The following is a 45,923-nucleotide window of genomic DNA, read 5'->3' on the forward strand; positions in this document are numbered from 1 at the left end:
TCAATCGCGACTGCCCGATCCGGCGTCATGTATGAATTGAAGCGAGGGATGTTGCTAGCTTGTTGTCAACCACTATGGATCATACAACCGCCTCCAATATAGCCAAATCCAGCGCCGCGCCGTTGCGGATTTTTCTGGTGGAAGATTCAGTGGCTGTAAGGGATTTGATGATTGACACCTTGGGCGAAATTCCAGGTGTGGTGTTTGCCGGATTTGCGGAAGACGAAGTTGATGCATTGAAAAAAATCGATGCTGAATCTTTTGACGTGCTGATTCTGGATATTGAGCTCAAGCACGGCAATGGCATGAGTCTGTTGCGTACTTTGGCGGAATCGCACAAGCCGCTGAATTCCTTGAAAATCATCTTCAGCAACAACGTCAGCAACGTTTTTCGACGCGCCGGCGAGAAATACGGTGTGCGTTTCTTCTTCGACAAGAGTTCGGAATTTACCAAATTGCGCGACTTGCTCGCAGCTTTGGGTACAGGGTTGGCCGAACATTGATTCAGTAAAATCTACCCGCTGGCGTCCAGCGGGTTTTGTGTTTTCATGGTTTATTTTTTAGTCACCAGGATGAACTTTAATCGCCAGGAGGAGCCTGAGTAGCGTACTGATCGACACGATTTTCCTGGAGGCGACTTGACAAAAGACAGCGACGACGCAGGGCTAGGCAATCCGCATTACCAGGATTTGCTGAAGGCGCGCGCGCTGGAAAGCCTGGCTGCCACCCAAACCTATGTGACGCGCACCACCATAGCAGCGATCATTGTGAGTGTGTTGCTGATGGCAGTTTCTGCACTGCTGCTGATTGCCAGCGCTTACCAGATTCCTCTGCCGCTTCCGAGCTCGCAGTTATCGCTCATGTGGCTCAACACCGCCGCCGGCTTTCTGTTGGCTAGCTGCAGTCTGTTGCTACAGTGCCTGGCGTACGGGCCGCAGAAAGTGATTCGATTTCTTGCGCAGGTGCTAGCTGTTTTACTGTTGTTGTTTGCCGCCGCCGCGATTTTTCATGAAACCTCTGGCAGTGCCGGCTGGCTCGACGTGCTCCTTACCGCGCTGGAGCCGCATCCAGGCTTGCAATATCCGAACGGCTTGCATCCGATGGTCGCGATCGGTTTTGTTTTTTGCGGACTGGCTCTGCTCCTGCTCGATCATCGCAGTAAAACAGAAAGCCATCTGGCCGAATCCCTCGCAATTTCCCTTATTTTTTTAAGCGCGATTCCGCTGCTGGGTTATCTGTACCACGTCTCGGCAATGACCCAGATGGTTTACGCTACCAGTATTCCCTGGCTGTCCGCAGTCGCTTTTTTGCTGTTTGGCGTAGCGCTGCTGATGGCGCGTCCGCATCAACGCCTGATGGCGATCATCACCCGTCATGCGCCCGGCGGGCAGATGCTGCGCCGGTCCTTGCCGCCAATGCTGATCTTGCTGGTTGCGCTGCATTGGCTGGCAGATTGGGGCGCGCGTCAGAATTTTTACGACCGTACCTCGGTTCCGCCTTTGCTGACCTTGATCGATGGCGTGCTGGTGCTGTTCATTTTCTGGCGCGCCGCCGGCAAGGTCGATCGCGAGTACGCAGCGCGCTTGCAAAGCGCCGCCGAGCTGGCGGAAGCCACCGCGTTGCTGATTGCGGTCAGCGACAACACCAATGATCCAATTTTCGTGAAGGATCGCCAAGGGCGCCTGATTTTCGCCAATCCGGCTTACCTGCGCCGGCTCGGGTTGACCTGGCAGGACGCCAGATATCGCCGCAGCCGCGAACTGTTCCAGCGCGAAGAAGACGCCGAGCGGATCGATCGCGACGATATGCGCATCATGAGCGGTCTGGTTTCGGAAACGCTGGAGCAGACGGTGCAACTGCCAGGCGATATGGTGACTTTTCAGACCACCAAAGCACCGTGGTTCGACCAGCAGGGGCAGGTCATGGGAGTGGTCGGCATCGCCACTGATATCAGCGAGCGCAAGCGCGCCGAGGATTCGCTCAGACAGCGCGAACTGGAACTGGAGCGCACCATCGCGCAGCGCACTGCCTTATTGCGCGAACTGGCCAACCACATGGAAACCATACGAGAAGAAGAGAAGCGAGCGATTGCGCGTGAGCTGCACGACAATATGGGGGCGTCCTTGACCGCGCTGAGCATGCATCTGGAAGGTGTCTACAAAATCCTGCCGGCCGATGAACACTGGCAGAATCGCCAAGCCCAGATGCAAACCTTGCTGCGCTCACTGGTGGCGACCACGCGCCGGATTCAAACCGAATTGCGGCCGAACATGCTTGATCTGTTTGGATTGAAGGCGGCAATTCTGGAGCAGCTGGAAGATTTCGGCCAGCGCACCGAGATCGTCTGCAAATCCGATCTGCCGGATGAGGACATCACGATTGACCATAAAATCGAAATTGCGGTATATCGCATGTTGCAGGAAATTCTGAACAATGTGTCCAAGCACGCCCAAGCCAGCCAGGTTGAGGTGATTCTCGATATTGACGAGGACCGGCTGGCATTGACCGTGCGCGACAACGGCATCGGCATGTCGCAGCAGCGTTTTGAAAATACCGCCACCCACGGTCTGCGCGGCTTGCATGAAAGAGCAACTTATCTGGGGGGGAAAGTCCGTTTTGCGGCCGGACCAGGTGAGGGCACGACGGTGGTGATCGAATTGCCGGTATTCGCGCAAACCTCGGCCGCTGAACCTAAAGCCTAGTCTGCCAGGCTGGAAGCACCAGCCCGGTGCAGCTTACGGCGGGCAGGGATCGGTCGCCACGAGTACGCTGCAAGGCACTTTTTCGACCAGCAAAGCGTCCACCGAACCGCGCCACCAGCGGGTTGCCAGCGGTTTCTTGCGCGAATGGCCGACGATTACCAGGTCTATCCCCAATTTGCTGACCAGATCGCTGATCACATTGACGGGTTCGCCGCTTTCGAAGTGATCGATAGCCTTGAGACCGGCGTCGGTGAGTAATTTGTGGCCCTTGATCAGCTCTTGTTCCAGCAAGGTTTTTTCAGCCCTGATGGCAGATTCGGCGACAAATTCGCCTGCCATCAGATAGGTGGCAAGATTGATCACCCCCAGCAGATGGACCTCGACTTCGGGGCCGGGCGCCAGCTGAATGCAGGAATACAAGGCAGAACGGCTCTCGGGCGTGCCATTGTAGGCGACGAGAATTTTCCGGTACATATACCCTCCTGAAAATTGTGTTGGCAATAATCTCCGCTTTCATCATAGCTTAGACTGGGTTGGCGAACCAGCGGCCATTTCGGTATTTGCAATGTGGTTTTGCGCCGGCGATTTTGCATGATGAAAAATGGATTTTTAGATTTTTCTTATGCTGTTTTTCCCCCGGCACTGAATACTGCAAATTAGCGTCGGCTTATCAAAAATCGCTGAAACTACGTCACTATTGCACTATGCGGCACTATAAAAGTAGACTAACTGGTTTTATGCCTGTGCGAGCCTCTGCGTTTCCGGACGCGATTGATCAATAAAAAATTGAAGGAAAGACGGATGGCAGATGAAATCGTGATTGTCGGCGGTGGCGCCGGCGGCCTGGAGCTGGCTTGCAAGCTCGGCCGCAAGTTGGGCAGTGGTCACGTTACGCTGGTGGATCGGGCGCTGTACCACATCTGGAAGCCGTCGTTGCACGAAGTCGCAGCGGGGACCCGCGATATTCACCAGGAAGGCCTGTCTTACCAGATGTTGGCGCATGACAATAAATTTCGCTTTGTCTACGGCGCCATGACTGCGCTGGACAGCGCCAGCAACACGATCACGGTGGACGCAGTGCGTGACGAATCGGCGGCGGAGCTGATCCCGCCGCGTCAGATTGCGTTCGGCAAGCTGGTGATTGCAGTCGGCAGTGTCTCCAACTATTTCGGCATCAGCGGCGCCGAAGAAAATACGATTTCGCTGAACTCCACTGAGGACGCAGAGCATTTCCGGTTGTTGCTGTTGAAGATGCTGGCACAGGCGGATTTGAAGAAAGAAAAGAATCCGGACGCCGGGGTCGACATCGTGATTGTCGGCGGCGGCGCTACCGGCGTTGAGCTGGCGGCAGAATTGCGCGACGCCAGCAGCGTCTACACCGATTATGATTTCCCGCATCTGAATCCGGATCGCGATGTCCGCATCACCATCCTGGAAGGCGCGCCGCGTTTGCTGGCGCCGCTGACTGAGCGGGTCTCGAAAGCCGCCGTCAAACTTTTGCAGGAGCGTGAGGTGCGGGTGGTGACCGATTGCCGTGTCGCCAGCATTGCAGAGAATTTCGTGACCGACGCCAACGGCAACAACTATGTGTCCGACCTGTGCGTCTGGTCGGCCGGCATCAAGGCGCCCGATTTCCTCAAAACTTTAGGATTGCCGGTAATTAAATCCGGCCAGTTGGAAGTCGACGGCTTCCTGAAGGTCGCCACCACCAATAATATTTATGCACTGGGCGATTGCGCGGCTTGCATCGGCAGCGATGGCAAGATGGTTCCGCCGCGGGCGCAGGCGGCGCATCAGCAGGCCGATTATCTGGTCGACACTTTCGTTCGCGCCAGCAAAGGACAAGCGGCGCCGGATGGGCCTTATGTCTATACGGATCACGGCTCGCTGGTGTCGTTCGGCAGAAATACCTCGGTCGGGACCTTGATGGGATCGCTGACAAAACTCGGCTGGTTTGTGGACGGTTTTTTTGCCCGCATGATGTATACCAGCCTGCATTTGATGCATTTGAACGCATTGCTGGGGCCGGTGCGCACCGGCGTTACCGCCGCCGCCAGCAGCTTGATGAAACACGCCAAACCTTCGGTCAAGCTGCACTGAGTTTGTAAGTATGTTGTGCAGGTGTAAAAGTATGTATCGTTTGCATGGTTTTCTCGGGAGCTGGCCTATAGTTCAACTCAACAGCCGCAATCCGTACGATCCTTAGTTGGTGGCGGTTGGTTGGCGGGCTGTGACTATACGACCCTTAAAGGAGTCAATCATGCTGTACAAAAAATGGATATGCATTGCACTGCTGGCCAGCACAACTGCGGCAGTTTCAACCTCAGCCATGGCTTACGACGACGGCGCCAATACTGCCATCGGTGCGGTGGCTGGCGCAGTCATCGGCGGTGCGGTGGGCGGCCGTAACGGCGCGATCGTCGGCGGTGTGCTCGGCGCCGCGGTGGGCGCCACTTCCGGCGGCTATCGCCAGGACGATCGTGGTTACTATGATCGCGGACGAGCTTATTATGAACCCGAGCAAGCATATTATGCACAGCCAGCTCCGGTGTACTACCGGCCAACTCCGGTCTACTATCGGCCGGCCCCGGTGTATTACCAGCCGCAGCCTGTGTATTACCGGCCAGCCCCGGCGTATGTCGAAAGCCGTGAATATTATCGGCAGCCGTATCGCGGCGATTACTACGAGCGCTGATCTGATACTGACTTAATACTGAGATATTTAACATTAAAACGCCGCTCCAGATGCGAATCTGGAGCGGCGTTTTTGTTGATGTCGTGGATTCTTTGCTATGCGCCAGGCAGCGAACGTCCTATATTGAATGAAAAGGCCAAGGAAGTTTGGCAACTAAGTTTGGCAATCTGATAGAGGAGACTGCGATGGGAAAAATCAAACATGTTTCGACTGCTTCCAATCCCGACAAGAAAAAGAAGATGCAGCCGGTGAATCCGGCTGAAAGATGGACCGGGCATGCACTCGATGGCAGCCAGCAGCTGGATATCGTCGAAGAGCAAATGTATGTGAACGAACCGGGCACCACGATCGACCAGCCATTGGTGCCGCCCAAGACGCCAAAGTGATGATCCCTGGTTGTTCCAGCGCGGCCGCGGCCTGGGACAATTTGTCCAGCCAAAACAGCGTCTGTCAGCCTTACTAGCTAGTTACTTGCTAGTTTATAATCGATGCCTGAATGCCCTCCCTAAAAAATGCAGCAACATAAAAAGGCAGGAAAATCATGTCGATTCTTTCGGTAAGACCGGTCAGCGGCCGGGTCGCGGGCAGTACCTGCCATCTTGGCTCGAAGTTCCTGTTTTTTCTTGCCGCGGCCTTGCTGGCCGTCTCCGTCCTCGTCCCCGCCCCCGTCTCTGCGGCAGAGGTCGACGCCGGCGCTGTTCCCGATACCATCAAGCAGCGCCTCACCGCATGTACCGCCTGTCATGGCGAGCAGGGGCGCGCTACCAACAATGGCTATTACCCGCGTATCGCCGGCAAGCCGGCCGGTTATCTCTATAACCAGCTGCATAATTTTCGCGAAGGACGCCGTCAATATCCGATGATGACTTATCTGGTCGATCATCTGTCCGACGCTTATCTGCAAGAAATCGCCCAGTATTTTGCGGACCAGCATCCGCCTTATCCGGCGCCGCAACCCTTTGATCAGTCGAACGCGGTACGCGAACGCGGCGAGACTCTGGTCAACAAGGGTGATCCCGGCAAGAAGATCCCAGCCTGCATCGCCTGCCACGGCAGCGCCATGACCGGCGTCTTGCCGGCTACGCCGGGTTTGCTCGGTTTGCCGCGCGACTATCTGGTGGGCCAGATCGGCGCCTGGAAAAGCGGTGCGCGTCATGCGCTGGCGCCCGATTGCATGGCGCAGGTGGTGCAACGCCTGAGTGCCGAAGATATCGCTGCGGTCTCAGCGTGGCTGGCTGCGCAGCCGGTGCCTGCAGGCGCTGCCGCAGTTGCTCCCGCCTCGGTCAAACTGCCGCTTGCTTGCGGCAGTGTCCCCAACTGATAAAGCGGAGCGAAGAATGAAACGGATATTCAAGTGGGGAATAGCTGCTCTGGTGCTGCTGATCGCGCTGGCAGTGGGGGTACTGGCAATGCTCAATGTTGATGACCGCGCCGCGCAGCCGCAGCCTGCAGCCGCGGTCAATCCCGCCGAGCAGGTTACGCGCGGCGCTTACCTGGTGCGTACCGGCGATTGCGTGGCTTGCCACACCGCACGCGGCGGCAGGGAACTGGCGGGAGGGCGCGCGATACAGACGCCATTCGGCGCCGTCTATTCGCCGAATGTGACGCCTGATAAAGAAAGCGGCATCGGCAACTGGTCGGCCGACGATTTCTGGCAGGCGCTGCATAACGGCAAATCGAAGGACGGCAGCTTGTTGTATCCGGCCTTCCCCTATACCAACTACACCAAAGTGACACGCGCCGACGCCGACGCCATGTTTGCCTATCTGCGCAGCGTGCCGCCGGTGCCGCAAAAGAATCTGCAGCACGATTTGCGTTTTCCCTATAACCAGCGGTTCCTGCTCTATGGCTGGCGCGCCCTGTATTTTCGGCCGGGTGTATATCAGGCCGAGACACAACAATCGGTGGAGTGGAATCGTGGTGCGTATCTGGTGCAGGGGCTGGGCCACTGCAGTGCTTGCCACACCACGCGCAACGCGCTGGGCGGTACCGATTTGAAAGCCGAGCTGGGAGGAGGCTTTATTCCGGTGGTTAACTGGTATGCGCCATCGCTGACCTCGGATGAGGAAATCGGCCTCGGCGACTGGGATATCCAGCACATCACCGGTTTACTGAAAAACGGCATCTCGCCACGCGGCACAGTGCTGGGGCCGATGGCGGAAGTAGTGGGCGCCAGCTTGCAGCATCTGAACGATGAAGATGTCGGCGCGATGGCGGTTTACCTGAAATCCTTGCCGCGTCAAAAGCAAGCGTCAGAAGTCAAAGAGCGCGCCAGTCCTGACCAGGTGGCAAGCGTTCTGGAGCTGGGCGGGAAGATCTACAAGAACCATTGCGCGGATTGCCACCAGGCTTCCGGCAAAGGCCAGTGGCCGGCTTATCCGCCGCTGGCAAGCAATCACGCGATCACCATGACCTCGCCGGTGAATGCGATCAGGGTAGTCCTGAATGGCGGCTTCGCGCCAAGCACAGCCGCCAATCCGCGTCCTTACGGCATGCCGCCTTACGGCCCATTGCTTAACGACGGCGAGGTGGCAGCGGTGGTCTCGTATATCCGCAACAGCTGGGGCAACAAGGCGCCGGTTGTGAGTGCATCCGAAGTCAACCGTTATCGCGCAGTGCCCTTGGATTAGCTCTGCGGTTCTACAAGTAAAAAAGCAGCCTGGCTGCTTTTTTTACTTGTAGCAGCTTATATGGTTAGCATGATCTTGCCGATGTGCGAACTGCTTTCCATCAATGCATGCGCCTGCGCCGCTTGCTCAAGCGGGAAGGTTTTGAAGATCACCGGTTTGATTTTTTTTGCCGCCAGCAGTGGCCAGACGCGTTCGTGCAATTGGGCTGCGATGGCGGCCTTGAAGGCGATTGGCCGCGGCCGTAAGGTGGAGCCGGTAATCGTCAGGCGCCGCATCAGTATCTGGCGAAAATCGATATTCGCGCTGCCGCCGCCCAGGGTGGCAATGAATACCAGGCGGCCGTCGTCCGCCAGGCAGCTGATTTCACGCGGCACGTAGTCGCCGGCCACCATGTCCAGGATCACGTTGACGCCTTTGCCGTCGGTAGCTGCCTTGATGACGGCGGCGAAGTCTTCGCTGCGGTAATTGATGGCGCGTTCGGCGCCCAGCGCTTCGCAGGCGCGGCATTTTTCATCCGAGCCGGCGGTGGCAAATACGCGATGGCCGAGCGCCGTGGCGATCTGGATTGCCGCCGCGCCGATGCCGGAACTGCCGCCCTGCACCAGCAAGGTTTCGCCGCTCGCCAGTTTGGCCCGATCGAAGACATTGCTCCAGACCGTGAAAAAGGTTTCCGGCAGCGATGCCGCCTCCACTGCGCTCCAGCCATCGGGCAGCGGCAGGCACTGGGCGCTCGGGGCACAGCAGTATTCGGCATAACCGCCGCCCTGAACCAAGGCGCATACCAGATCGCCCTTCTTGAAAGCGCTATTGCTGAAATCGCCGTCGACGATTTCACCGGCGATCTCCAGCCCCGGTAAATCGGATGCGCCCGGCGGCGGTGAATAATTACCGGTGCGCTGGAACACGTCGGGCCGGTTGACGCCGGCGGCTTGCACCTTGATCAGTACTTCGCCGGGCTTGAAAGCCGGCATAGGGCGTTCGCAGACTTGCAATACATCCGGGCCGCCGGGTTGGGTGATTTCGATAGCGCGCATTGGAGTGATACCTTGGTCTGTAGGAGGAGATAGCCATTGTATGACAAGTCTTATTTCTGTTTTGAAGGCATCTCCCAAATCAATTGCAAATCAATTGCAAATCAATTGCAAATGATTTGTTAAGCGACCCTAGCCCATTGCGGTTATTTGACCTATTATTTTGATGCATAGTGGCAGGGTTTCTGAGGGGAAATCAAGCCATTCAGGGGCTTTATAAAGAAAACAGGCAATGACCGACCGCGCATCAAACGCAGGTAACAATGCCGTATCCAAGCCGGCCTGGCACCACAAAAGCGTATCGCCAGCAACGCGGCAGGCAACTGGCCGACAGCGGCGGAGCGCGCTGTGGGCCTGTATCGCTATTGCCCTGGGAACCTTGCTGTTGCTGCCGCTGGCGGCGATCAAGGGAGCGCCGATGCCGGCCTTCATCCCCTCCTACCAGACGGCGGCCGTGCTCGCCTATCTCGTCATTACCTATCTGATTTTTGCCCACTACCGTGCTACCGGAGCGCTCGATTTGCTGTATATCGGCGGCGGCTGTTTTTATTGCACCGGGATTCTGATTGCCCAATTCCTGGCTTTACCTGGTATGTTCCTGTCGCAAGGGGCATTGCTGGGTGGGGCGCAGAGCGCGATCTGGCTGTGGTTTTTCTGGCATGCGGGTCTGGCGCTGGGCATCCTGGCTTATGCCGCCAGCCGTTGGTGGGATCCGGCTCTGGCGGCTGGCCATCCCGAACGCATGGCGCATCGGCTGATGGCAGTGGTGGCGGCGGCGCTGATTGCCAGCCTGGCCGCGGTCAGCGTATTCCATGCACAATTGCCGCAGCTCGACGACAACGGTAATTTTCATCGCGTGATCAACAGCGGCGTCGGCGCGCTGCTCCAGCTCATCACTGCTACGGCCTTGCTGATATTGTGGCAGGCCACGCGCTTCCGGGCGGTGTTGCATGTGTGGCTGGGTGTAGCCTTGATTGCACTGCTATGCGATAACGCCATCACCATGGCGGGCGGCAGCCAGTTTTCGATCGGCTGGTACGTCGGCCGCGGCAACGCCCTGATTTTGGCCATGGTGCTGCTGCTGATCTATCTGCGTGAAATCAACCAGGTCTATCTGAAGACGGTGCATGACGCCCGCCTGCTGGCGCTCAACAACGCCATGCTGGAAGTGCGGATGGATCAGGTGCGGCTGGACGATCTCACCGGTCTGCCCGGCCGCTCGCTGTTTCTCGAACTGGCGGAAACCCTGCGTAGTCGCGATTTTCCCGGCCGCCAGGCGGTGGCGCTGTTGTTCATTGATCTGGATGGATTTAAACGGATTAACGACAATCTGGGGCATGACCGCGGCGACACCGTGCTGGTCAAGGTGGCTGCCGCCCTCAGGTCGGTGCTAAGGGATAGCGATATCGCCGGGCGCGTCGGCGGCGACGAATTCGTGGTGTGCCTGGTGGCTCCTGCCGCCGGCGTCCAAGCCATCGCAACCGCGGTTGCCGGCCGCATTGTCAGCCGCGTCGCCGCGATTGGCGACGGCATCGGCTGCAGCATCGGCATAGCTTTGTGCCAGGCCGAAAATCTGGAATGGGACGCCGCATTACGCCACGCCGACGAAGCCATGTACCAGGCCAAGCGCCAGGGTAAAAGCCGTTTTACTATATATGGCCATGCGCTTCTGGATGAAGTGGCTTGAATGAACTCGCCTGAATGAAATTGCTGGAGATGCGATCGGCAAGCGCATCTTCTGGTTTTAGATGTTGATAGTGCAATGATCGATAAATTCGATTGTTGATCAATAAATTTTCCGTTTTTCTTTTGATTTTCTCTCGCTCATACTGCATTTCATTGGCGGTCACCTAGATATTCAGGCGTCAATGAAGCTAAATCGGATTTTATTGCAGTTTCGAATTTATCGCACACTGAGAGAAAACATCATGCCAATCGCACTCGCCCAGGCCGGCAGCACATTGCTAAATCCTGCTAACCACACCTTGATCATGATCGATCATCAATCGCAAATGGCGTTCGCCACCAAATCCATCGATCTGGTGTCCTTGCGCAATAACGTAGCGTTGGTGGCAAAGGCCGCCAAGGAATTCAAGGTTTCGACCATATTGACTACGGTCGCCGAGAAATCGTTTTCGGGTCCTATCTTCGACGAAATCAAAACCGTGTTTCCAGAGCACGAAGTGATCGACCGCACTACCATGAATACTTGGGAAGATGCGCGCATCGCGGAGCGCGTCAACGCCATCGGCAAGGGCAAGATCGTACTGGCCGGCTTGTGGACTTCGGTGTGCATCGTCGGGCCGGCCTTATCGGCTCTCGATCAGGGATTTGAGGTGTACGTGATTACCGACGCCAGCGGCGACGTCTCCGATGAAGCGCACCAGCGCGCGGTGGAACGCATGATCCAGCAAGGCGCACGTCCCATGACATCGCTGCAGTATCTGCTGGAATTGCAACGCGACTGGGCGCGCGCCGAAACCTACAATGAAACCGTGGCCACCTCGATCGCACATGGCGGCGGTTACGGCCTCGGCCTGATCTATGCCAAGACTATGTTCAATGCTTCTGAAGGACATTAAGGCAACGCGGCCCGGCCAATTGTTTGCCGGGCTGTGATCGATTTGCAGAGATCAAGGAGACGAGCATGAATGCAGACATGATTTTGTTGAACGGCCGCTTTCACACGGTCGACAAGACGCAGCCGCTGGCGACGGCAGTGGCTATCCAGGACGGTAAATTTATTGCAGTCGGCGACGCCGAACAGGTGATGCGTCATCGCAGCGCGGCTACCCAGGTGATTGACTTGAACGGCCGCACCGTGGTCCCCGGCTTGAACGACTCGCATATTCATCTGATCCGCGGCGGCCTCAACTACAACCTGGAATTGCGCTGGGAGGGCGTGCCATCGCTGGCGGACGCCTTGCGCATGTTGAGAGAGCAGGCCTTGCGCACCCCGCATCCGCAGTGGGTGCGGGTGGTCGGCGGCTGGACTGAATTCCAGTTCGCCGAAAAGCGCATGCCGACCCTGGAAGAAATCAATGCCGCCGCGCCTGATACGCCGGTGTTCATTCTCCATCTGTACGACCGCGCCTTGCTCAACCGCGCCGCCTTGCGCGCCGTCGGTTATACCAAGGACACGCCGAATCCGCCGGGCGGCGAAATCCAGCGCGACGCCAGCGGCAATCCGACCGGCATGCTGATCGCCAAACCGAACGCCATGATCCTGTACGCCACCTTGGCCAAGGGGCCGGCGCTGCCGCACGAGCAGCAAGTCAACTCTACCCGCCAGTTCATGCGCGAGCTGAACCGGCTCGGAGTCACCAGCGCCATCGACGCCGGCGGCGGTTTCCAGAATTACCCGGAAGACTACGCCATCATCGATCAGCTGGCGCGTGATCAGCAGCTCACCATACGCATTGCCTACAACCTGTTCACCCAGCGTAAAGGGCAGGAACTGGAAGATTTCCAGAAATGGACGGACATGATCGCACCAGGTCATGGCGATGATTTTTACCGCCATAACGGCGCCGGCGAAATGCTGGTGTTTTCAGCGGCAGACTTTGAAGACTTCCTGGAGCCGCGCCCGGACTTGGCGGCCGGCATGGAAGACGAGTTGGAAAAGGTGGTGCGCCATTTGGTCTCGCAACGCTGGCCGTTCCGTCTGCATGCGACGTATGACGAATCGATCAGCCGCATGCTGGATGTGTTTGAAAAAGTGAACCGCGAAATTCCTTTCGACGGCTTGCACTGGATTTTCGACCATGCGGAAACCATCACGCCGCGCAATATCGAACGCGTGCGGGCGCTTGGCGGCGGCATCGCGATCCAGCATCGGATGGCGTTCCAGGGCGAATATTTTGCCGAGCGCTATGGCGCCGAAGCGGCCAAACACACGCCGCCGGTAGCACGCATGCTGGAAATGGGAGTGCCGGTCGGCGCCGGCACCGACGCTACCCGCGTGGCTAGTTACAACCCCTGGACCGCACTGTACTGGCTGGTGTCGGGGCGCACCGTCGGCGGCATGCGTTTGTACGACACGGCCGGGCAGTTATCACGCGATACCGCGCTGGAATTGTGGACCGCCGGCAGTGCCTGGTTCTCCAGCGAGCAGGGCAAGAAAGGCCGTATCAAGGAAGGACAACTGGCCGATCTGGCCGTGTTGTCGGCGGATTTTTTTGCGATCGATGAAGACAGCATCAAGGCGCTGGAATCGGTGTTGACGGTAGTCGGCGGCAAGATCGTCTACGGTACGGCGGAATTCGCTCCGCTGGCGCCGCCGCCGATTCCGGTATTGCCGGATTGGTCGCCGGTGAAAAATGTGCCGGGACATTATCGTCCTGTGCCGCAACAGCGTCAGGCTTTGCCACACCAGTGCGCAGGCGCTTGCGGCGTGCACGCCCATGCGCATGACGCGGCCAGGAAATCGACCGTGCCGATCTCCGATTATTCCGGATTTTGGGGTGCACTAGGCTGCAGCTGTTTCGCTTTTTAAACTTGTCACGGACCTCTTTGCGATGTCCGTTTGCCATCGAGGATCATCATGCGCTATACAAAGATATTTTTGGGTTTGCTGCTGTCGTTTGTGGTCGGCGCCGCTTGTCGTCTGGCGCAGATTCCGGTGCCTTCGCCGCCGGTGCTAAGCGGGGCGCTATTGGTTTTCATGATGAGCAGCGGCTACTGGCTGGTGGGTCGTTACCTGGAAACTCGCGCCGCGCCCGAGGAAAAATCATGATTGCCTTGATGCTGGGTGTGATCCTGGGGCTGCTGGTAGGCGCGCTCTGCCGCTGGTTCGATCTGCCATCGCCGACGCCGCCGACACCGGTCGGCGCCTTGCTGGTGGTGGCGATGACACTGGGCTACGTGGTTGCGGGTCAGGTTTGACAGGAGAGCATAATGCAGGAAAATCGCAAGACGCAACAAGCGGTCGCACTGAGCTTTCTGGCCGGTTACGTCGATACCGTGGGGTTTATCGCCTTGTTCGGCTTGTTCACCGCGCACGTTACCGGTAACTTCGTACTGATCGGCAGCGAGCTGGCCAACCCCTCGCACGGCGTGCTGATCAAGTTGCTGGCGTTCCCGGCTTTCATATTCGCCGTGGCGCTGACGCGCATGGCGGTGGTCTGGCTGGAGCGCGGCGGCAAGTCGCCCATGCCTTATCTGTTGCTGCTGCAATTGATTTTTTTGCTATGTTTCATGGCCGCCGGGTATCTGATCGAACCGGTGCGCGATGCGAGAGCGCCGCTGGCTTTGCTGGCCGGCGTGTTCGGCGCTGCCAGCATGGGCGTGCAAAACGCCAGCAGCCGCCTGATCTTGCAACACTTGACGCCGACCACGGTGATGACCGGCAATGTCACCCAACTGGTGATTGATCTGGTCGATATCCTGCGCGCTGCGGCGGATGACAATGTGCGCCAGCGCTGCGTCAAATTCTTTTGGCCGGTGGTGGCGTTCGGCGTCGGTGCGATAAGCGGTGCGTTCGCCTACAAGTACTTGCTGTTTCTGGCGCTGTTGTTGCCGGCCGCGATACTGGCTTGGCTGGCTGGCACAGAATATCTTTCAGAAAAGACCGAAGTCGGATCGCCATCAACTTTATAATGTTTAAGGAATTTACTTAAGTATTCTAATATTGCCGATCTGGCAATTCTTGACATGGCGATGAGGCGACGAAAGAGATGACCTATTTGTTTCATTTGATTGAGCAATATGGGCTGGTCATCGTATTTTTCAATGTGCTGGCGGAACAACTGGGAGCGCCGGTACCGGCTTATCCTACCCTGGTGATTACGGGCGCCTTGATGCACCGGGGCGACTACTCGGCGCCGGTGTTGCTGCTCACCGCGGTAGTCGCGGCGCTGATCGCCGACTATCTCTGGTTTCTCGCGGGGCGGCGTTATGGCAGGAAAGTGCTGTCGACGCTGTGCCGCATTTCCCTGTCGCCGGATTCCTGCGTGCGGCAAACCGAAACGATCTATTCGCGCTGGGGAGCACGCTCGCTGCTGCTGGCCAAATTCATTCCCGGCTTCGCATCCATCGCCAGCGCACTGGCCGGCACCATCGGCACCAGGCGCACGACTTTCGTTATCTACGACGGTATAGGCGCGGCCTTGTGGGCCGGTCTGGCGATTTTCCTCGGCTCGCTGTTCAGCACCACCATCGACGATTTATTGAACGTGCTGACCGAGCTTGGCCAATACGGCATGTTGCTGGTCGCCGCCGGATTTGCGATTTTTGTCGCCAGCAAATGGTGGCAGCGCCGGCGTTTCCGCATGTCTTTGCGCATGGCGCGCATCACAGTGGACGAACTGGATCAGTTGTTCAAACAGGGAGTCACTCCGGCCATTGTCGATATACGTTCGCCGGCGTCGCAACAGGCCGGGCGGATTCCTGGCGCACGCACTATTTCACATCAGGAAATTCATAGCTTCGTCTTCGATGCGCCGATGGACGAGGAAGTGATCGTCTACTGTGCTTGTCCGAACGAAGCCTCGGCGGCTTTGGTCGCCAAGCAGCTGATGCAGCGGGGATACAAGAAGGTGCGGCCGCTGTCAGGCGGCATCGATGCCTGGATCGCCGCTGGTCACGCGATCGACTCTTAGTCCGCTTCTAGCCATCTTCCAGTCTTCTTCTCTCTACCAGGAGTTCCATGTTTAGAATCAGTCTCGATGCGCTGTTGATTCTCGACGCCATCGATCGGCGCGGATCGTTTTCCGCAGCCGGCAGCGAGTTGCACCGGGTGCCTTCAACGATTTCCTATACCGTGTCGAAACTGGAACAAGACCTTGGCGTGCAGGTGTTCGAACGCCAGGGACCGAAAGTAGTGTTGACGCGCGCCGGAGCAGAATTGCTCAAGGAGGGGCGCTATCTGCTGAAGGCGGCGGAAGATCTGGAGCATCGGGTGCGCCGTGTTGCCTCCGGCTGGGAAACCGAATTGACGATATGCATAGACTCATTATTTTCGGTGAACGCTCTGGAATCGGATATCGCCGCTTTCTGCGAGATTGCGGAAAAGACCCGTTTGCGCATCGCCAGGGAATCGCTGGCCGGCAACTGGGAAGCCTTGCTGGAGCGCCGCGTCGATTTGCTGATTGCAGCGCCAGGGCAGGGGCCTGCAGGCGGCGGTTATATCGCCCAACCGATGGGCACTATCTCTTTTGTGTTCGTGGTGGCGCCGAAGCATCCGCTGGCCAAGGTGAAGCGCGTGCTGGGCAAGGCGGAACTGCTGCCGCATCGCGCCATCAGCGTGGCGGATTCGGCGCGCAAGATGGCGTCGCGCACGGTGGGTCTGCTGTTTGGACAAGACACACTGACGGTGCCCGACATGCGCAGCAAATACGACTTGCAGCTGGCAGGTATCGGTTTCGGTTTTTTACCGGAGCCGTGCGCGCGAGCGGCGATTGCTGCGGGCGCCCTGATCGTGAAAGAAGTGGAAGAGCCGAAACCGGATGAAACGTTTTCACTGGCCTGGCGCACCGGCGATGAGGGCGCCGCCTTGAGCTGGTGGATGGAGCGCATGCGCAACAGCGACGCGATGGCGCGTTTGATCCGGCATGTGCCGGGTGCGCTCTGAAAAAATAGGCCGGACAGCAAGAAACTGTCCGGCGTATATCACTTCATGCCTGAACTTCTACCAATCAGAACCCAAGATCAATAGGGCAGATCGAACAGCAGCACTTCCGCAGCTTCGGCATTGGCCAGTGTGATCAACGTTTCGGCCGTCAGCTTCACCGCATCGCCACCGTTCAACTCCGCGCCGTTGACGCTGAGACGGCCGCGAATCAAATGCACATAAGCAGTGCGCCCATTTGCCAGCGCGTGTTGCAGCGGCTGGCCGCCGTTCAGGATGGCCGCATAAATCGATGCATCCTGATGTATCAACACCGAGTTATCACGTCCATCGGCTGACGCGATCAGGCGTAGCTGCCCTTGTTTTTGCTCGGTAGTGAAATGCTTTTCTTCATAACTCGGCGCAATCCCTTTGACATTCGGCTGAATCCAGATCTGCAGGAAGTGCACAGGCGCTGTCGCCGAGTGATTGAATTCACTGTGACGCACGCCGGTGCCGGCACTCATTCTTTGCACATCGCCGTAATGCAAGACCGAGCCGGTACCCATGCTGTCCTTGTGTTCCAAGGCACCGTCCAGTACATAGGAAATGATTTCCATATCGCTGTGGCCATGCGTTCCGAAACCCTTGCCGGCCTGCACGCGGTCTTCGTTGATCACCAGCAGCGGTCCGAAGCCGGTGTGCTGCGCATCGAAATAATGGCCGAACGAAAATGTATGGTGCGAATTCAGCCAGCCATGATCGGCAACGCCGCGTTCTTTGCTTTTACGAATTTGAAGCATGATTTTCTCCGTTGGTTATCGCATGTAGTTGGCACATCCTGCGCCATTTTTCACTATGAAGAATGGTTGCGCTGGAGGCAGTGTTGAAGTAACTGGATGAAGTATGCACGTTGCTAAATCAAAAGAAAAACGGAAAAAATAGGGATATATGTTCGAATTTATCGATCATGGATGAAATCCCTTTATTTATGCGGATTACAGGATTTTGATCAGGCAATCGCGAAGCGTTTCAAGAGGGTGGATGGTGTTAATCAACATAAAATTCGAAAGTGCATAGCCGGACGGAAATTATTTGCAACTAACGTGTCGGCGGCGCAGGACTTTGAGGTGGGAGAGGAGACTTTGCAGCAATACAAAAACCGCGGTCGATGATTTGGTGACTCATCATTTCTCATCCAGCCAAACTGTATTGACCCCGGATCCAGCGTTCGCAAAATCATGCCTGCATCCGCTAGCTGTGAAAGTTGACAGGTGTTTATTTCGCTAGTCGCTTGCTACTCTGAATGGGCATCATCGCAGTGACGCGTACGTCGTGATCACTGAAGTGTTTTAGTTCGTCACTTTATTCAACTCACACTAGGAGTTTAAAAATGTCAACTCAAACTGCTGCCGTTTCATGGGGAACCAGCTCGCCGTCGATCCGTGTTTATACTTCCAATGGCTCTACAATCACTGAACGTTGCTACGACGGGTCGAAGGGTTGGTACACAGGCGCCTTTAAGCAGCCAGGTGAAAATGCCTCTGCAACCAGCTGGTTGAACGGAAGCACTATCCATATCCGCGTCTATGCAACCACTGGTAGCCAAACGACCGAGTGGTGCTGGGATGGTGAAGGTTGGTATAAGGGCGCCTACACCAGCTAGTTTTGTGCCAATGAAGCGCGAAACAAATCACATTCCGCGCGCTCATCGACAATAGGCGTGGGCGGGGTCTTGCAATGACACCAATGTTGTTCGTTGCTGACCCGTTTTTGCCTATACTTTTGCCTATAAATAAAATCAGCTCCTTAGTCCGTAAATTGCCCTGGACAAGGAGCTGATTCTTTACATGCTGCTGAGTCGTGCGAACGTTGCAGAGCCGGCTCGCGGCGTGGAATGAGACTGAAACTCCGCGCCAGTTCCAGTCTTCACAATTTGCTGTAGCAAATTCGTAGCGCGTAATTTATTTGATGAGGCCCACAGAAATGCGGGCCTTTTTTGTTTTTAATTTCTGTGCATGCGTTGTTGCTGCGTTGTTGCTGCGTTGTTGCATGCTAACGACAAACCTTGCTCGAGCCAGTCAGATTGAGCAAAGCGAACAGAGTAGAAATGACTTTGCCAATTCAAATTTTGCGGAACTGGTTACGAATCGCGAAACTGAGTAGCTGCTGAGTAGGGATAAAGAAAAAGGCCCCCATTGCTGGGAGCCCTATCTGTACAACTTATTCGTGGTAGGCCGTGCGGGATTCGAACCTGCGACCAACGGATTAAAAGTCCGCTGCTCTACCAGCTGAGCTAACGACCCGAAAGACCGCTATTATAGACAAAGTGCATATGAGGTGTCAAACCCATATGCACTTTTATTTACACAATCTGCAAAAATAAATTTTACTGCTCACTTGAGCGTGGCCAGGCGCTCTTTTGCGGTCTGTGCTGCCGGCGTGTTTGGATATTGCGACAGCAGTTGCTCCAATGCGCGCTTGGCCTGAGGTTTGTTCTTCAGCTCGGTGTAGCAGCTGGAGATAGTCAACAGTGCATCGGCGGCCTTGGGATTGTCGGCGTACTTGCTGACAACCACCTGTTGCGCAGCAATCGCATTCTTGTAATCTCGCAGGGCGTAATACGTATTGCCCAGAAAGTACTGCGCGGACGGCGCCAGGCCCGAATCCGGGCTGGAGCGCACGAAATTCGAAAACGCCGTTGCTGCAGTTTTATAGTCGCCGGCCTTGAAGGTCGCCAGCGCGGCGTCGTAGGCCTTCTGGTCGTTGGCGCCGATGCTGACTTCCTGGCCATCGACGCTGACCTTTTGCGGCTCCAGCTTGCGCAAGCGGGTATCCAGGTCGACGTAGAAATCTTTCTGCCGCTGCTGGGTATTGGCCAGTTCGTTGGTCAGGACTTCGATCTGTCCGCGCAACTTGGCGATTTCCTGATTCAGGCGATCATTCTGATCGGACAAATTCAAGGAACTGCTTTTGTCCGCCTTGGCGTCGACCCTGGCATTCACCGCATCGATCTTAGCGCGTATATCCAATATCGCCCGACGCGCTTCATCGTCGTCAAACAGCCCGGCGTGGGCGGTCGGAGCGAAACAAACCGCGGCCAGCATGGCCGCAGTCATCGTGGCTTTGAAGAACGTCCGCATCATTATTGATAAACGATGTCGGAGCGGCGGTTTTCAGCGTAAGACGCTTCGTCGCTGCCGAGTGCCTTAGGTTTTTCCTTGCCCAGCGAAACCGCTTCAACCTGAGTATCCGACACGCCTAACAATACCAATGCCTTGCGCACTGCTTCAGCACGTTTTTGTCCCAGCGCCAGATTGTATTCACGGCCGCCGCGATCATCGGTATTGCCTTGGATGATGATCTTGCGATTCTTGTGGCTGTTCAGGTATTGCGCGTGTGCTTCGACCACAGACTTGAATTCGTCTTTGACGATGTAGCTATCGAAGTCAAAGTAGATGCTGCGCTTGGAGAGGATGCCGCCTGGCTGGTTCAACGGATCGGTGGAGCCGGCGTCAACCGTATTGACGGAACGGGTATCAGCGCCGCCGGCGCCGCTCTCGACGACTGGGGCTGCCTTATCTTCCAGCTTGACAGGGGAGGAGCAGGCTGCCAGCAAAATGGCGCTAGCAACGATAAGGGCAAAGTTTCTGATATTTAGCATTTTTTAATTCTCCAGAGTGGGAAACGAACGTCGGTACAAAGTAAAGAGTAATAGCGTGATTATTTCATGAATGGACCCCAAGTAGGCTCCCGTATATCGCCTGCTTGCATAGTTAAGCGCTGTTTGACGCGGCCGTCAACCGAGACCACTGCCAGCGAGCCGCGGCGTCCTGATTCTGTGGCGTACATGATGTATTTGCCGTTCGGCGAAAAACTTGGGGACTCATCTTTGACGGTATCCGACAAGCGCTGCTCCTGGCCGTTGCCCAGATCCAGCGCATATAGCTGGAAGCGGCCGCTGCGCTGCGAAATATACGCCAATGTCTTGCCGTCGGGGGAAATCCGCGGGCTGATATTGTAGCTGCCGCCGAATGTCACGCGCTGAGCGTCGCCGCCGTTGGCACTCATCTTGTAGATTTGCGGGCCGCCGCTGCGATCGCTGGTGAAGTAGATGTTTTGGCCGTCTGCCGAAAACTGCGGTTCGGTGTCGATGCCGTTGGTCTGGGTCAGGCGCCGCAAGCCGCCGCCGTCGGCATTCACCACATACACCTGGGTCAGGCCGTCACGCGCCAGCGCGATCGCCAGCTTGCTGCCGTCCGGCGACCAGGATGGTGCGGAATTACTGCCCTTGTAGTTGGCCACTACGATGCGCTGTTTGGTAATCAGGTTCTGCACGTAGACCACCGGTTTCTTGGCTTCAAACGAAACGTAGGCGACCTTGGTGCCGTCCGGCGACCAGGCTGGCGAAATGATAGGTTCGTTGGAGCGCAGCGCAACCTGGGTGCCTTCGCCGTCGGCATCGGCGACTTCCAGTCGGTACTCTTTACCAGCCTTGATGATGTAGGCGATACGGGTGGCGAACGCGCCGCGCCCACCGATCAGCTTTTCATAAATGTCGTCAGCGATCTTGTGAGCGGTGGTGCGCGTACGTTCTGGCGGGGCTGCCATTGCCAGTCCGGATAGCTGGGCCGATTTGACTGTATCCATCAGCTTGTAACGGACATCGAAACGGCCATCGGCCAGGCGCTGCACGCTGCCGACTACCAAGGCATCGGCGCCGCGTGCTTTCCAATCGCCCAGGTTGACTTGGGTGGTTTCGGAGATGACATCACCGGTATCAATAATCTTGAAAAATCCGCTGCGCTCCAAATCAGCTTTGATGATGGCGGTAACCTGTTGCGGCGCCAGGTTTTCGTTGCTGAAGCCGGCAATCGCGATCGGGATCTGGGTGGCGCCGACGCCGGAAGTTTCGATGCGCAATTGGGCATTTGCCGGAGCGCTGAATACCAAGGCGGTAAGCGCAAGTCCGATGACCGCGAAGAGTTGGTGCAATTTGTTTTTCATAGCTTACTGATCTTTCGGTTTATGGATTCCGATAAAACTGGAAGGTACAGAACCCGTTTTGTCTTTGGGATAAGGCGCCGATTTCTCAATCGCTCGTTTTACCGCCTCGTCAAAACCGGAAACTCCGGAGGATTTTCTGAGGCGCACACTTGCTACCGAACCGTCCGGAAGCAATTGGACATCAAATTCCACTGCCGGGTTTCCTGCCAAGCCTTCGGGAACATTAAAGTTGATGTTCGACTTGATCTTGGCGCCGACCTTTTGCCCATAGCCAGGATCGCCGCGCGGCCCTTGCGACTGGGCTGCGGTGCCGGTACTGTTGGCCGGGCCATTGCCAACTGCCTGGCCCAACATGCGTTTCATCTCATCGCTGCGCCGTTTGGTTTCAGCGGCTGCGTCGGCTGCCGCTTGCTTCTTCTTGGCGTCGGCTTCGGCCTTTTTGGCTGCGTCCAGTTTTTGTTTGTCCTGGGCCGCGGCTTTTTCCTTGGCTGCCTTTTGCTCAGCCTCGGCTTTCAACTTGTCCTTGCGTTCTTCCTCGGCTTGCTGTTTTTGCAATTGCTTCTGCTTTTCCAGTTCTTCCTGGCGTTGCAGCTCCTTGCGTTCCTGCTCTTTACGTTTCTTTTCTTGTTCCAGCGCGATTTCCGGATTGGGCAACGGCGGCGTTACCACCTTCGGCGGCGTGGTTTCCTGGATTACAGGTTCCGGTTTAGGTTCAGGTGTCGGCTCCGGCGTCGGTTCCGGCGGAGTGGGGGCGGCGTCCTTGATTTGCGGGCTCCAGACTTCGGCCTCGACCGCTATCGGCTGCTGGCTCTGCCAGTGAATGCCAAACCACAGGAATGCAAACAAGGCGGCATGCACTGCCGCTGCAAGGGTGATGGCGCGGATGCTGCCGGGTTCTTTTGGTACGGAATACGGGGAGTTGCCTGTCATAACCAGATCGTCACTTTGTCGCTAGTCCGACGCGGTTAATGCCAAGCATCTTGGCTTCCGAAATGACCTTGATCACTTCGTCGTATTTAATATCCTTGTCGGCGGAAATCATCACCGGCATGTCGGGTTTGTCCTCATGCAAGACTTGCAGTTTTTGTTTCAAGCCATTGCGTGGAACGCTTTCCGCCTTGCCGAGGCCGCTTTTCTGACCGTTAATGCGGATACTGGTCTGCTCATCGGGTTTCAACGTGATCTCGATGTACTCAGTCGGCGGCGTTGCCGATTTCGCCGCATTCGGCAAATTGATCACGCTAGGGTTGGTCAGTGGCGCCGAGACCATGAAAATCACCAGCAACACCATCATCACGTCGATGTACGGGACAACGTTGATATCCGCCTTGAATTTGCGGGTGCGGCCGCCGCGCATGGATGAGGGGCCCGACATTAGTGCGCCTGACGTTGCAAGATATTGGAGAATTCTTCGATAAAGCTCTCGAAGCGGATAGCCAGACGATCGACATCATGCGAAAAGCGGTTGTAGGCAACCACCGCCGGAATCGCTGCAAACAAGCCGATCGCGGTGGCGATCAAGGCTTCGGCGATGCCAGGCGCAACCGCCGCCAGCGTCGCTTGCTGTACGTTTGCCAAGCCGCGGAAGGCGTTCATGATGCCCCACACCGTGCCGAACAGACCGACATATGGCGATACCGAACCGACCGAGGCGAGGAAGGCCAGATGTGACTCCAACGCATCCATCTCACGCTGGTAAGCCGCGCGCATGGCGCGCCGTGCGCCATCCAGCAAGGCTGCGGAATCGCCGCCCTTATTGCCGAGCGAGGCCTTGACCTTGTTGAACTCGCCCATGCCGGCTTCGAAAATCCGTTCCAGGGCGCCGGTTTTCCCTGCGCTTTTGCGGCGATTCGAGGTGGCGTCCTGGTACAGCGTGCTCAGGTTGCCGCCGGACCAGAATGCGCGCTCAAAATCTTCCGTCTGCGAGCGAGCGCTGCGGATGGCAAACATCTTGCGGAAAATATAAGTCCAGCTCATGAGGGAAACTGCCAGCAGCAGCGCCATGACCAGCTGTACTAATACAGATGCATTGGTAATTAGGGTAATAAACGAAAGATCTTGGGTGACAGTCATGGATAGCGGTCTTGAGGAATGGTCTTAGGTTTAAGTAAAAGACTTAAACAACGAATTGTAAACGTAAAGTGCTTGCCGCAAAATTGGCAATTGGCGAAGGAATTGTTACCGGACGTTATCGCTTACCCCAGCTCACCCCCGGGTTTGTTGCAACGTTGCTCAGACCGTGCCAGCCAGGCGAAGGTTCATTGCGGCGCCAGAATTGCCTTAATGCACTATTTTCATCGAATGCAGCAACGCAAGATTCATGCCGCTGCCGATACGGATGCGCCGTGGCCGGCGCTGGGCTTGATGTTGTGCAATACCTGTTTCGGGATGGCTTGCGGCCGGAAGCTGACGGCATTGACGCAGACCACGCTGATGCGGCCGGTCGCCAGCAAAACCGGTTCGCCCTCGCCCAGGCGCCAGGCTTGCTGAATGAAATCCACCGCCACGCGGCCGAGACGCTCGACCACCACGGTCAACTCCAGCTCATCGTCCAGCTTGGCCGGTGCATGGTAGTCGACGGCGGTGCTTTTCACGACAAACATGACGCCATCAGTCTGTTCCAGCGTGCGCTGGCCGACACCCGCAGCGCGTAGCCATTCGGTGCGGGCGCGCTCGAAAAATTTCAGATAGTTGGCATAAAAAACCACGCCGCCGGTATCGGTATCTTCGTAGTACACCCGGATACGCCAGCTAAAGTCTGCATGCGGGGCGGAGGTTATCTTGCTCATCGGTTGTATTGCGTTTCAGATATTGAGTGTGAGGGAATAGGGAGCAGGCTACAGCCGTGAGTTGCGCTGCAGCCGCTTGAGCCTGCTTTTCGACTTACTTCTTACTTAGTTGCCTACTTAGTTGCCTACTCAATTGCGCTTGATGCTCATGCCAGCAAAACCCTGGCAGGTCGGCATCATTTCGATGCGGTTGATATTGATGTGGGCGGGCAAGGTTGCGACCCAGTAAGCGGTGTCGGCGATATCGCCCGGCGTCAGGGGCTGCGTGCCTTCATAGACCTTGGCGGCGGCCTCGTCGTTGCCGCGATAGCGCACGTTCGAAAACTCGGTGCCGCCGCACAAGCCCGGCGCGATGTCGGTTGCGCGCACGCCAGTGCCGACCAGGTCGGCGCGCAGATTCAGCGTGAATTGCTTGACGAAAGCCTTGGTGGCGCCATACACGTTGCCACCCGGGTAAGGGTATTCGCCGGCGATAGAGCCAAGGTTGATCACAGTGCCGCGGCCGCGCGCCACCATGCCAGGCAATACCAGACGGGTCATGGTCACCAGGCCCTTGCAATTGGTTTCGATCATGGTTTCCCATTCTTCCAGCGAGGCTTGCTGCGCCGATTCCACGCCCAGCGCCAGGCCGGCATTGTTGACCAGAACCTCGATTTCCTGCCATTCCGGCGGCAGGGCTGCCAGCGCACTACTGATCGAAGCTTTGTCGGTAACATCCATGACGATAGGCAGGACTGCCGCACCCAGTTCGGCGGCCAGATGGTCCAGTCTATCCTTGCGGCGGCCGGTGGCGATGACCCGATGGCCGTTCTTGGTGAATTTACGTGCCATTTCGGCGCCGAAGCCAGCGGTTGCGCCAGTAATCAAGACAATCATGGTCAATGCTCCTGTTGTTGCGATATTGGTCTAGTCGGAAATTGTAGCCCAGTTTGCCAGATTGCCATTGTCAATCGCGGATGTGCGGCTGCGTATTTGCTTTGGTGCAAGCCGCACCAGAACGTGACACCAAAGCCGCACGCTGGTTTTGAGTGCGTTGCATTGCCGCCCGTATTGATTCCCTCCTTTGATTGCCCCTTTTTGCAGGGCGGCATCGCGTGGCACAAATATTGCTGACAAGCACATTTTCTTCGCTGCTTATCACTGTATCCAAAGGGGTTATAAAACAATGAGACTTAGTTCCGCGAATTTGACCTGCAAGATTGCTGTGGCCGCAGTCACTTCAACATTGTGGTTAGCCACGGCTTCGGCACAACAGCAGCCAGCAGGCGCCGATACAGCCGCCGCGCCTGAGACAAAAAAATCAGCTAAGCAGAGCGAGCAGATTGAAGCAGTGCTCGTCACCGCGCAAAAGCGCAAGGAAGACGCCAGCAAGGTGCCGCTCAGCATCTCGGTGATCAGCGGCGAGGAGTTGCAGTCTGCGCATATCAACAACTTTGCCGATGTGACGCGGGCCATGCCGAATATTTCGTTCTCCGGCGCCAGCGGCGCGGGGGCAGGGCTGAGCAATATCGAAATCCGCGGCATCAGTTCGGCCGCAGGTTCAGCCACTGTTGGTGTGTACCTGGACGACGTTTCGATGACCACGCGTAACCTGTACAGCATGGGCAGTTCCGAACCTAAGTTCTTCGACATCGACCGCATCGAAGTGCTGCGCGGCCCCCAAGGCACGCTGTATGGCGCCAGTTCGATGGGCGGCACTATCAAGTTCATCAGCAATCAGCCCAACCTGAAGGAGCGCGAAGCCAGCTTCTATTCTGAAACCTCGGGGACCAAGGGCGGCGGTACCAACTACACGGTCAACGGCGTCGTCAACCAGCCCTTGATCCCGGGCGAACTGGCGCTGCGCATCGGCGTCCAGACCGGCCATGAGAGCGGCTATATCGACCAAGTATCGCCAACCACCGGCAATGTGATTGCTTCCGGCGTCAACTCCCAGGATTCAAGCGTGGTCAAGTTGGCGATGAAATGGCAGCCGACCCGCAACCTGAGCTTCACGCCCTCGGTGTTCTACCAGGAAGTCAATTCCAAGGATATCGACGCGTCTTACCTGGCTTTGCCCAAGAACCAGACCAGCAAGCTGGTGCGCGAGCCCGGCAACGACCGTTTGCTGGTGCCCAGCCTGACCGTCAACTACGACATGGGCAAGGCCGACCTGATCTCGGTTTCCAGCTTCTACCATCGCACCTTCAACCGCACCCAGGACGGCACCACGGTCAACAACCTGGGTTTCGCGGTGCCGGCTACGCCGCCTGGCCTGGCAGCCGCGATCGGCGCCTTGCCGTCGGCAGTGTACCTGCAGAACCAAGTGCGGCAGTTCTCGCAAGAGTTCCGCGTCACCTCCAAGCCGTATGACCAGAAAGTATCGCCCTTCACCTGGCTGGGCGGCGTCTACTACGCTAACCTGCATACCAACGTGACCGACAACGAACCGATTTTCGGCCTGAATGCGACCTACGCGGCTTTTGGCGCCAATCCGGCCGATCCGAGCCAGCTTGGAATCGCCTTCCCGAACGACAATTCCTACTTCAGCGAGCGGCATTACCATACCGAGCAGAAAGCAGTATTCGGCGAGCTGAACTACTATTTCATGCCGAACTTGCACGGCACAGTCGGCATGCGTTACCTGCAAGCCACCGACAGCTTGAGCCGCAATGGCGACTTTTACTGGAACGGCGGCCCGACCAGCTCATCGGTCAGCAACAATTCCTCGGCGTTTACGCCGAAGTACTCGCTGATCTGGGAAGTCGATCCGAACAACACCGTGTACACCTCGGCCACCGAAGGATTCCGCCTGGGCGGCAATACCCGTCCGATTCCGGCGACGCTGTGCGCGGCCGACTTCGCCAATCTCGGCATTACCGAAGCGCCGACTTCATTCAAGTCCGACAAACTGTGGAGCTATGAACTGGGCAGCAAGTCGCGTCTGCTGGGGAATCGGCTGTCGGTCAATGCATCCGTGTTTTATATCCAGTGGGACGGCCTGCAGCAAGATATCCAGTTACCCGGTTGCGGCTTTGATTACGAAACCAATGTCGGCAAGGCCAAGAGCTATGGCGCGGAGTTCGAGATCAAAGGCAAGCCGAGTTCCAACATAGTGCTCGGCCTGTCCGGTGGTTACACCAATGCGACCTTGTCGTCTGACGTACCGTCGTTGAAAGCGCATGCAGGAGATCAAATCCAAGGTGTACCCAAATACAACCTTAGCCTGACCGGCCAATATACCTTCAACCTGACTGGCGATTATTACGGCTTTGCCCGCGCCGCCGCACACTGGACCGGCAGCAGCCACGGCACCCTGGTGGCCACCGATCCGGATTACCAGCGTCCGGCCTACAGCACGATTGACGCCAGCGTCGGCGCTACCTTCGATCGATGGGAACTGACCTTGTTTGTCAAGAATGCAACGAATAGCGATAAGGTGATCCAGCGTCCGAACGTGCAATCGGTATCGGAAGGTTTCCGGGTTGCGCCGCGTACGATAGGCATCAGCCTGGCGGGCAAGATATAAGCAATCGCCGAAGCATTCGCCGATAGTTTTATTGTTTTCATGATAAGTCTTATTCAAGCGCCGCCCTCTGGGGCGGCTTTTTTTATCCGGCGTTGAGACACGCTGCCAATCTTGCCCAAACCAGGTGCTTCGCTTACAATAGCCGCACCATTTCGTCTCACGTGACTGGCGAAAAAACCGGGCCGCGCGGATTCACAAGATTGCAGCGGCTTTCGGCAAAAGGTGGGCATCCACCGGGAAGCGTGAGATTTCATCCGCCGTGCGCCTGGGCAGCCCTAATGGAAAGTACGACTGAGGCTGCCGCATTCCAAAAATACCCTGGCCCTCATTCGATTTAGGCACACCCTTATCGATTGGAGTATCACATGTTCGAAAAAAACCACACCATCGCCAATGTCGATCCAGAATTGTGGAGCGCCATCCAGAAAGAAAACCACCGCCAGCAAGAACATATCGAGCTGATCGCGTCGGAAAACTATACTTCGCCTGCCGTGATGGAAGCGCAGGGCACGCAGCTGACCAACAAGTACGCTGAAGGTTATCCAGGCAAGCGTTATTACGGCGGTTGCGAATTCGTCGACATCGCCGAGCAACTGGCGATCGATCGCGTCAAGGAATTGTTCGGCGCCGAAGCCGCCAACGTTCAGCCGAACTCCGGTTCGCAAGCCAACCAGGGCGTGTTCTTTGCGATGCTGAAGCCAGGCGACACTATCATGGGCATGTCGTTGGCAGAAGGCGGCCACCTGACGCACGGCATGGCGTTGAACATGTCCGGAAAATGGTTCAATGTGGTGTCCTACGGCTTGAACGAAAAAGAAGAAATCGATTACGAAGCATTTGAACGCCTGGCGCACGAAAAGAAGCCAAAGCTGATCATCGCTGGCGCCTCGGCTTACGCCTTGCGCATCGATTTTGAGCGCATGTCCAAAGTTGCTAAAGCGGTCGGTGCTTACTTCATGGTCGACATGGCGCACTACGCCGGCCTGATCGCCGCCGGCGTATATCCGAATCCGGTGCCGCACGCGGACTTCGTGACTTCGACTACCCATAAATCCCTGCGCGGCCCGCGCGGCGGCATCATCCTGATGAAGGCCGAGTTCGAAAAAGCCATCAATTCGGCGATTTTCCCTGGCATTCAAGGCGGCCCGCTGATGCACGTCATCGCTGGTAAAGCGGTAGCGTTCAAGGAAGCGCTGACGCCGGAGTTCAAGGCTTATCAACAGCAAGTGGTGAAGAATGCCGACGCCCTGGCGAAAGCGTTGATCGCGCGCGGCTTGCGTATCGTTTCCGGCCGTACCGAATCGCACGTGATGCTGGTCGACCTGCGCGCCAAGAAGATTACCGGCAAAGAAGCCGAAGCGATCCTGGGCGCAGCACACATGACCTGCAACAAGAATGCAATTCCTAACGATCCGGAAAAGCCATTCGTCACTTCCGGCATCCGCGTTGGCAGCCCAGCGTTCACCACCCGTGGTTTCAAGGAAGCGGAAGCGACCAAGGTCGGCAACCTGATCGCCGACGTACTCGACAACCCGCATGACGCGGCGACCATCGAACGGGTCAAGGCTGAAGTCAAGAAACTGACTGACGCTTTCCCGGTGTACGCAGCTTGATGTACTGATTGCCGATGCGCCGCAAGGCTGGTCGGTAATTTCATGGGCCCGGCGCAGCTTGAACGCTGCACGGGCCCATGCGCCATATGGTGCTAGTTTGTGCCAGTTTGTCTTAGACAGGCGCGTGGCCGCGAAAAGGAATAATGTAGAGATGGAACTGCCGACACCGGCCGCCGTTACAACCTTCGGATTACTACCATCATGAAATGTCCATTCTGCCAGCACGAAGAAACCCAGGTGCTCGACACGCGTGTGTCGGAAGAGGGCGATTCGATTCGTCGTCGGCGCCGTTGCATGCAATGCGACAAACGCTTCACCACCTTTGAACGGATCGAGCTGGCGATGCCGGTGATCGTCAAGAAGAACGGCAGCCGTACCGATTTCGATCCGCTCAAATTGCGCGCCAGCCTGATGCTGGCCTTGCGCAAGCGCCCGGTATCGGTCGAGGCGCTGGACGAGGCGTTGCAGCGTATCAAGGAAAAATTGCTGTCCAGCGGCGAGCGCGAAGTTCTCTCCGGCCATGTCGGCGAATTGGTGATGCGTGAATTGAAGCGCCTGGACAAGATTGCGTATATCCGTTTTGCCTCGGTCTACAAGAGTTTTGAAGATGTGGCGGAATTCCAGAACATGATTGAAGAGTTCTCCGGACCGCCAAGCCGTAGAAAGTAATTTCTTAAATCAGCTAGCGCCGCTTTGAACGGCGCTATTTTTTTGTGAGAATGGTTGTTAAAAATGACATAAAACAAATAGCTGACCGGGAGCACCTATGCGCCTATTGCGATCGCCCACGCATGTTTTTACGCGAGATTCAGGTTTGACGCTGATTGAAGCCATGATAACGCTGGCGATCATGTGCATCCTGCTGACCTTGGCTTTGCCATCCATGCGGGCGTTCGTGATTCAAAACCGGCTGTCGGTAGAAACCGGCCAACTGGTTGCTGCGCTCAATCTGGCGCGCAGCGAGGCCATTCAGCGCGGCCGGGCGGTACTCATCTGCCGCAGCATCGATGCCGACTCTGCCGGCGCGCGATGCAGTGCGGCGGCTACTGCCGGGCGCACCGGCGGCGACTGGGGCGCCGGCTGGCTGGTGATGGTCGGCGATAGCCGGCAAATATTGCTGCGGCAAGGCGCGCTGGATGACAACACCCAGGCCAGCGCTGGCAGAACATCGATTACCTATAACGGCGCCGGCAACGCCAGCAGCAGCTTTACCCGCCTGGCGTTTAGCCACAACGACGAGTTTGCGCGCACGGTGTGCGTCGCCAACTCGGGCCGTATCAGCGTCAAGATGGATAGCGGCCAATGCTGAACCCTCTTGCCATCGGCAATGAACGAATGCCGCCAGCGCCTTGCCGGAGCGGATTTTCGATGGTCGAGTTGTTGGTGGCGATGACGCTTGCGTCCGCCACGCTGCTGTTGCTTACAACGCTCTATCTCAGCAGCAAAGCCAGCTTCCGTTTGAGCGAGGAGAAGCGGCGCTTGCATCAGGATGGAAGCTACGCCATGACGCTGATGGAGCGGGATTTGCGGCAGGCGGGTTTTGGCAATTTGCTTAGTGCCGGTTGGTCCGCAAGCGCTGCGCGTATCACCGATTTTATTCTTGCCGACGGCGCGCCGGCGCAAGGTTTGCGTGGCTGTGAGCATGGCTTCATTAAGCCCTTGGGTTCGGGAAAAGATTTCTTGTGCAAGGCGGAGCAAGGGGCGGGGATGGCCGCTATTGAAATCAGTTATCGGCTGGACGATTATTCCGATCCAGCCAGTGGCGCCGGCGTTGACTGCAATGGAGCAAGTGTGGGCCGCAGCGCTGTACCGCCAGACCATCCAGCCTACCTGCGGGCGCCGTATGTCCGGATTGTGCGCAATCTCTTTTTTGTTGCTATGCGCACCGGCAACAGCGCCAATGCTCTCTATTGCCTGGGCAATGGCAATAAGAGTGCGCAACCGATAGTCAATAATGTCGAAGATATGCAACTGATGTATGGGGTGGCGGCGATCGGCGAGACGACGCCGAGTCAGTTCTTGAACGCGACGCAGGTAGAGACGCTGTCCGATGATCAGTATCAGAATTGGGAAAGAGTGATCAGCGTTCGGCTGTGCTTGCAGCTGCGCGGCGATGACAATCTCACCGTCGAGCCGCAGCGCTATGTCGATTGTAGCGGCGCCACCAGACTGGCCAGCGATCGCCGTCTGCGGGCGGTATTCCAGCGGGTCGTCACTTTGCGCAATCGGGCTGCCGCCAGCCTGGCGCCGCCGCTTTGATCACAGCTAATCCCAGCTATACCGCGCATCGCATCGCATTTTATTTAATTAACGGTGGCCGCAGCATATTTTGTACAATCACCGCATCTCTTCTTTCTGATGGTTTTCACATGATTTCCAGGCTTAACCCATGACCCCGGCTGAATTGTTGATGTCGCAAGCCTTGCAGCTTGCCGAAAACGGTCGGCTGTCGAGTGCACCTAATCCCGCCATCGGTTGCGTGATCGTCAAGGACGGCCAGATCATCGGCAGCGGATTTACCCAGCCGCCGGGCGGCAACCATGCCGAGATCCAGGCGCTGCAGGACGCCGCCGCCAAAGGCCACGATGTGCGTGGCGCAACCGTGTATGTCACGCTGGAGCCCTGCAGTCATTTCGGCCGCACGCCACCCTGTGCCGATGCTTTAGTGCGGGCTGGGGTAGCCAAAGTGGTAGCGGCGATGGCAGATCCCAATCCGCTGGTGGCCGGGCAGGGCATGGCGCGCCTGCAAGCGGCGGGAATCGCGGTCGAATCCGGGATTCTGGCGGCGCAGGCGCGCGAGCTGAATATCGGATTTTTTACGCGCATGCTTTCCGGCAAACCCTGGGTGCGGCTGAAGGTGGCGGCCAGCCTGGACGGCAAGACCGCGCTGCATAACGGTCAAAGCCAGTGGATTACCTCGCAAGCGGCGCGTGACGACGGCCATATGTGGCGTGCCCGCGCCGGCGCCATCCTGACCGGCATCGGCACCGTGAAAGAAGACAATCCGCAACTGACGGTACGCACCGTGCAACTGGCGCGGCAGCCGCTGCGGGTAATCGTCGACAGCAAACTCAGCATCAGTCCGGATGCAAAAATCCTGGTCGGCGGCGGCAACCTGATTTTCAGCGCCACCGTCGATGCCGAAAAACAGGCGCTGCTGGAGCAGCAGGGAGCGGAGGTGGTGGTGCTGCCGAACGCCAGCGGCAAGGTCGATTTGCCGCAGGTCATACTGGAGCTCGGCAAACGCCAGATCAATGAATTGCATGTCGAAGCCGGCTCCAAGCTGAATGCGTCCCTGATCCGGGAGCATTGCGTCGATGAATTGCTGGTCTATCTGGCGCCCGTCATCCTGGGCGACGGCCGCGGCATGTTTGACCTGCCTGCACTGGAGAATCTGCAGGATAAGCTGAGCCTGAAATTTCATCAAATCAAGCAGATTGGCGAGGATTTGCGTATCCTTGCACGATTCCTTTAATTTTTCATATTGTCATCATGTTCACTGGTATCGTCGCTGCCGTCGGCAAAATCACTTCCGTTAAACCGCTGGGTTCGAGTGCTGAGGATGGCGTCAGGCTGCAGATCGATGCCGGTGCCTTGTCGCTGGCCGACGTCGCGCTTGGCGATTCGATTTCCTTGAACGGCGCTTGCATGACCGTGGTTGAAAAGACTGCCAGCAGCTTCGAAGTCGATGTCTCGCGTGAAAGCCTGAATCGCACCGTCGGCCTCGACGCCAGCGGCGAGGTTAATCTGGAAAAAGCCCTGACCCTGGCCGACCGCCTGGGCGGCCATCTGGTCTCCGGTCATGTCGACGGCCTCGGGCTGGTGCAGAAATTCGAACCGGTGGGCGAATCCTGGGAACTGGTGATCAAGGCCGCGCGTGAACTCGCCAAATATTTCGCCTATAAAGGTTCGGTGGTGGTCAACGGCGTTTCCCTGACGGTGAACCGGGTCGATGACGTGGCCGACGGCTGCCTGTTTTCGATCAACCTGATTCCGCACACGATTGAAGTGACGGCTTTAAAACATCTGCAGGTCGGCAAGCAGGTCAATCTGGAGGTGGATCTGATTGCACGCTACGTGGAACGCATGTTGAGCGTCGATCAAGGTATTGTTTCTTGAAGCGGGGCGGCCACAGCCCTTGCTGCACCGGGTTTCGTTTATGAAAAAAACTATCGCACCGCAACTGCTGCTGCTGTCGATTGCGCTGATCGCATGGTTTTCCATTGTCGCGCAATTTTCCATTTCAATTCCGATCCTGGTGGCCAAGGGCATGACTTACGGCGAGGCAGTCTGGCGCATGTTCGACTACCTGACGATCCTGACCAATATTTTGCTGGCAGTTTGCTGCACGCTGCTGTTGCTCAAGCCAGACTCTGCGCCCGGACGGTTTTTCTCGCGGCCTGGGGTGCTCACTGCAATGGCGTTGTACATCATTTTTGTCGGCCTCGGTTACAACCTCCTGCTGCGCAACCATGCGCCGTTTACCGGCTTGCATAGACTCTCGGACGAAGGTTTGCATACTGCCGTCCCCTTGTTGTTCGTCTTGTACTGGCTGCTGTTTGCGATAAAGAGCGGCGTGCAGGCAAAAGACAGTCTTTTATGGCTGATCTATCCGCTGGCTTATTTCGTGGTGGCTATGGTGCGTGGCAGCTTGTCTGGGTTTTATCCTTATCCATTTCTGAATGTCGCGCTGCTGGGTTACCCGCGAGTGATGGCCAATGCGCTGATGCTGCTGATGGGGTGTTTCCTGATTGCCATGGCGCTGGTGGCAATCGCCAGATACAAGCGTCACAGTGGAAGTGTAGTGATTGATTAATTTCGCGTGTACGAAAAAAACCACAATTCAAATGCGGTGATACATGTTGTTACAGGGCTTACCACTTGTGCATGGCGAGACGTCGCAAAATTAGGTTAAATATAGTTATGTTTAATTTACAGCCATCGAGAACTGCCATGAAAACCCGTACGCGTATCGCCCTGCTTGGATTACTTGCCGTTGGTGCGTTTTCGGCAGCCCCGGCGTTTGCTGGAGCACACTGGTCGGTGAATATCGGTGTCCCTGGCTATTACGCGCCGCCACCGGTCTACTACAATCCGCCACCTGTCTACTACGCGCCACCACCGCCTGTGTATGTGGCGCCGCCGCCGGTCGTCGTGTATGGCGCCCCTGGCTACTATCCGCCGGCTTATTACGGCCGTCCGGGTTATTGGCGCGGCGGACGCGGCTGGCATGACCATGATGGATGGCGCGAGCATGAATGGCGTGAGCGCGGCTGGCGTCGTTGATTCACGTTAGTGAGCCATTTAGCCGCAAGCTGTGCCAGTCGCCGGCTTGCGGCGTGACTAAAAACAGACACATAACATTTCACTGTATGAATATACAGTAGTTATGGTACAGTGCAATTCCCTTCAACGAGATTGGAATTGCTGCCATGACGAACTTGGACATTACCTCCGGCTCCCGCTTTGGTATGGAGTCTACCCCTTCCTCAATCCTGATGCGTTTCGGCAAGCGTGAATTGTTCATTTGCCGTGATTTCTACAAACGCCTGTACAGAAGCAATCCCGTAGTCGAATGCAATGCAGGCATCCAGGCCGGGCATTTGGAAATATTGCTATTTCGCAAATGGCTGGTTGTGATGTCGAAAGCGCATTGAATCTGCAGCATTATCTTGCGCAAGCGCCTGAATATTCCGGGTAATTGAAACAAACTCTCTAATTCGCCGCATGGCGTGATCTTCCCGCAGCTGTTAAATTTGTTGCCTAAGCAGGCTTGTCCTTTCTGCAAAGCATAAATACAACCAGAACGGGAGACGCGCAGTGAATGACGAGTTTGGTGAGTTTGACGAGTTTGACTTTGTCGTAGTGGGTGGCGGTTCGGCCGGTAGCGTGATGGCGGGCCGTTTGACGGAAGATCCGGCACTGTCGGTATGTCTGTTGGAAGCCGGCGGCAGCGGCGATAGCTGGCTCGTGAAGATGCCGGTCGGAGCGGCCGTCATGGTGCCGACCAGGATCAACAACTGGGCTTTCGAAACTGTGCCGCAGGCCGGTCTCAACGTCCGCCGGGGGTATCAGCCACGCGGCAAGATGCTGGGCGGATCGTCGGGCATCAACGCCATGGTCTATACGCGCGGGCATCGATCTGACTATGATCATTGGGCGCAACTCGGCAATAACGGCTGGTCCTTCGACGACGTGCTGCCTTATTTTAAAAGATCAGAGCATAACGAACGATTTTCCAATGGCTGGCATGGTCAGGATGGGCCTTTGTGGGTCAGCGATCTGCGCACCGACAGTCCCATCCATCAGCACTATCTGGAAGCCGCACGCCAGGCCGGTTATCCGCTCAGCGAGGATTTCAACGGCGAGCACCAAGAGGGACTGGGTGTTTACCAGGTCACGCAAAAAGATGGTGAGCGCTGGAGCGCCGCACGCGGCTACCTGATGCCGCATCTGGGGCGTAGCAATCTATGTGTGGAAACCGGCGCCTATGCCGAGCGCCTTATCCTTGAGCAAGGACGGGCGGTCGGTGTGGAAGTCAGGCAGGGCGGCAAGTTGCGCGTGCTGCGCGCCAGGCGTGAGGTGATTCTGGCCGCCGGCGCTTTCCAGTCGCCGCAGTTGCTGATGTTGTCAGGTATCGGCGACGGCACCGAACTGCGCAAGCTGGGGATTCAGGTGCAACATCATTTACCCGGCGTCGGCAAGAATCTGCAAGACCATCCCGACTTTGTGTTTTGTCATCAATCGGACAGCCTGGATACTTTTGGCATCTCGGCCGGCGGTTCGCTGCGCCTGTTCAAAGAACTACAGCGTTTCCGCAAGGAGAGACGCGGCATGCTGACTAGCAATGTGGCCGAGTGCGGCGGCTTCTTGAAGAGCAGGCCGGACTTGCCGGTGCCAAATCTGCAATTGCATTTCGTTGTCGGCTGTCTTGAAGACCACGCTCGCAAGTTGCGTATGGGACACGGATTTTCCTGCCACGTTTGCCTGTTGCGACCGAAAAGCAAGGGAACCCTCAGCTTGCGCAATACCAATCCGCAGGATGCGCCCCTGATCGATCCCAAATTCCTGGACGATCCGCAAGATCTGGAAGACATGGTTGAGGGTTTCAAGGTGACCCGCAAATTGCTTGCGGCGCCGGCGCTGGCCCCTTACAGCAAACGCGATATACGCACCGCAGATGTGCAATCTGACGAACAGATACGCGCCGTTCTGAGGCAGTACGTCGATACGGTTTACCACCCGATCGGTACTTGCAAGATGGGCATCGACCAGGCAGCTGTTGTCGATCCGACCTTACGGGTTCATGGAATCCGGGGTTTACGGGTAGTCGATGCCTCGATCATGCCCACTCTGATTGGCGGCAACACCAATGCGCCGACCATCATGATCGCCGAGAAAGCAGTGGATTTTATCCGGCAAGGGCGGTGAAGAGAAAACTCCTTACGCGAAAACCGCATAAGCATACAAGCGCTATCTTTCCATGTTGGTGCAAAACAACGCTATGTTGCGGCGCATGATGACGGTTGAAGTTTTTTGGCTCAGTATCGCTTCACGCAAAAAAGAGTCCATCTCTCTAGAGGTGAGGAGACAGGGAAAGCCCGCATCGTTAAAGATAGCGGGCTTTTTATATTTTGGATCCAGATTGAGCGGCTGCAGTGATATTCACGAAACTTATATAAGGAATCAGAAATAAGAATTGGCAATATGTTCCCCGTTTTTATATGCTGCGTTGCATCAACACAGTCTATTCTTATTCGGAGCCCTGCCCATGAACATCATTCAAACCTTGCCGTTGCTCGCTGTTATCGCTGCCTTTGCGCTGCGTTTTTACCTCTCGAAAAAAATCGGCGACGCTCAGAAATAGTTCCTGTCCGGCATATCACCTGCTCCAGTCGAGAGCAGCAACCTAGCGCGCGTTGCCAGCACCGCGCTATCCCGGCACGACGGCTGTCCGCATGACCGGATACAAGTTATAGCGCTCATCCCAGGAAGTATGGCGGCGCGCGAAAAATTCCAGCCGCGCGGCCGGATCTTTAGCAAATTCGGGATCAGCAGCCAGCTTTGTCCTGAACTCGGCAGCTAGTGCCGGGTCAGCCGCAAGCTGTTCGCGCGCGACGTCTTCCGCCACATACGCCTCCATATATTCTTTCTTCTCGAACGCATTGTTGAAACGCCCCCACGCTGCCAGCGAGTCTGGCGCCAGCGGCTCCAGCAACGCCATCACCAGCCGCGCTTTGGCCTGCGCTATCGGCACAAACAGTGCGCCGGCGCCGAGGTCGCGCGTTTCGCTATGCCATGCGCCTTGTAGCTTGAGGGACTGGTGGCTCTCCAGCGACTGTGGATCGAAACTGGTCTTGGTGGCGCGGAAAGTTTCAAGTGCGGCCTGGTGCAGTGCGGTTGGCAATACGCGGAAAGCGATCCCGTGCTGCTGCAGCTTTTGTGCGATCCATGCGGCATGGGCGGCAGGCACCAGATAACCCGCCTGTGGCGCGTTGACGCTCAGATCGGGTTGCAGGTCGTCGCGTACGGTCACATTCCAGATTTGCGGTTTGCTCTCATCGTAACGTGTCATCAGCGCGCCCGAAATATCCGACGGCGTGCGTGTGTATTCATAACCGCGGAATGCCACCGGACGGGTCTTGTCGCTCGCCTTGTAGCTCAACGCAACCGCCTGGCCGCCCAACTGCGCTGCGCGCAGATCGGCTTGCTGCGCGGTCTTCAGCCAGTCGCTGCCGTGCGCGGCGATCTGCGCCATGACCGAGACAATCGTGTTGTGGGTGATACGCACCCGAGTCGGATAATCCTTCCAGGAATGGGTCTCGACCAACATCCCGAAGCGATTGCGCAGATGGAAATAGCCGGTAGAAAAACGCGGCGGCGAGACATCGTCGACAAAACCGGAACTAGGGTCATCCTCGGTCTTGAATGAGAGATAGAAGGGCAGCGGCAGCGAACCCTGCCTGGCCAGATCGCTGATCACATTGTCGCGTAACGCCTCGCCGTCTTTGCGCATTGCCAGATCGCTGGCATGTACCGGCTCAACCTGGATCGAGACATCATGCTCGAACTTGGCTCCATCGGTGACATGCAAGTCGATATAAGCCAGCGGATCCCAGCGATTGACCAGTTGCAGCATGGCCTGCATTTCCGGCGCATCGGCTTTGGCGTAATCGCGATTCAGGTTGAAATTCTGGCCGGTGGTGCGCCAGCCCATCGATTCGGGGCCACGCTGATTGGGACGATTCCAGCGGCCAAAACGTTCATGGCCGTCGATATTGAACACCGGTACAAAGACCAGCACTTGCTGGTTCAGAGGACTATTCGCGGCAGTGTCTTGCAAGGCTTCGCGCAGGGCCTGGAAACCGGCATCCTTGCCGTCGATCTCACCGGCGTGGATGCCGCCTTGTATCAGCAGCACCGGCAAACCACGCTTGTGCGCAGCTTCCGCACTCAAGGCGCCGCTGCGCGAGACGATCAACGCCAGCATCGGCCGGCCTTCCGGCGTGCGGCCGAACTCGGTGCAACGCACTTGCTTCGGATAGGCTTTCTGGAAGGCGGCGCAGAGCGCGATGACTTCTTCATAGCGCCCGGTTTGCTGGAAGCCTGAACGCTCGGCGACAGTGCTGAGCGGATCGGCGGCGGCGTTGACGAAGGGGGTGGCGGAGAGGGTAAGCAGGGCGGACAGCACAGCAGAACGCAACATGAATCAGGCTCCAACGGTTTGAATGAGGGACAACAAAATGGTTGGAGGATTTTAGCGCGCTTGCAGAAATATTGCTTGCCGGAACTTAATTGCAAACCTCGCACTCCCGGCGAGCGCCGTGGTGGAATTATCTGCAATTATTTGTCAAAGTAAGCGAAAGCTTTTTCCACCGCTCGGTGCGCACCCTGCTCGACGATGCTGTCGTGTGCCATCACTACGCGTTCGAACGGCCATCCCAGGATCTTACGGGCGCTGGCTCGCGCCGCCTGGCGATCCTTGACCAGCAGGCGAATTGTCCGCGGTACCGCGAGCCCGGTGCGGACACCGCTCAGCCCGGCATATAGTTTTGCCGCAAATGACAAATCGCCGCACCACCACTGGCATAAGTCGGTGACGATCAGCGTGCGCGAGGATTTGTGAAACCAGACGGTTTCATTACCAAGCGGAATACCGGCGAAAAAAATCTGCTCAAAATCCTCTCGCCACTCAGGCTCGACTTCCGGTGTCAGCTCACGCAAGCCATGCAGATCCGGCCGCTTGGCAAGCAGCCCGGGAGCTCCGTATAGCTTGGCTTGTGGAAAAGCGTCGAGATATTCGCCGACGAACAGATGATGAGTTTTGCTAGGTGCAACGATAAATCGCACATCGCCAAGCGCCGCAAGTTGCGAGTGGATGGTAGGCGTCAACGGCACCGGCGAGTGTAACCATAGCCCGGAATTCTGAAGGCGGACTACTGTCATGCGAGAGGAGACGCGCAGGCCAGTGGCGACAAAACTGTGTTGCGCGTGCCAGATATCGGGAGCGACGGTTTGGAGCATTGTAATAATCCTTTTTGTATGTCGGATAAATCAATGAGTCGATAAAATCACTGCAGCAGTAATGTCCCATACCTTTGAGTATGGTGATAATCACAGCTGCCATTGCATTTGTCAATACCATTGGGTATGGTGACGCTATGGATCAGAAAAAGAATCGAAAAAGCTGGCTGGACGCCGGCTTGCAAACACTTGCCAGTGACGGGCCGGAAGGATTACGCATCATGGCGATTGCCGAGCGGTTGGGCGTTACTAAAGGCAGCTTCTATTGGCATTTCAAGAATTTGGAGGAGTACCAATCCGCCTTGCTGCAAGAATGGGAGCAAGGCCACACGCAAGATGCGATTGCATGCGTCGAAAGCACGGGCGGCGACGCCGCAGCCAAACTGCGCAAATGGTTTATCGGTGCGGTGGCAGCAGATATCACGCTGGCCAGGGCCATACGCTCCTGGTCCTTGAGCAACCAGCATACCGGCGTAATACAAGCGAGGGTGGATCAAAAGCGGATCGATTATCTGATCAAGTTATTGCGCGGCGCCGGCTGGGATAAGGACCAGGCCGCAACGCTCGGACGTTGGGCGTATTGGGCCTGGGTTGGATATTCCACCTTGGATGGGCCGCGCGTCACGGACAAACAGGTCGATCTGATCCTCTCGGTTTTGCAGCCAAGATAAACCTTTCTTTGCGGACGACTGGCGCAGATCCCTGGCGTCGATACCGCATAGGTGCAGCGCCAGCCAAACCATTTTTCTTTCAGAATGTGAGCCGATAATGAAGACTTTGTTTTTACCTTCGGGCAGCGCAATTCCGGTATTGGGGCAGGGAACCTGGTACATGGGGGAGAATCCGATTCAGAAAAAGCGAGAAATTGACGCGCTTCGACTGGGCATGGATCTCGGAATAACCCTGATTGACACGGCAGAGATGTATGCCGACGGCGGCGCTGAAGAAATCGTCGGCCAGGCAATTCTGGGGCGCCGCGCCGAGGCGTTCCTGGTCAGCAAGGTATATCCGCACAACGCTGATCGGCGCGGAACGCAAGCAGCCTGCGAGCGCAGCTTGCGGCGGCTCGGCAGCGATTATATCGATCTTTACCTGCTGCATTGGCGCGGCTCGGTGCCGCTTGGGGAAACGATCGAGGCGCTCGAGTCGCTCAAGAAGGCGGGAAAGATACGCGATTTCGGTGTCAGCAATTTCGACAGAAACGATATGCAAGAAGCGAGCGGACTGCCCGGCGCTGAACAGATCGCGGTCAATCAGGTGCTTTACAACCTGATGCGGCGAGGTCCCGAATGGGACTTGCTACCCTGGTGCCGCCAGCGCAGCGTGCCTGTGATGGCGTATTCGCCACTTGAGTCTGGCGCGAACGAGCAGCGGCGGATGCTGCACAACCCGCATCTGAAGGAGATCGCCAGGCGACATGACGCCAGCGCGGCACAGATAGCTTTGTCGTGGCTGCTGCGGCAGGAGCAGGTCATTGTCATTCCAAAGGCAGTCGATCCGGCGCACGTCCGCGAGAATCGCGCTTCACTGGATATCGTGCTCACGGCACAAGATCTGCTGGAGCTTGAGCAGGCGTTCCCTGCGCCGCTTCGGAGTACTCCGCTCGACATGAGGTAAGCGCGGCTGGTTTCAGTGGGAAAAAGCGGGCCGCCCGACTATCTTGATTGAACGGCCCATTCGAATACAGCTCGAGTTTACTTAAGGCAGATTCAGTGCGCTCTTGACGGATGCTGCTGCCTCTTGGTTCATGTATTGCATCGGATCTTTCATTTGCAGTCCTTTTGGGATGACATAACCGTAACTCCAGTTTTTGTTCCCGGTCGTACGTTGGACGATTGCGAGCTTCGTTCCGGCATCAAGGGCGGTCGGGCCGATGGTCAGCGCTGAGCTTTGGTAATTGCTTAGGTTGATAGAAGCCGGAAACGTGATTTCCAGGTAGGTATGCGGACCATAGGATTTTTGCACGAAATTTGCCACGCCGAGCAAAGGCTCGACCGCTGGATTGAATGTGCATTTGTCAGGGTACGACACGGTTCGGGTGTCGTAGAGATTGATAGTGCCATTGCTTTGGTAGCGCATCACCAGCGATTTGTCGGTGCCTGCTGATTCAAGGCAAGTTGTCGTGTCCAGCAGGCCGCTCATATCGGTCACTGCTTTAAAGTTGCTGTCGCGTAGTTCTCTGCCGGAATAGCTGCCGATCAAGGTATCGGCAGCGGTATAGGTGAATGACAAGAGCTTAGCATTGGCGCCAAAAATCCCGACCACTGTTGGCGGTTTGTAGTAGGGCAGCGATTGCACATACTTATCGATTGACGTGCCGCTTACATCCGTCGCCGTTATGGTGATGTCCCATTTGGCGTTTGGCATGGTCGAATCTGGCGGCGACAGCGAGAGGGACGCGGAGTTGTTTGCGCCAAAAGCAACGGTCGCCATTGGATTCGCCCCCTTCCAGCTCTGGCTACCGAGCTCCCATGGCACGTAAGAAAACAGGCCGGGCGTCATATCGTCCGGCGGTATTCCGGCATATTGCGTTTTAGCTACGAGATTTGTGCCTGGGACTGAACTGGTGAGATTGCTGTGTTTGGTGATATATGGAATATAGGTAGTGGTGTTGCTGGTCGCTCTGAGTCCGAAAAAAAATACGCCGGAATCAAATTGAACTTGCGCCGAGTTGTTTGCCACTGGAGGCGCCGGAGGGGGAGGGGCGGGCGATTTGTCGCCGCCACCGCCACCGCCACCACACGCGGTAAGTATCAAAACCGAGATGCTAGCTAATATTGCCGATGACTTCATTTTTGCCCTTGCTGAATAAATGCCACGATATTGGATTCCGATTGAGTCATTCGGTCCGTTGATAGATAAATGGAATTGTCATTTACAACTAGCAGCAACTCATCTTAAGCACGGCAAAATGCAGCCTTGCCTAGTTTCTTAGTTCCGTGCCGCAGCGCGTCTGAAATCGCGAAGATGAATCAGGAAAAATGTATTTGTTGCTAGTTGTCAGATAATTCATTGTAACTAATTGTATCAATTAATCTAGAGTAAGAATTGTTTTTTGGTAATATTATTTGACTCCCTCCCTCTGGAACCTTGTGTTATCCAATTCTGATAAGTCGCAATCCATGTAACATTGGATATCCCATAAAGGGAAATAGGAGGGTGTCGGGCTTACTGGAAACCGTCTCGAACTGCCGAAGCCTGTCAATTTAGCTTTGAGTTATAGGCATCGTTTTCGTAGATCTCATTTGAACTAAAGTAAAACCATGTCATTTCAAAATTACTGGCTCTTTCTACCTGCCTGCTTCGCGCTGAATATGGCATTTGGTCCGAACAACGTGTTGTCGCTCTCGAACGGTGCGCGCGATGGCATGCGTTATTCGATTCTCGCGGCGTTTGGCCGATTGTTCGCCTTTGCGGCCATGATAGCCATCTCCGGCTTCGGCCTGGGGGCGCTGCTGATTGCGTCGGAAACGCTTTTTACGGTACTGAAGTTCGGCGGTGCGGCCTACCTGGTATGGCTGGGTGTGAAATTGTTCCGTTCCGCCCCGGTTGATCTGTCGGCTTCAGCCAACGATGTCCAGAGCAACCGTGAACTCCCGGCAGACAAGCTGCGCCGGCTAGCCAAACAAGAGTTTCTGGTTGCGGCCGGAAACCCGAAGGCGATTCTCATCTTCACCGCATTTTTCCCCCAGTTTGTCGATCGCTCGGCTTACACCACCAGTTTCATCGTACTGGGCGCAACCTTCTTGCTGCTTGAACTGATAGCGATTGCCATCTACGCCGCCATCGGCGCCAGGCTAGGAACATTCACCAATGCCGCTGGAAGATTTCGCTGGTTCAATCGTGTCAGTGGTACGCTGATGATAGGGTTTGGTTTGCTGCTGGCCTTCCTGCGGCGTCCTGCCAACTGAGGTCAACGCCTGCGGGCTGTCAGGTTGCCAGCTGACAGCTGACTTGATGCCTCCCCGTTTGCATCGATACAAAAGCTGTTCCATAACGCTACCTTGGAAGGAAGTACTACATGGATAAAGTGGGAGTGGGCGAGACCAAACCGGCAGCATTTGATATGAAGGCAAATGCGCCAAAAATCATCCAGCAGTTGTTTGAGCATGCGGGCATCCGTTTGAACGGCGAGCAACCCTGGGATATGCAGATTCATGACCCGATTTTTTTTCAAAAGATGTTCTCGAAATGGGAGCTAGGCATCGGCGAGTCGTATATGGATGGCGACTGGGATTGCGCCAAGCTGGACGAGTTTTTCTTCAGGGTCACCAGCCACGATCTTGAGCAAACGGTAGTCGGTCCCGCAAAAATCAAGTTTTTCCTGGAAATCCTGCGGCAGAATTTCTTCAATCTGCAAACCAGGAGCCGCGCATTCCAGGTCGGGGAACAACACTACGATATCGGTAACGATCTGTTCGAAAGCATGCTCGATTCGAATCTGATGTATTCCTGCGGATATTGGGCGCGCGCCGCCAACCTCGAACAAGCGCAGCTGCATAAGCTGGAACTGATTTGCCGCAAGCTCGAACTGAAAGCGGGCGAACGCCTGCTGGATATCGGCTGCGGATGGGGTGGACTGGCCCGCTACGCCGCTGAAAACTATCAGGTTGAAGTGGTCGGCATCACGATTTCAAAAGAACAGCAAAAACTCGCGCAAGAGCGCTGCGCCGGACTTCCCGTCAGCATCGAACTGACCGACTATCGGCAGCTCAACGGGCAATATGACAAGATTGTTTCGGTCGGCATGTTCGAACACGTCGGCGCCAAGAATTACGCCGCTTACTTCGATGTGGCGGGAAAACTGCTGGCGCCAGAGGGACTATTTCTGTTGCATACCATCGGCAATTACGTGACCGAAAAGAAGAGGGATGTCTGGCTCGACAAGTATATTTTCCCGAACGGTCATCTGCCGTCCGCAACAGAAATCACGCAAGCGCTGGAAGGACGTTTCCTGATCGAAGACTGGCATAATTTCGGCCGCGATTACGACCTGACCCTGATGGCCTGGTGGGATAATTTCGAGCGCGCATGGCCGCAGCTGGCGGATAAATACGGCGAGCGTTTTTATCGGATGTGGAAATATTTCATACTCTCGTCGGCGGGATTTTTCCGCTCAGGCCAGGGCCAGCTCTGGCAACTGGTGCTCAGCAAGCGGGGACGCAGCCAGCCGTATCGTTCGGTACGATGAAGAATTTGACGGCTGATGATATCCTGCTGCATCCGACTCAAGGCCGACGACAAAGAATCGCTGATAACCGTCCGCTGTTAACCTTCTTTTCCTGATCATGAACTTCCATACCTGGTTTACTTTTTTTGCCGCCTGCTGGCTGATCGCCATTTCCCCCGGTTCCGGCGCGGTGTTGTCGATGTCGCATGGCTTGTCGTATGGCGTAAAGAGAAGCTCCGCCACCATCGCCGGCTTGCAACTGGGTTTGTTGTTGATACTGTTTGTGGCCGGCGCCGGAGTGGGTTCCATCTTGCTGGCGTCCGAGACCATGTTCACGCTGGTCAAGACGGCCGGCGCGCTGTATCTGATCTACCTCGGCCTGAGCCAATGGCGCGCCAAGGTCGATGTCGCCACGCTGCAGCAGCCGGAACAGGCCATGCAATCGACGCCGCCGACCTTGCGCAAGCGCGTGCTGCTAGGATTCATGACTAACGCCACCAATCCCAAGGGGATTATTTTCATGGTGGCGGTGCTGCCGCAGTTCATCAGCCGCGACAGCGCCTTGCTGCCGCAGTTGCTGCTGCTGGCCGTGACCATGTGTGCAGTGGATCTGGTGGTGATGCACGGTTACGCCTTTGCCGCATCGACCATGCAAGGGTATTTTCGCGATGCGCGCGCGGTCAAGAAACAGAACCGTTTCTTCGGCGG

The 45,923-nt window shown here is 56.5% G+C and carries 46 protein-coding genes, 1 tRNA gene and 1 riboswitch; of the genes, 32 read left to right on the forward strand and 15 right to left on the reverse strand.

Annotated elements, in window-relative coordinates:
* Positions 1-74 precede the first annotated feature (74 nt).
* On the forward strand, positions 75-503 hold the full coding sequence (locus tag VNZ60_RS01835) for a response regulator (RefSeq protein ID WP_325656608.1): 429 nt from the start codon (positions 75-77) through the stop codon (positions 501-503).
* 135 nt (positions 504-638) lie between these two features.
* Positions 639-2,702, forward strand: a complete 2,064-nt coding sequence (locus VNZ60_RS01840) for a PAS domain-containing sensor histidine kinase (RefSeq protein WP_325656610.1) — start codon at positions 639-641, stop codon at positions 2,700-2,702.
* A gap of 33 nt (positions 2,703-2,735) precedes the next feature.
* Here the strand turns inward: VNZ60_RS01840 and VNZ60_RS01845 are convergent, their stop codons facing one another.
* Positions 2,736-3,176: a universal stress protein gene (locus tag VNZ60_RS01845; protein WP_325656612.1), complete on the reverse strand. Its 441-nt coding sequence runs from the start codon at positions 3,174-3,176 to the stop codon at positions 2,736-2,738.
* A 327-nt stretch (positions 3,177-3,503) separates the two neighbouring features.
* On the opposite strand from VNZ60_RS01845, the gene VNZ60_RS01850 reads away from it, so the two are divergent.
* The 5 genes from VNZ60_RS01850 to VNZ60_RS01870 all read left to right on the forward strand — a co-directional run bounded on the left by VNZ60_RS01850 (position 3,504) and on the right by VNZ60_RS01870 (position 8,027).
* Positions 3,504-4,802 carry an NAD(P)/FAD-dependent oxidoreductase gene (locus tag VNZ60_RS01850; protein ID WP_325656614.1) on the forward strand — a complete coding sequence of 433 codons (1,299 nt, stop codon included), beginning with the start codon at positions 3,504-3,506 and terminating at the stop codon, positions 4,800-4,802.
* A gap of 160 nt (positions 4,803-4,962) precedes the next feature.
* Complete coding sequence (locus VNZ60_RS01855) at positions 4,963-5,397, forward strand: glycine zipper domain-containing protein (protein WP_325656616.1); 435 nt, start codon at positions 4,963-4,965, stop codon at positions 5,395-5,397.
* Positions 5,398-5,582: 185 nt separating this feature from the next.
* Positions 5,583-5,783, forward strand: coding sequence for a hypothetical protein (locus VNZ60_RS01860; RefSeq protein ID WP_325656617.1), 201 nt, complete (start codon positions 5,583-5,585; stop codon positions 5,781-5,783).
* A 155-nt stretch (positions 5,784-5,938) separates the two neighbouring features.
* The gene (locus tag VNZ60_RS01865; protein WP_325656619.1) at positions 5,939-6,718 is read left to right on the forward strand and encodes a c-type cytochrome; all 780 of its coding nucleotides are present in this window, start codon (positions 5,939-5,941) and stop codon (positions 6,716-6,718) included.
* Between the two features lie 16 nt (positions 6,719-6,734).
* The gene (locus tag VNZ60_RS01870; RefSeq protein WP_325656621.1) at positions 6,735-8,027 is read left to right on the forward strand and encodes a c-type cytochrome; all 1,293 of its coding nucleotides are present in this window, start codon (positions 6,735-6,737) and stop codon (positions 8,025-8,027) included.
* Positions 8,028-8,083: 56 nt separating this feature from the next.
* Here VNZ60_RS01870 and VNZ60_RS01875 read toward each other — a convergent pair whose 3' ends face one another.
* Positions 8,084-9,061: an NAD(P)H-quinone oxidoreductase gene (locus tag VNZ60_RS01875; RefSeq protein ID WP_325656623.1), complete on the reverse strand. Its 978-nt coding sequence runs from the start codon at positions 9,059-9,061 to the stop codon at positions 8,084-8,086.
* Between the two features lie 229 nt (positions 9,062-9,290).
* Here VNZ60_RS01875 and VNZ60_RS01880 point away from each other — a divergent pair, with 229 nt between their 5' ends.
* The 8 genes from VNZ60_RS01880 to VNZ60_RS01915 all read left to right on the forward strand — a co-directional run bounded on the left by VNZ60_RS01880 (position 9,291) and on the right by VNZ60_RS01915 (position 16,628).
* Positions 9,291-10,745, forward strand: coding sequence for a GGDEF domain-containing protein (locus VNZ60_RS01880; RefSeq protein ID WP_325656625.1), 1,455 nt, complete (start codon positions 9,291-9,293; stop codon positions 10,743-10,745).
* 241 nt (positions 10,746-10,986) lie between these two features.
* Complete coding sequence (locus VNZ60_RS01885) at positions 10,987-11,640, forward strand: hydrolase (RefSeq protein ID WP_325656627.1); 654 nt, start codon at positions 10,987-10,989, stop codon at positions 11,638-11,640.
* A gap of 65 nt (positions 11,641-11,705) precedes the next feature.
* Entirely contained in the window at positions 11,706-13,553 is a 1,848-nt protein-coding gene (locus VNZ60_RS01890; RefSeq protein WP_325656629.1) for an amidohydrolase, read from the forward strand.
* Between the two features lie 48 nt (positions 13,554-13,601).
* A complete protein-coding gene (locus VNZ60_RS01895) occupies positions 13,602-13,793 on the forward strand; it encodes a DUF1427 family protein (protein ID WP_325656631.1) in 192 nt (63 codons plus the stop codon).
* Positions 13,790-13,942: a DUF1427 family protein gene (locus VNZ60_RS01900; RefSeq protein WP_325656633.1), complete on the forward strand. Its 153-nt coding sequence runs from the start codon at positions 13,790-13,792 to the stop codon at positions 13,940-13,942. The genes VNZ60_RS01895 and VNZ60_RS01900 overlap by 4 nt, the downstream gene beginning before the upstream one ends.
* A 12-nt stretch (positions 13,943-13,954) precedes the next feature.
* Positions 13,955-14,656, forward strand: coding sequence for a YoaK family protein (locus VNZ60_RS01905; protein WP_325656635.1), 702 nt, complete (start codon positions 13,955-13,957; stop codon positions 14,654-14,656).
* A gap of 77 nt (positions 14,657-14,733) precedes the next feature.
* Positions 14,734-15,657, forward strand: a complete 924-nt coding sequence (locus VNZ60_RS01910) for a DedA family protein/thiosulfate sulfurtransferase GlpE (RefSeq protein ID WP_325656637.1) — start codon at positions 14,734-14,736, stop codon at positions 15,655-15,657.
* Between the two features lie 47 nt (positions 15,658-15,704).
* A complete protein-coding gene (locus VNZ60_RS01915; RefSeq protein WP_325656639.1) occupies positions 15,705-16,628 on the forward strand; it encodes a LysR substrate-binding domain-containing protein in 924 nt (307 codons plus the stop codon).
* Between the two features lie 77 nt (positions 16,629-16,705).
* Here the strand turns inward: VNZ60_RS01915 and VNZ60_RS01920 are convergent, their stop codons facing one another.
* Entirely contained in the window at positions 16,706-17,407 is a 702-nt protein-coding gene (locus VNZ60_RS01920; RefSeq protein ID WP_325656641.1) for a pirin family protein, read from the reverse strand.
* A gap of 590 nt (positions 17,408-17,997) precedes the next feature.
* Here VNZ60_RS01920 and VNZ60_RS01925 point away from each other — a divergent pair.
* On the forward strand, positions 17,998-18,270 hold the full coding sequence (locus VNZ60_RS01925; protein ID WP_325656643.1) for a fucose-binding lectin: 273 nt from the start codon (positions 17,998-18,000) through the stop codon (positions 18,268-18,270).
* 564 nt (positions 18,271-18,834) lie between these two features.
* Here the strand turns inward: VNZ60_RS01925 and VNZ60_RS01930 are convergent.
* From VNZ60_RS01930 to VNZ60_RS01970, 9 genes are all read right to left on the reverse strand, one after another.
* Positions 18,835-18,910, reverse strand: a tRNA-Lys gene (locus tag VNZ60_RS01930).
* A 90-nt stretch (positions 18,911-19,000) separates the two neighbouring features.
* A complete protein-coding gene (gene ybgF, locus VNZ60_RS01935; protein ID WP_325656698.1) occupies positions 19,001-19,747 on the reverse strand; it encodes a tol-pal system protein YbgF in 747 nt (248 codons plus the stop codon).
* 2 nt (positions 19,748-19,749) lie between these two features.
* A complete protein-coding gene (gene pal / locus VNZ60_RS01940) occupies positions 19,750-20,268 on the reverse strand; it encodes a peptidoglycan-associated lipoprotein Pal (protein ID WP_325656645.1) in 519 nt (172 codons plus the stop codon).
* A 59-nt stretch (positions 20,269-20,327) separates the two neighbouring features.
* Positions 20,328-21,611, reverse strand: a complete 1,284-nt coding sequence (tolB, locus tag VNZ60_RS01945) for a Tol-Pal system beta propeller repeat protein TolB (RefSeq protein ID WP_325656647.1) — start codon at positions 21,609-21,611, stop codon at positions 20,328-20,330.
* A 3-nt stretch (positions 21,612-21,614) separates the two neighbouring features.
* Entirely contained in the window at positions 21,615-22,541 is a 927-nt protein-coding gene (gene tolA, locus VNZ60_RS01950; protein WP_325656648.1) for a cell envelope integrity protein TolA, read from the reverse strand.
* Between the two features lie 10 nt (positions 22,542-22,551).
* Complete coding sequence (locus VNZ60_RS01955) at positions 22,552-22,986, reverse strand: ExbD/TolR family protein (protein ID WP_325656650.1); 435 nt, start codon at positions 22,984-22,986, stop codon at positions 22,552-22,554.
* Positions 22,986-23,684, reverse strand: a complete 699-nt coding sequence (gene tolQ, locus VNZ60_RS01960; protein ID WP_325656652.1) for a protein TolQ — start codon at positions 23,682-23,684, stop codon at positions 22,986-22,988. The genes VNZ60_RS01955 and tolQ overlap by 1 nt, the downstream gene beginning before the upstream one ends.
* A gap of 245 nt (positions 23,685-23,929) precedes the next feature.
* Positions 23,930-24,400, reverse strand: a complete 471-nt coding sequence (gene ybgC / locus VNZ60_RS01965) for a tol-pal system-associated acyl-CoA thioesterase (RefSeq protein WP_325656653.1) — start codon at positions 24,398-24,400, stop codon at positions 23,930-23,932.
* 129 nt (positions 24,401-24,529) lie between these two features.
* A complete protein-coding gene (locus VNZ60_RS01970; protein WP_325656655.1) occupies positions 24,530-25,276 on the reverse strand; it encodes an SDR family oxidoreductase in 747 nt (248 codons plus the stop codon).
* A 289-nt stretch (positions 25,277-25,565) separates the two neighbouring features.
* On the opposite strand from VNZ60_RS01970, the gene VNZ60_RS01975 reads away from it, so the two are divergent.
* The 11 genes from VNZ60_RS01975 to VNZ60_RS02025 all read left to right on the forward strand — a co-directional run bounded on the left by VNZ60_RS01975 (position 25,566) and on the right by VNZ60_RS02025 (position 36,952).
* Complete coding sequence (locus VNZ60_RS01975; protein WP_325656657.1) at positions 25,566-27,908, forward strand: TonB-dependent receptor; 2,343 nt, start codon at positions 25,566-25,568, stop codon at positions 27,906-27,908.
* A 151-nt stretch (positions 27,909-28,059) separates the two neighbouring features.
* A riboswitch (ZMP/ZTP riboswitch) is annotated at positions 28,060-28,186 on the forward strand.
* Positions 28,187-28,273: 87 nt separating this feature from the next.
* The gene (glyA, locus tag VNZ60_RS01980; RefSeq protein ID WP_325656659.1) at positions 28,274-29,521 is read left to right on the forward strand and encodes a serine hydroxymethyltransferase; all 1,248 of its coding nucleotides are present in this window, start codon (positions 28,274-28,276) and stop codon (positions 29,519-29,521) included.
* A gap of 201 nt (positions 29,522-29,722) precedes the next feature.
* On the forward strand, positions 29,723-30,190 hold the full coding sequence (nrdR, locus tag VNZ60_RS01985; protein ID WP_014007375.1) for a transcriptional regulator NrdR: 468 nt from the start codon (positions 29,723-29,725) through the stop codon (positions 30,188-30,190).
* A 97-nt stretch (positions 30,191-30,287) separates the two neighbouring features.
* Positions 30,288-30,830 carry a GspH/FimT family pseudopilin gene (locus VNZ60_RS01990; protein WP_325656664.1) on the forward strand — a complete coding sequence of 181 codons (543 nt, stop codon included), beginning with the start codon at positions 30,288-30,290 and terminating at the stop codon, positions 30,828-30,830.
* A 569-nt stretch (positions 30,831-31,399) separates the two neighbouring features.
* Positions 31,400-31,780 (forward strand): PilW family protein, encoded by a 381-nt coding sequence (locus VNZ60_RS25225; protein WP_414648757.1) that lies wholly within the window; start codon positions 31,400-31,402, stop codon positions 31,778-31,780.
* Positions 31,781-31,910: 130 nt separating this feature from the next.
* Complete coding sequence (gene ribD, locus VNZ60_RS02000) at positions 31,911-32,996, forward strand: bifunctional diaminohydroxyphosphoribosylaminopyrimidine deaminase/5-amino-6-(5-phosphoribosylamino)uracil reductase RibD (protein ID WP_325656668.1); 1,086 nt, start codon at positions 31,911-31,913, stop codon at positions 32,994-32,996.
* Positions 32,997-33,013: 17 nt separating this feature from the next.
* Positions 33,014-33,640 carry a riboflavin synthase gene (locus tag VNZ60_RS02005; RefSeq protein ID WP_325656670.1) on the forward strand — a complete coding sequence of 209 codons (627 nt, stop codon included), beginning with the start codon at positions 33,014-33,016 and terminating at the stop codon, positions 33,638-33,640.
* A gap of 40 nt (positions 33,641-33,680) precedes the next feature.
* Complete coding sequence (locus tag VNZ60_RS02010; protein ID WP_325656671.1) at positions 33,681-34,337, forward strand: Pr6Pr family membrane protein; 657 nt, start codon at positions 33,681-33,683, stop codon at positions 34,335-34,337.
* Positions 34,338-34,474: 137 nt separating this feature from the next.
* Positions 34,475-34,807, forward strand: a complete 333-nt coding sequence (locus tag VNZ60_RS02015; protein WP_325656673.1) for a hypothetical protein — start codon at positions 34,475-34,477, stop codon at positions 34,805-34,807.
* Positions 34,808-34,953: 146 nt separating this feature from the next.
* Positions 34,954-35,178 carry a hypothetical protein gene (locus tag VNZ60_RS02020; protein WP_038492120.1) on the forward strand — a complete coding sequence of 75 codons (225 nt, stop codon included), beginning with the start codon at positions 34,954-34,956 and terminating at the stop codon, positions 35,176-35,178.
* Positions 35,179-35,341: 163 nt separating this feature from the next.
* A complete protein-coding gene (locus VNZ60_RS02025; RefSeq protein ID WP_325656678.1) occupies positions 35,342-36,952 on the forward strand; it encodes a GMC family oxidoreductase in 1,611 nt (536 codons plus the stop codon).
* A 502-nt stretch (positions 36,953-37,454) separates the two neighbouring features.
* Here VNZ60_RS02025 and VNZ60_RS02030 read toward each other — a convergent pair.
* Positions 37,455-39,227, reverse strand: a complete 1,773-nt coding sequence (locus VNZ60_RS02030) for a M14 family zinc carboxypeptidase (protein WP_325656680.1) — start codon at positions 39,225-39,227, stop codon at positions 37,455-37,457.
* 137 nt (positions 39,228-39,364) lie between these two features.
* A complete protein-coding gene (locus tag VNZ60_RS02035; RefSeq protein ID WP_325656682.1) occupies positions 39,365-40,045 on the reverse strand; it encodes a DUF4336 domain-containing protein in 681 nt (226 codons plus the stop codon).
* Positions 40,046-40,182: 137 nt separating this feature from the next.
* Between VNZ60_RS02035 and VNZ60_RS02040 the strand changes: the two genes are divergently transcribed.
* Complete coding sequence (locus VNZ60_RS02040; RefSeq protein ID WP_325656684.1) at positions 40,183-40,716, forward strand: TetR/AcrR family transcriptional regulator; 534 nt, start codon at positions 40,183-40,185, stop codon at positions 40,714-40,716.
* Between the two features lie 97 nt (positions 40,717-40,813).
* Entirely contained in the window at positions 40,814-41,662 is an 849-nt protein-coding gene (locus tag VNZ60_RS02045; protein WP_325656686.1) for an aldo/keto reductase, read from the forward strand.
* A gap of 81 nt (positions 41,663-41,743) precedes the next feature.
* Here VNZ60_RS02045 and VNZ60_RS02050 read toward each other — a convergent pair whose 3' ends face one another.
* The gene (locus tag VNZ60_RS02050; protein WP_325656688.1) at positions 41,744-42,838 is read right to left on the reverse strand and encodes a hypothetical protein; all 1,095 of its coding nucleotides are present in this window, start codon (positions 42,836-42,838) and stop codon (positions 41,744-41,746) included.
* Positions 42,839-43,308: 470 nt separating this feature from the next.
* Between VNZ60_RS02050 and VNZ60_RS02055 the strand changes: the two genes are divergently transcribed.
* The 3 genes from VNZ60_RS02055 to VNZ60_RS02065 all read left to right on the forward strand — a co-directional run.
* Positions 43,309-43,956, forward strand: coding sequence for a LysE family translocator (locus tag VNZ60_RS02055; RefSeq protein WP_325656690.1), 648 nt, complete (start codon positions 43,309-43,311; stop codon positions 43,954-43,956).
* 110 nt (positions 43,957-44,066) lie between these two features.
* Positions 44,067-45,236 (forward strand): cyclopropane fatty acyl phospholipid synthase, encoded by a 1,170-nt coding sequence (gene cfa / locus VNZ60_RS02060; protein WP_325656692.1) that lies wholly within the window; start codon positions 44,067-44,069, stop codon positions 45,234-45,236.
* 97 nt (positions 45,237-45,333) lie between these two features.
* Positions 45,334-45,923, forward strand: a 590-nt coding sequence (locus tag VNZ60_RS02065) for a LysE family translocator (protein WP_325656694.1), incomplete at its 3' end; no start/stop codon positions are given.

Origin of the sequence: Collimonas sp., assembly GCF_035566375.1 — a bacterium.
GTDB lineage: Bacteria > Pseudomonadota > Gammaproteobacteria > Burkholderiales > Burkholderiaceae_D > Collimonas.

Bases quoted from the DNA above. Each gene is read 5' to 3' on its own strand.
- VNZ60_RS02050 (WP_325656688.1), bottom strand. From the start codon at position 42,838: ATGAAGTCATCGGCAATATTAGCTAGCATCTCGGTTTTGATACTTACC.
- VNZ60_RS01905 (WP_325656635.1), top strand. From the start codon at position 13,955: ATGCAGGAAAATCGCAAGACGCAACAAGCGGTCGCACTGAGCTTTCTG.
- VNZ60_RS02045 (WP_325656686.1), top strand. From the start codon at position 40,814: ATGAAGACTTTGTTTTTACCTTCGGGCAGCGCAATTCCGGTATTGGGG.
- VNZ60_RS02030 (WP_325656680.1), bottom strand. From the start codon at position 39,227: ATGTTGCGTTCTGCTGTGCTGTCCGCCCTGCTTACCCTCTCCGCCACC.
- tolB (WP_325656647.1), bottom strand. From the start codon at position 21,611: ATGAAAAACAAATTGCACCAACTCTTCGCGGTCATCGGACTTGCGCTT.
- VNZ60_RS01855 (WP_325656616.1), top strand. From the start codon at position 4,963: ATGCTGTACAAAAAATGGATATGCATTGCACTGCTGGCCAGCACAACT.
- ybgC (WP_325656653.1), bottom strand. From the start codon at position 24,400: ATGAGCAAGATAACCTCCGCCCCGCATGCAGACTTTAGCTGGCGTATC.
- VNZ60_RS02005 (WP_325656670.1), top strand. From the start codon at position 33,014: ATGTTCACTGGTATCGTCGCTGCCGTCGGCAAAATCACTTCCGTTAAA.
- VNZ60_RS01955 (WP_325656650.1), bottom strand. From the start codon at position 22,986: ATGTCGGGCCCCTCATCCATGCGCGGCGGCCGCACCCGCAAATTCAAG.
- VNZ60_RS01850 (WP_325656614.1), top strand. From the start codon at position 3,504: ATGGCAGATGAAATCGTGATTGTCGGCGGTGGCGCCGGCGGCCTGGAG.
- VNZ60_RS01860 (WP_325656617.1), top strand. From the start codon at position 5,583: ATGGGAAAAATCAAACATGTTTCGACTGCTTCCAATCCCGACAAGAAA.
- VNZ60_RS02035 (WP_325656682.1), bottom strand. From the start codon at position 40,045: ATGCTCCAAACCGTCGCTCCCGATATCTGGCACGCGCAACACAGTTTT.
- cfa (WP_325656692.1), top strand. From the start codon at position 44,067: ATGGATAAAGTGGGAGTGGGCGAGACCAAACCGGCAGCATTTGATATG.
- VNZ60_RS25225 (WP_414648757.1), top strand. From the start codon at position 31,400: ATGCGCACCGGCAACAGCGCCAATGCTCTCTATTGCCTGGGCAATGGC.
- VNZ60_RS01970 (WP_325656655.1), bottom strand. From the start codon at position 25,276: ATGATTGTCTTGATTACTGGCGCAACCGCTGGCTTCGGCGCCGAAATG.
- VNZ60_RS01890 (WP_325656629.1), top strand. From the start codon at position 11,706: ATGAATGCAGACATGATTTTGTTGAACGGCCGCTTTCACACGGTCGAC.
- VNZ60_RS01910 (WP_325656637.1), top strand. From the start codon at position 14,734: ATGACCTATTTGTTTCATTTGATTGAGCAATATGGGCTGGTCATCGTA.
- ribD (WP_325656668.1), top strand. From the start codon at position 31,911: ATGACCCCGGCTGAATTGTTGATGTCGCAAGCCTTGCAGCTTGCCGAA.
- VNZ60_RS01990 (WP_325656664.1), top strand. From the start codon at position 30,288: ATGCGCCTATTGCGATCGCCCACGCATGTTTTTACGCGAGATTCAGGT.
- VNZ60_RS01870 (WP_325656621.1), top strand. From the start codon at position 6,735: ATGAAACGGATATTCAAGTGGGGAATAGCTGCTCTGGTGCTGCTGATC.
- ybgF (WP_325656698.1), bottom strand. From the start codon at position 19,747: ATGCGGACGTTCTTCAAAGCCACGATGACTGCGGCCATGCTGGCCGCG.
- tolA (WP_325656648.1), bottom strand. From the start codon at position 22,541: ATGACAGGCAACTCCCCGTATTCCGTACCAAAAGAACCCGGCAGCATC.
- VNZ60_RS02020 (WP_038492120.1), top strand. From the start codon at position 34,954: ATGACGAACTTGGACATTACCTCCGGCTCCCGCTTTGGTATGGAGTCT.
- VNZ60_RS01900 (WP_325656633.1), top strand. From the start codon at position 13,790: ATGATTGCCTTGATGCTGGGTGTGATCCTGGGGCTGCTGGTAGGCGCG.
- VNZ60_RS01915 (WP_325656639.1), top strand. From the start codon at position 15,705: ATGTTTAGAATCAGTCTCGATGCGCTGTTGATTCTCGACGCCATCGAT.
- VNZ60_RS02015 (WP_325656673.1), top strand. From the start codon at position 34,475: ATGAAAACCCGTACGCGTATCGCCCTGCTTGGATTACTTGCCGTTGGT.
- VNZ60_RS01880 (WP_325656625.1), top strand. From the start codon at position 9,291: ATGACCGACCGCGCATCAAACGCAGGTAACAATGCCGTATCCAAGCCG.
- VNZ60_RS01885 (WP_325656627.1), top strand. From the start codon at position 10,987: ATGCCAATCGCACTCGCCCAGGCCGGCAGCACATTGCTAAATCCTGCT.
- VNZ60_RS02040 (WP_325656684.1), top strand. From the start codon at position 40,183: ATGGATCAGAAAAAGAATCGAAAAAGCTGGCTGGACGCCGGCTTGCAA.
- VNZ60_RS01845 (WP_325656612.1), bottom strand. From the start codon at position 3,176: ATGTACCGGAAAATTCTCGTCGCCTACAATGGCACGCCCGAGAGCCGT.
- pal (WP_325656645.1), bottom strand. From the start codon at position 20,268: ATGCTAAATATCAGAAACTTTGCCCTTATCGTTGCTAGCGCCATTTTG.
- VNZ60_RS01875 (WP_325656623.1), bottom strand. From the start codon at position 9,061: ATGCGCGCTATCGAAATCACCCAACCCGGCGGCCCGGATGTATTGCAA.
- VNZ60_RS01835 (WP_325656608.1), top strand. From the start codon at position 75: ATGGATCATACAACCGCCTCCAATATAGCCAAATCCAGCGCCGCGCCG.
- VNZ60_RS01895 (WP_325656631.1), top strand. From the start codon at position 13,602: ATGCGCTATACAAAGATATTTTTGGGTTTGCTGCTGTCGTTTGTGGTC.
- VNZ60_RS01920 (WP_325656641.1), bottom strand. From the start codon at position 17,407: ATGCTTCAAATTCGTAAAAGCAAAGAACGCGGCGTTGCCGATCATGGC.
- nrdR (WP_014007375.1), top strand. From the start codon at position 29,723: ATGAAATGTCCATTCTGCCAGCACGAAGAAACCCAGGTGCTCGACACG.
- VNZ60_RS02010 (WP_325656671.1), top strand. From the start codon at position 33,681: ATGAAAAAAACTATCGCACCGCAACTGCTGCTGCTGTCGATTGCGCTG.
- tolQ (WP_325656652.1), bottom strand. From the start codon at position 23,684: ATGACTGTCACCCAAGATCTTTCGTTTATTACCCTAATTACCAATGCA.
- glyA (WP_325656659.1), top strand. From the start codon at position 28,274: ATGTTCGAAAAAAACCACACCATCGCCAATGTCGATCCAGAATTGTGG.
- VNZ60_RS01975 (WP_325656657.1), top strand. From the start codon at position 25,566: ATGAGACTTAGTTCCGCGAATTTGACCTGCAAGATTGCTGTGGCCGCA.
- VNZ60_RS01925 (WP_325656643.1), top strand. From the start codon at position 17,998: ATGTCAACTCAAACTGCTGCCGTTTCATGGGGAACCAGCTCGCCGTCG.
- VNZ60_RS02055 (WP_325656690.1), top strand. From the start codon at position 43,309: ATGTCATTTCAAAATTACTGGCTCTTTCTACCTGCCTGCTTCGCGCTG.
- VNZ60_RS01865 (WP_325656619.1), top strand. From the start codon at position 5,939: ATGTCGATTCTTTCGGTAAGACCGGTCAGCGGCCGGGTCGCGGGCAGT.